At 58.7% G+C, this 57671-nt stretch carries 42 protein-coding genes and 1 tRNA gene (1 of these 43 running past the window's edge); 15 read left to right on the forward strand and 28 right to left on the reverse strand.

From position 1 onward, the window contains the following. Positions 1 to 20: 20 nt before the first annotated feature. The 3 genes from ACYCZ5_RS05655 to ACYCZ5_RS05665 all read left to right on the forward strand — a co-directional run bounded on the left by ACYCZ5_RS05655 (position 21) and on the right by ACYCZ5_RS05665 (position 8736). Positions 21 to 7919, forward strand: coding sequence for a hemagglutinin repeat-containing protein (locus tag ACYCZ5_RS05655; RefSeq protein WP_461544160.1), 7899 nt, complete (start codon positions 21 to 23; stop codon positions 7917 to 7919). After that, the gene (locus ACYCZ5_RS05660; RefSeq protein WP_461543821.1) at positions 7916 to 8356 is read left to right on the forward strand and encodes a hypothetical protein; all 441 of its coding nucleotides are present in this window, start codon (positions 7916 to 7918) and stop codon (positions 8354 to 8356) included. Before ACYCZ5_RS05655 ends, ACYCZ5_RS05660 begins: the two co-directional genes overlap by 4 nt. Positions 8357 to 8517: 161 nt before the next feature. Next, positions 8518 to 8736: a hypothetical protein gene (locus ACYCZ5_RS05665; RefSeq protein ID WP_461543822.1), complete on the forward strand. Its 219-nt coding sequence runs from the start codon at positions 8518 to 8520 to the stop codon at positions 8734 to 8736. An 84-nt stretch (positions 8737 to 8820) separates the two neighbouring features. Here the strand turns inward: ACYCZ5_RS05665 and ACYCZ5_RS05670 are convergent, their stop codons facing one another. The 11 genes from ACYCZ5_RS05670 to sdhC form a co-directional block, all read right to left on the reverse strand. Next, complete coding sequence (locus ACYCZ5_RS05670; protein ID WP_461543823.1) at positions 8821 to 10530, reverse strand: Kelch repeat-containing protein; 1710 nt, start codon at positions 10528 to 10530, stop codon at positions 8821 to 8823. Between the two features lie 562 nt (positions 10531 to 11092). After that, positions 11093 to 11177: transfer RNA gene (locus tag ACYCZ5_RS05675), tRNA-Leu, on the reverse strand. A gap of 49 nt (positions 11178 to 11226) precedes the next feature. Next, complete coding sequence (locus tag ACYCZ5_RS05680) at positions 11227 to 12222, reverse strand: oxidoreductase (protein WP_461543824.1); 996 nt, start codon at positions 12220 to 12222, stop codon at positions 11227 to 11229. Beyond that, positions 12222 to 13397: a 2-oxoglutarate dehydrogenase complex dihydrolipoyllysine-residue succinyltransferase gene (gene odhB, locus ACYCZ5_RS05685; RefSeq protein ID WP_461543825.1), complete on the reverse strand. Its 1176-nt coding sequence runs from the start codon at positions 13395 to 13397 to the stop codon at positions 12222 to 12224. The genes ACYCZ5_RS05680 and odhB overlap by 1 nt, the downstream gene beginning before the upstream one ends. Then, a complete protein-coding gene (locus tag ACYCZ5_RS05690) occupies positions 13384 to 16257 on the reverse strand; it encodes a 2-oxoglutarate dehydrogenase E1 component (protein ID WP_461543826.1) in 2874 nt (957 codons plus the stop codon). The genes odhB and ACYCZ5_RS05690 overlap by 14 nt, the downstream gene beginning before the upstream one ends. Positions 16258 to 16268: 11 nt before the next feature. Beyond that, positions 16269 to 17555, reverse strand: a complete 1287-nt coding sequence (gene gltA / locus ACYCZ5_RS05695) for a citrate synthase (protein ID WP_461544161.1) — start codon at positions 17553 to 17555, stop codon at positions 16269 to 16271. A 17-nt stretch (positions 17556 to 17572) separates the two neighbouring features. After that, positions 17573 to 17821: an FAD assembly factor SdhE gene (locus ACYCZ5_RS05700; RefSeq protein WP_461543827.1), complete on the reverse strand. Its 249-nt coding sequence runs from the start codon at positions 17819 to 17821 to the stop codon at positions 17573 to 17575. 13 nt (positions 17822 to 17834) lie between these two features. Further along, the gene (locus ACYCZ5_RS05705) at positions 17835 to 18530 is read right to left on the reverse strand and encodes a succinate dehydrogenase iron-sulfur subunit (RefSeq protein ID WP_461543828.1); all 696 of its coding nucleotides are present in this window, start codon (positions 18528 to 18530) and stop codon (positions 17835 to 17837) included. A gap of 9 nt (positions 18531 to 18539) precedes the next feature. Beyond that, positions 18540 to 20303, reverse strand: coding sequence for a succinate dehydrogenase flavoprotein subunit (sdhA, locus tag ACYCZ5_RS05710; protein ID WP_461543829.1), 1764 nt, complete (start codon positions 20301 to 20303; stop codon positions 18540 to 18542). Continuing rightward, complete coding sequence (gene sdhD, locus ACYCZ5_RS05715) at positions 20303 to 20650, reverse strand: succinate dehydrogenase, hydrophobic membrane anchor protein (RefSeq protein WP_461543830.1); 348 nt, start codon at positions 20648 to 20650, stop codon at positions 20303 to 20305. The genes sdhA and sdhD overlap by 1 nt, the downstream gene beginning before the upstream one ends. Beyond that, positions 20644 to 21018, reverse strand: coding sequence for a succinate dehydrogenase, cytochrome b556 subunit (sdhC, locus tag ACYCZ5_RS05720; RefSeq protein ID WP_461543831.1), 375 nt, complete (start codon positions 21016 to 21018; stop codon positions 20644 to 20646). The genes sdhD and sdhC overlap by 7 nt, the downstream gene beginning before the upstream one ends. A 238-nt stretch (positions 21019 to 21256) precedes the next feature. Between sdhC and ACYCZ5_RS05725 the strand changes: the two genes are divergently transcribed. From ACYCZ5_RS05725 to amrS, 7 genes are all read left to right on the forward strand, one after another. Further along, positions 21257 to 21541: a MarR family transcriptional regulator gene (locus ACYCZ5_RS05725; protein WP_461543832.1), complete on the forward strand. Its 285-nt coding sequence runs from the start codon at positions 21257 to 21259 to the stop codon at positions 21539 to 21541. Position 21542: 1 nt separating this feature from the next. Further along, positions 21543 to 21779, forward strand: a complete 237-nt coding sequence (locus tag ACYCZ5_RS05730) for an RNA recognition motif domain-containing protein (RefSeq protein WP_461543833.1) — start codon at positions 21543 to 21545, stop codon at positions 21777 to 21779. Between the two features lie 77 nt (positions 21780 to 21856). Further along, on the forward strand, positions 21857 to 22849 hold the full coding sequence (locus ACYCZ5_RS05735; protein WP_461543834.1) for a malate dehydrogenase: 993 nt from the start codon (positions 21857 to 21859) through the stop codon (positions 22847 to 22849). A 91-nt stretch (positions 22850 to 22940) separates the two neighbouring features. Beyond that, positions 22941 to 25031, forward strand: coding sequence for a methyl-accepting chemotaxis protein (locus ACYCZ5_RS05740; RefSeq protein WP_461543835.1), 2091 nt, complete (start codon positions 22941 to 22943; stop codon positions 25029 to 25031). A gap of 74 nt (positions 25032 to 25105) precedes the next feature. Continuing rightward, positions 25106 to 25906 carry an AmmeMemoRadiSam system protein B gene (gene amrB, locus ACYCZ5_RS05745; protein WP_461543836.1) on the forward strand — a complete coding sequence of 267 codons (801 nt, stop codon included), beginning with the start codon at positions 25106 to 25108 and terminating at the stop codon, positions 25904 to 25906. Next, positions 25899 to 26450, forward strand: a complete 552-nt coding sequence (gene amrA / locus ACYCZ5_RS05750; protein ID WP_461543837.1) for an AmmeMemoRadiSam system protein A — start codon at positions 25899 to 25901, stop codon at positions 26448 to 26450. Before amrB ends, amrA begins: the two co-directional genes overlap by 8 nt. A gap of 12 nt (positions 26451 to 26462) precedes the next feature. Further along, entirely contained in the window at positions 26463 to 27554 is a 1092-nt protein-coding gene (gene amrS / locus ACYCZ5_RS05755; RefSeq protein WP_461543838.1) for an AmmeMemoRadiSam system radical SAM enzyme, read from the forward strand. Between the two features lie 12 nt (positions 27555 to 27566). Here amrS and ACYCZ5_RS05760 read toward each other — a convergent pair whose 3' ends face one another. From ACYCZ5_RS05760 to ACYCZ5_RS05820, 13 genes are all read right to left on the reverse strand, one after another. Further along, positions 27567 to 29039, reverse strand: a complete 1473-nt coding sequence (locus tag ACYCZ5_RS05760) for an HD-GYP domain-containing protein (RefSeq protein ID WP_461543839.1) — start codon at positions 29037 to 29039, stop codon at positions 27567 to 27569. Positions 29040 to 29105: 66 nt separating this feature from the next. Beyond that, complete coding sequence (locus ACYCZ5_RS05765; RefSeq protein ID WP_461543840.1) at positions 29106 to 29519, reverse strand: hypothetical protein; 414 nt, start codon at positions 29517 to 29519, stop codon at positions 29106 to 29108. A gap of 137 nt (positions 29520 to 29656) precedes the next feature. Beyond that, on the reverse strand, positions 29657 to 30874 hold the full coding sequence (locus tag ACYCZ5_RS05770) for a hypothetical protein (RefSeq protein ID WP_461543841.1): 1218 nt from the start codon (positions 30872 to 30874) through the stop codon (positions 29657 to 29659). 16 nt (positions 30875 to 30890) lie between these two features. Then, complete coding sequence (locus tag ACYCZ5_RS05775) at positions 30891 to 31454, reverse strand: chalcone isomerase family protein (protein ID WP_461543842.1); 564 nt, start codon at positions 31452 to 31454, stop codon at positions 30891 to 30893. 29 nt (positions 31455 to 31483) lie between these two features. Further along, positions 31484 to 32680 (reverse strand): acetyl-CoA C-acyltransferase, encoded by a 1197-nt coding sequence (locus ACYCZ5_RS05780; RefSeq protein WP_461543843.1) that lies wholly within the window; start codon positions 32678 to 32680, stop codon positions 31484 to 31486. Between the two features lie 158 nt (positions 32681 to 32838). After that, a complete protein-coding gene (locus tag ACYCZ5_RS05785) occupies positions 32839 to 33663 on the reverse strand; it encodes a delta-class carbonic anhydrase (protein WP_461543844.1) in 825 nt (274 codons plus the stop codon). A 200-nt stretch (positions 33664 to 33863) separates the two neighbouring features. Continuing rightward, complete coding sequence (locus tag ACYCZ5_RS05790) at positions 33864 to 34634, reverse strand: Abi-alpha family protein (protein WP_461543845.1); 771 nt, start codon at positions 34632 to 34634, stop codon at positions 33864 to 33866. Between the two features lie 64 nt (positions 34635 to 34698). Continuing rightward, positions 34699 to 37194, reverse strand: coding sequence for a 3-hydroxyacyl-CoA dehydrogenase/enoyl-CoA hydratase family protein (locus ACYCZ5_RS05795; protein WP_461543846.1), 2496 nt, complete (start codon positions 37192 to 37194; stop codon positions 34699 to 34701). Positions 37195 to 37262: 68 nt separating this feature from the next. Beyond that, the gene (locus ACYCZ5_RS05800) at positions 37263 to 38585 is read right to left on the reverse strand and encodes an OmpP1/FadL family transporter (RefSeq protein ID WP_461543847.1); all 1323 of its coding nucleotides are present in this window, start codon (positions 38583 to 38585) and stop codon (positions 37263 to 37265) included. Positions 38586 to 38639: 54 nt separating this feature from the next. After that, a complete protein-coding gene (locus ACYCZ5_RS05805) occupies positions 38640 to 39035 on the reverse strand; it encodes an acyl-CoA thioesterase (protein ID WP_461543848.1) in 396 nt (131 codons plus the stop codon). Between the two features lie 2 nt (positions 39036 to 39037). Beyond that, a complete protein-coding gene (locus ACYCZ5_RS05810) occupies positions 39038 to 40843 on the reverse strand; it encodes an AMP-dependent synthetase/ligase (protein ID WP_461543849.1) in 1806 nt (601 codons plus the stop codon). 18 nt (positions 40844 to 40861) lie between these two features. Next, positions 40862 to 41686, reverse strand: coding sequence for an SDR family oxidoreductase (locus ACYCZ5_RS05815; RefSeq protein WP_461543850.1), 825 nt, complete (start codon positions 41684 to 41686; stop codon positions 40862 to 40864). Further along, on the reverse strand, positions 41683 to 44115 hold the full coding sequence (locus ACYCZ5_RS05820) for an acyl-CoA dehydrogenase (RefSeq protein ID WP_461543851.1): 2433 nt from the start codon (positions 44113 to 44115) through the stop codon (positions 41683 to 41685). Before ACYCZ5_RS05820 ends, ACYCZ5_RS05815 begins: the two co-directional genes overlap by 4 nt. A gap of 149 nt (positions 44116 to 44264) precedes the next feature. Here ACYCZ5_RS05820 and ACYCZ5_RS05825 point away from each other — a divergent pair, with 149 nt between their 5' ends. The 5 genes from ACYCZ5_RS05825 to ACYCZ5_RS05845 all read left to right on the forward strand — a co-directional run bounded on the left by ACYCZ5_RS05825 (position 44265) and on the right by ACYCZ5_RS05845 (position 50942). Continuing rightward, positions 44265 to 44648 (forward strand): DUF2946 family protein, encoded by a 384-nt coding sequence (locus ACYCZ5_RS05825; protein ID WP_461543852.1) that lies wholly within the window; start codon positions 44265 to 44267, stop codon positions 44646 to 44648. Between the two features lie 108 nt (positions 44649 to 44756). Further along, positions 44757 to 45983, forward strand: a complete 1227-nt coding sequence (locus tag ACYCZ5_RS05830; protein WP_461543853.1) for a TolC family protein — start codon at positions 44757 to 44759, stop codon at positions 45981 to 45983. After that, positions 45980 to 47464: an efflux RND transporter periplasmic adaptor subunit gene (locus tag ACYCZ5_RS05835; RefSeq protein ID WP_461543854.1), complete on the forward strand. Its 1485-nt coding sequence runs from the start codon at positions 45980 to 45982 to the stop codon at positions 47462 to 47464. The genes ACYCZ5_RS05830 and ACYCZ5_RS05835 overlap by 4 nt, the downstream gene beginning before the upstream one ends. Before the next feature lies 1 nt (position 47465). Then, positions 47466 to 50585 carry an efflux RND transporter permease subunit gene (locus ACYCZ5_RS05840; protein WP_461543855.1) on the forward strand — a complete coding sequence of 1040 codons (3120 nt, stop codon included), beginning with the start codon at positions 47466 to 47468 and terminating at the stop codon, positions 50583 to 50585. A 12-nt stretch (positions 50586 to 50597) separates the two neighbouring features. After that, positions 50598 to 50942 (forward strand): copper-binding protein, encoded by a 345-nt coding sequence (locus ACYCZ5_RS05845; protein ID WP_461543856.1) that lies wholly within the window; start codon positions 50598 to 50600, stop codon positions 50940 to 50942. Between the two features lie 54 nt (positions 50943 to 50996). On the opposite strand, the gene ACYCZ5_RS05850 is transcribed toward ACYCZ5_RS05845, so the two are convergent. From ACYCZ5_RS05850 to ACYCZ5_RS05865, 4 genes are all read right to left on the reverse strand, one after another. Continuing rightward, complete coding sequence (locus tag ACYCZ5_RS05850) at positions 50997 to 52526, reverse strand: diguanylate cyclase domain-containing protein (RefSeq protein WP_461543857.1); 1530 nt, start codon at positions 52524 to 52526, stop codon at positions 50997 to 50999. A gap of 251 nt (positions 52527 to 52777) precedes the next feature. Further along, a complete protein-coding gene (locus ACYCZ5_RS05855; protein WP_461543858.1) occupies positions 52778 to 54613 on the reverse strand; it encodes an adenylate/guanylate cyclase domain-containing protein in 1836 nt (611 codons plus the stop codon). Continuing rightward, a complete protein-coding gene (gene radA / locus ACYCZ5_RS05860; protein ID WP_461543859.1) occupies positions 54610 to 55971 on the reverse strand; it encodes a DNA repair protein RadA in 1362 nt (453 codons plus the stop codon). Before radA ends, ACYCZ5_RS05855 begins: the two co-directional genes overlap by 4 nt. 26 nt (positions 55972 to 55997) lie before the next feature. Then, positions 55998 to 57671: the 3' portion of an HD domain-containing phosphohydrolase gene (locus tag ACYCZ5_RS05865; RefSeq protein WP_461543860.1), read on the reverse strand. 243 nt of this gene lie beyond the right edge of the window; 1674 of the gene's 1917 nt are visible here — the last part of the coding sequence; its start codon lies off the right edge, out of view; it ends in the stop codon at positions 55998 to 56000.

A 57671-nucleotide genomic window follows, 5' to 3' on the forward strand; every position in this document is an offset into this window, starting at 1 on the left:
CGAACGGCTCGGCGCGCATCATCCTTAACGAAGTCACCAGCACCAACCGCAGCCAGCTCAACGGTTACACCGAAGTAGCGGGCCAGCGCGCCGAAGTCATCATCGCCAACCCCAACGGCATCACCTGTAATGGCTGCGGCTTTATCAACACCAGTCGCGGTGTGCTTACTACAGGTACGCCAGTGATGGGTGTCGGTGGTAGTCTCGATGCCTATCGCGTCACTGGTGGAGACATACAGATCGGTGCATCCGGCCTGAATGGCAGCAACCTCGATCAACTCGACCTCATCAGCCGCAGCCTCAAAGTCAATGGCGAGATATGGGCCAACAACCTCAACGCCATCACCGGTGCCAATCAGGTCAACCATACCGATCTAGGTGTCCAACTTATTGCAGGTGATGCCAACAAACCGACCGTCGGTATCGACGTGGCCCTGTTGGGCGGCATGTATGCCAACAAGATCACCCTCATCGGCACAGAAGCGGGCGTCGGGGTAAGCAGCGCAGGCACATTGGCAGCCCAGGCGGGCGATTTCTCACTGGATACACAGGGTCAAATCACCCTCACAGGTAAAACAACATCCAGTGGCAACCTCACGCTCAACAGCGCCGCAGGCATCAGCAACAGCGGTTCAATTGATAGCCGCACCAACGCACAGATCAAAGCTGCGGGAGAGATCGCCAACAGCGGCTCACTGATCGCGCAGAACAACCTCACTATGAATGGTGCATCACTAAATAGCAGCGGCACCCTCGCAGCGGGTATCGATGCCAACGGCAATGCTACTCAAGCGGGTAACGTCGTCATCAGCACCACAGGTGCCAGCACCGCCACCGGCACGAACATCGCAGGCGGTACGCTCACGATCAACGCCAGCGGCATCAATCTGAGTAACAGCCTCACCAGTGCACAAAACAACCTCGCATTGAATGCGACAGCGGGCAATATCGACCTCAATCACGCCCAGACACAATCGGTAGCAGGCAATGTCAGCCTGACATCCAGCGGGATGATCAACAACGATTACGGTCTTCTGAGCGGTGCACAAATTACAGCGACAGCTTCGAACCTGAGCAACCAAGGTGGCATCATCGGCGCAACTGGTGGCGTAACACTGACCAGCCAAAGCACCGTAGACAACAGTGCCGGTGGTTACATTGGCGGAGCCACAGTCAGCCTGACTGCCAACAATGGTGCAGTCAATAACCGCGGCGGCAAGATCGAAGCCGACACTGGTCTGACAGTCAAATCCCAAAGTCTGGACAACAGCGGCGGCACGATCAAGAACTTGAGTGCGACTGATGCACAAGGGAATGCAACGATACTCAGCATCACCGCCACGCAAGACATCATCAACAACGCATTGAATGGAATCAGTGGCTTCATCGGCAGTAACGGACAACTCACACTCAGCAGCGCTACGCTGAATAACAATGGCGGCAAACTATACTCAAAAAATAAACTGGGACTGACTACCAGCGGAACACTCAGCAACCAAAGTGGCTTCATCCAAACTGACGGCGACCTGAATCTGAGTGCATCAGGCGCGCTCAATAACCAAGGCGGCACGATTGAAGCGAATGGAACCAACAGCCTGTTCAGTCTCACGGCCGCCAGCATTGACAACACGCTTGGTGGTCGTATCGCGAACTCCGGCATGGGACTCACCACCATAGATGGCGGCAGTCAGATCGACAACGACGGCACATTGGGCGGCAATGGCAATCTCACCCTGAATACAGGCGTACTCAACAACACGGCAGGCGGGCTCGCCTTTGCAGGCAACGACTTGATACTGGGCATCACTGGTAGTGTCAATAACAGCAGCGGAAACCTGTACGCGACAAACAATCTTTCGCTCAACCAACCTACTGCAAGCCTGAACAACACCAGCGGCAACATCAGTAGTGGGGGCAATATCACGCTAAATCTGGCAAGTGCTAATAACCAGAACGGCCAAATACTTGCGGGTCTTGACAACAGTTTGGTTGCAAATAGCTACACTGGGTTGGGCACGGTTGCTGCGTATGGAAACAACACTATCAGTCTGCAAGGTGGCTACACGAATGCCGCAGGAAATACTTTTGCTGCCAATGGAAATCTGACGCTAACGACTACAGGAAATTTTATCAACCAAACTGCATTGGAAGCAGGAGGCGGCTTGACGGTAAATGCCGCCAATATCGACAACCGTGCCGGAGCGCTTATTACCTCGAACATAAGCACGCTTAATGCAGTGAATGGCAACATCACCAATGGCGGGCGTATTGACGGAAATACTGTGGAAACGCACAGCATCTCTTTCAGTAACAGCAACAGCGTGATGGGTAATACGCTCAATCTCTATGCAACGAATCTAGATAACAGCGGAAGTGTGGCATTCATTGGCGCAACCCAGAGCGTCAATCTCATCATTGCCAACGCACTCACCAATCAGAATGGCGCAAACATATACAGCCTTGGAGATGTCAATATCGGCTCCAATGTCGCCATTAATGCCGGCGGAAATTTGAGCGGCAACAGCGTCAGCATTCTGAATCAGACTGCCACGATAGAAGCAGCAGGAAATCTGCGTTTGGCTGCCAATACGGTCACCAATAAACGTACAGCCGTTGGCGTGGAATGGGGCCCAGTTCGGACAGGGCCGGCAGTCACTGTGGCACCTGGATATAACACTCAGAATTCCCCCAGTTACACTTCTACTCTGGAGGACCAGCGTTTTAGCGCAATCACTACAACTGCCGGAGAATTGCTGGCTGGCGGTAATATGATGATGAGTGGCTCTACGCTAAATAATGAATACAGCACCATCATCGCTGGAGCCACACTCACGACAAACCAAATGGCGGTCAATAACGTAGGTGCAGCATTCCAACAAAGAGAAGTTCGAAGCGGAAGTATCAGTTATCTTGTGGATACGTTCGTGCCCCAATCGGGAAATTGTGGAACTTTTAAATGGAACTGCGTTTTTGCGCACACGGTTACCACAACAGCCACCACCCCTTACAGTCAAACGATTCTTTCAACGCCAGTCGGAAATGGTAGCCAATTTACTGCACTACAAAATGCGCCAAGCTCCTATGGGGCAGCAAAGAAGTCGCATTCAGTCAGCCAATCAGCTGTTTCAACAGTTGCCGCGGGTGCTGGGGCGGCGTTAGGGGCGGGGTCCGCATCTCAACTCATAGAACCTTCAAGCCAAGCCGTAGGCATGCCGGTCGCTACATTACCCACCAGCAGTCTGTACTCTATACACAGCCAACCTTCACAGAACTATCTTGTTGTAACGGACGCACGTTTCACTAGCTATCAGAATTTTGTCTCCAGCGACTATATGCTTAGCCGGTTATCAATGGATCCGCAGCAGATCCAAAAGCGCCTTGGAGATGGTTTCTACGAACAGAAACTGGTCAACGAACAAATCATGCAGCAAACAGGCCAGCGCTACTTGGGCCAATACGCCACCGCTAACGAGCAATATACCGCCTTGCTTGATGCGGGCGTCTCGGCAGCCCAAGACCTTCAACTCGTCCCCGGTATCGCACTCACTGCGCAACAGATCGAAGCGTTGCAACAAGACATCGTCTGGATGGAAGAGCGGGACGTAGTGTTGACCGATGGCAGTACACAACGCGTATTGGCTCCGCAGCTCTACCTGTCCCAGTTGAGCAAGGCCGACCTCTCGCCGGGCGGTGCCATCATCGCTGCCAATGACATAAGCATGGTCACAAGCGGGGATATCAACAACACAGGCGTCATACAAGGACGGAACAGCAATATCCTGCAAGCTAAAAACATTTCCAATAGCGGCATCATTGGTAGTCAAGGTTTCACCCTACTTAAGGCCGAAACCGACATTCTCAACCGCTCTGGTCAGATCAATGGCGATACCGTCGAACTGATTGCCGGGCGAGACATACTCAACCAGCGTACCAGCCAGGAAATCTTGCAAACGACGCAACGTGAAGAAATGCAGGGCATCTTTGGTATGCGGCAGCCAAATCTCATGTCTGACACTGTCAGCCACACGCAACTGGGACTTGAATCCAGCATACGTGCAACCAATTCACTCACACTCAGCGCAGGTCGTGACATAACACTCACCGCTGCCGGCCTCACCAGTGGCGGTGATGCAACCATCAATGCTGGAAGGAATCTGACTGCGGGCGTCATTGCCGCTACAACGAGCGGTACAACTTCACGTTATGCAGCGACACGCACCGAGGTCGTTCAGCTCGGCAGCACGATACAAGCTGGCGGCAACCTCAGTATGAAATCCGGCGCTGACATGCAACTTACAGCGACAAGCGTGGATGCCGGACAAAATGCCAGCTTGGTTGCAGGCGGCAACCTCACCATTGCGGCGGCCAAGAGCAGTGTCAAATCAAGTTTCGATGCGGGTATCGTCCAACAGCGCATCTATGACGAAACTGTCGTTGGTAGCAGCATTAGTGCAGAAGGTAACATCACCCTCAAGGCTGGCAATGCAAGCCCAGCTACCAATTCAAGGAGCGGGATGGAAGGTATTGCCGACGGCGAACAAATTGAATCTGGCAAGGCAAAGGAAGAAAGAGATGTCGCAGCCAACGATAAAGAATATCTACCTGGCACCATGGGTAATGGCGGCAACATCAACTTGCTCAGTTCATCTATCAACAGTAAAGGTGGTCAGGTCAACCTGATCGCCTCTAACGATGTCACCATCGGCACTACTGATGAGCAACACGATTTCTTCCAGCAAACGCATGTCGAATCCAGTGACCTGTTCTCCAGCAGCAGCACCACCACCCGTAATGAAAACCATCAAACACTCGCAGTTGGCAGCGACATAAGTGGTGAAAGCGTCATCGTCAAAGCGGGCAATGCAGCAGACAAGACAGGCAACATCAATGTCATTGGCGGTAGCATCGTCGGCACCAACGACGTCACACTGGACGCGGGCAACGACCTGAGCATCAAAGCCGCCACCAGCACCAGCACCAGCAGCAGTTATAGCCACACCACAGAAAGCGGCTTCATGAGTAACGGTGGCCTGAGCTTTACTATTGGTAATCGCGAAACCACCGACAAAGCCGACAGCCAAAACACCCTGCAAAGCCAGAACCGCAGCATGATCGGCAGTCTCAACGGCAATCTCAACGTCAACGCGGGCAACAAAGCACTCATCTCTGGCAGCGACCTATTGGCAGCTAACGACATGAACATTGCCGCCATGGATATCACCGTGAACAGTGGGTTGGATGAAAGCACCAACACCCAAAGCCACGACACCAAACAAAGCGGACTCACCTTGGCGATCACCAGCAACGTCACCGACGCGGCACAAACCGCCCAGCAAATGAAAGATGCTGGCAGCAAGAGCAAAGACCCGCGCATCAAAGCGATGGCGGCGGCTGCGGCAGCCTTGGCGGTTGCCAATGCCTCAAGCCAAGGTGCATCGGCGAGTGTTAGCCTTACTTACGGCAGTAGCCAAAGCCATAGTGACAGTACCCAAACCAGCACCCAGACCAGCGGCAGCACTCTCAAGGCAGGTGGCAACCTCAACCTGGTCGCAACTGGGGGCGGTGAAAGCAGCAACATCACCATTCAAGGCAGCGACATCAACGCCGGGCAAGACATCAGCCTTGAAGCCGACAACAAGATCAACCTGCTTGCCGACAAAAACGTCAACGACCAAGTCAGCCACAACAGCAGTAGCAGCAGCGGAGCCGGTGTCGGGGTTACCGTCGGTAGCGGCGGCGGATCATTCGGCGTCACTGCCAATGGCAGCCTAGCCCGCGGCAATATTGACGGCACAGACACCACCTACACCAACACCCACGTCAACGCAGGTAAAGCCCTCAAGATCAAATCAGGTGGCGACACCAATATGATCGGAGCCACCGCTAACGGCCAGCAAGTCATCGCCGACATCGGCGGCGATCTCAATATTGAAAGCCTGCAAGACACCAGCACCTACGACACCAAACAACAAAGCGCCAGCGGCAGCGCCACTGTAGGCTTTGGAGGAGCCAGTGCTAGCCTCAGCCTCAACCAAAGCACGATCAACGGCAACTTCGCCAGCGTCCAGGAACAAAGCGGTATTAAAGCCGGCGACGGTGGCTTCCAGATCAAGGTCAAAGGCAACACCGACCTCAAAGGTGCCGTGATCGAAAGCAGCCAAGCCGCCGTAGATGCAGGCAACAACAGCCTCAGCACCGCCACGCTCACCAGCAGCGATATCGACAACGCCTCCGAATACAAAGCGCAAAGCATCAGCGTCAGTGGCGGCACCGGCGGCATGTCTGCCCCGATGGCCCTGCAAGCCTCCGACAAAGACACCAGCACCACCCGCAGCGGCATCAGCGGTGCCAGCGTCGTTATCACCGACGAAGCAAAACAAAAGCAACTTACCGGTAAAGACAGTAAACAGACCCTTGCCAGCCTCAATACCGACGTCACCACCGGTCAGGACACAAGCGGCGCGATCAACAACAACCTAGACGTAGACCAAGTGCAAGGAGCCATGGCAGTCACCCAGGCCTTCGTGCAGCAGGCGAACACCTACGTAGCCGATTTGGCCACCAAGAGTGATCGCCTCAAAGCAAAAGGCGATGCCAAGCAAGCCGCAGCCAAAGATGAAAAAGACCCCGCCAAGCAAGCGCAGCTCCAAGCCGAAGCGGACAGCTTCTACCAACAGTCTGCCGACACCAAAGCCGATAGCGATAAATGGGCACCGGGCAGCACCTACCGGACGATAGCCACCGCCATCACCGCAGCCGCAGGCGGCAACGTCACCGGCGGCACCTCACAACTCGTACAAAGCGCAACGGTGAACTACCTGCAAAGTCTGGGTGCGACCGAAGTGAAGAAGATCGCCGACAGCCTGGACAGCGAAAGCGCAAGAGCCGCCCTGCACGGCATCGTTGCCTGCGCGGGTGCCGCCGCCCAAGGCGCGGATTGCAGCAGCGGCGCACTGGGAGCCAGTGCCGGTTCCGCCCTCAACAGCATCCTGCAAGGCGACACGAGCAAGATGAGTGCGGAAGAAAAAGAGAACCGCAAGAACCTCGTCGCCACGCTGGTGACCGGCATCGCGGCATCAACCGAGGCAAGCAACATCGCTACGGCTACGAATGCGGCGGTGATGGAGACGGAGAATAACTACCTGAAGCCGGTTGAAATCGATGTCTTGAATGCAAAGTTGCAAGACTGCGGCACAGACCAAAGCTGCAAAGACAAAGCCGTCGCGGATGCGACTCTGCTTTCTAAAAATAACGATGCTGCGTTACAGTCCGAATGTGCAAACAATCCCACCAGTTCTGCTTGCCAAGGACACGTTCAAGAGGCACTTAATTATGCAGGCGATAAACAAGAAACCAACGGAATCTCAAAAGACATGACAACAGATATCAATCGCTCACGCGTCGTTGTGCTTGACCAAACATTGAATGGCGGAAGTTATAGCGCGGTGGACAATATTGAAACGCGTGCGGATTTCTTCGGGGCGATGGGGCAGCAAACGGGTGCACCTTGGTTCAAAACTGCCGAAGATGTTTCGAGAAATGATTTGCAGGGTTGGAAGATTACGTCAGGTGATTGGAAATATCCGTTGGGTAATGCGTACAACTTAGGTGATGTGACTACTTGGCGAGATGTCGCAGGGAACCAAATTATGAAAAATGGTTATGAAAATTTCCGGTCGATTTATAACGATCCGAATCAGAACTTGTATCGATGGAGCGTGAATCAGCTCGTACACGAGCAAACCGATCCGAAGTTGCAGGATATTCATCAGAAATACATTCCAAATTTCAATTGGCCAACTAAGTCGGTGATGGAACATTTCGGGAAAGTTAATGACATACTTAACACTCAGGATCGAATTAGTGCTGGGTGCCTGCGAATGGGATATGCGTCAAATTGTGGGAGTGCTCAAGAATGACAGTGGGAGGCTTTGGTAGCGGATGGGCAGTTAATTTTTTATTTGCGTATATCTTTGTCCCGCTAATTGTTAATTTTTTACTTACGCCTGTATTTCTAATTGGTATAGCTAAAAAGAGGATAAAGTTTTCTATTTGGAAAAGGTATTTGATTGCGAATGGATTTATTTACGTATTCGTCGTGTGGATTCCTTATTTTGTTGCCTTTGATGTGATAACGAAACTTGAAAATAATGCCTTCTCTTATAAATACATCCCTTCTTATGGGATTGGATTGGGCGCTACGCTTCAAGGTCTTTTCTTTCTTATTTGGCTTACCAATCGCTTTCGAAGAAAAGAGCTTCCTGATTCATATTACAAAGCATGGAGTATGGGATTTGTTTTCCTCTACTTTCTGCCGTTGCTAATTCATATAGCAATCTTCATGTTAATTGCCTAGATCGCTTTGTCGTGCTGGATCAAACGCTGAACAGAAGTCCGGGTCAGGTCTTGTGGTCACAATCCGGGGTCATGTCTTGCAATCCAGCACAAGCAGTATTTCAATAAATACGGAATCCCCCTCGACTTCCAAAGATGACGGCGAAGGTTCGGGGTCAGGTCTTGCAATCCAGCACAATAGGTTTCTCCAACAACCAGATGACGACAGCTTGGACTAAATCGCCGTTGCGTTACCTGCTCGCGTTCTGCCTCATCCTCGCGCAGACCGCGCAAGCCTACACCCTGCCGAGTTTCCCGCCATCCAGCACCATCCGTAGCACCATCAGTGCAGCCAACAACCTCAACCTGATCGCTACCGGCGGCGGTGAAAACAGCAACTGAATCGCCCTCAATCTAAGGGATACTTTCTAGCCTCATAAAATGCCGTCTCTCGGATTCAGTGGGTGCTAGGCGAAGTTCTTCGCCCTACCAATACAACTCGACATTACTTAATGCATCTCCATTCGAGGTGCCGCCAACTGTGATTGCTTTGCCATTATTGAGCAGCAAAGTGGTGTGCTGACTATGCGCATGGGTTGATGGCCCCGTAGTTGACCATGCCCCTGTGGCTGGATCGAAAAGCTCCGCACTTGCGAGGATGTGCTTTCCGCCTGCACTGCTACCACCTGTTACATAGACACGCCCTGTTGGGAGTAATACGGCGCTGTGCGAATAGCGCGCATCAGTCAATTTCCCTGCTGAAGTCCATTCCCCGCTGTCGGCATCGAATAGCTCAGACGAGGCAAGGATGCCTTTGTCGTCTAGCCCCCCTGAGATCAATACTTTGCCATTAGGCAGTAGCGTCGCCGTGTGCAGGTATCTCGGTGTGAGTGTCTTTCCGGTGCGGTGCCAAGTGTCCGTGTTGGCATCGTAAAGCTCAGCACTGCTAAGGCTGCCGTTCGGGCCTGTGCCGCCCACGACCAATACTTTGTTGTTGGGTAGCAAGGTGGCGGTGTGCTGGGTACGTGCTGTGGAAAGGCTGCTTACGACAGACCATTTCCCTGTGGCGGGGTCATATAACTCTGCACTTGAAAGAATGCCTTGTCCCGTCGCACCGATGCCGCCTACTACCAGCACTTTACCGTTGGGCAGCAGGGTGGCTGTGTGGTCTCGTCGGGCGATGTTCAAGCTGCCCGTGGAATTCCATCGGGATGCGGCAGGACTGAATATTTCGGCACTAGATAGGCGTGTAACGCCTTCTCCTATGCCGCCTGCGATCAGGACGCTGCCGTCGGGAAGCAGGGTAGCGCTGTGGCTATGCCGCGTCTGCTTGAGTGAACCCGCGGCAGTAAACTTGTTGCTAGCAGCATCGAATAACTCTGTACTGGCGATACTGCCTGTGTCATTCGCACCACCTGCGACCAGTAGTTTTCCATTCGATAGCAAAGTCGCAGTGTGGTTGCGGCGCGCATTCGAGATGTCTGTGCTGGCGACAGAAACACCCTTTGATGGAACGCCGCAGATGATATGGATGTTGCTGACATTGGAATTCGACACACGCCCTTTGCCATAGGTCTGCGTGCAGGGTTGCGCATTCGGAATCGCAGAGACTTGAATGTCGTAGTGAGTATCGGATATGAATTTGTTGCGAAGGGTGAAGTTGTCGCCATTGGTGATGACCTCTTCGAGGTGGCCGTTATTGATTATCGAAAGATTGTTGCCGTCAGCCAATCCATGAATACTTCCTCCGATGGTATAGCCAACGGTGATGGGTAATGGCTCGGAAGTCACGCCATCCAGCGTGACAGTGACCTGCACGATACCGGCGCTGGTGCCATGAATCTCGCCTTTTAAGATTCTGATGATGCCTTTCTTGCTGGTGTGCCAGATCACCTTGGACAAAAGGTTTTGGGTGGAATCATCCGAGTAGCGCCCGACAACTTGTAGCGCTGTTGTTTCGCCTATGCCGATAGAAGATTCGCTCGATGTCAGTTCGATGCTTTGAAGGGTGACGGCTTCGATGCTGGCGGGTGCAGGGGTAGAAGCTGATGCCTCGATCTTGGGGGCAGCCTCAGATGGCTGTGTCGAACGTGTGGTAGGTGATGCAGGCGTCTCGGTGGGATTCCCACAACCAGCTAAAATTACAGCACAGAGAAACATGGGAAGGCGGGGGGAGAGAGTGGTCGACAGAGACATGGAGGATGAACCTTCTTTACGCGGCTATGGAGATAGTGCCGTCAATGAAGAGAAAATATTAAAGCTGAATTTTACCTGTGCAAGGTAGAACTTTGCATACATATGATTACGACTAGATGCCCCTCCTCCGAACCACTAGCCATCGTTAGGCCTATTGGTTTTGGATAAACTGAAGCTGCGTATTGCGTATATGTCTACATTTAGGGCCGGTGATGTAGGCATAACGGTCATTCGCTCATCTGGAAGCCAACGACCGCTTTGGCCGATAAAGAGCCCATGGACGACCTATCGGTCAAGCAACCATGATCGGAATTGTTGGGCGTCCCTTATGGGAGAGGACCATCCACCTGCATGCTCCTAAATTGAATGCCTATTCAGCTGATGAGCATCCAAAGCATCGTCGGCATAGCACGGTTGACAGAAGTAAGTCGGATTCAAAGCAAGAAACCAAACTTTTTTTGCGAAATCCACAAAGAAATGTTCCGGCAAATTCCGGCAAATTTTACCAAAATTCATAGGTAAATCTAAGGATTTGCCGGTACACAGAAGTAACGTAAGTACTTGGTGCGAAAGGAGAGACTCGAACTCTCACGCCTTGCGGCGCTGGAACCTAAATCCAGTGCGTCTACCAATTCCGCCACTTTCGCATTCGAAGCCTGGCGGCTCCGAGGGGCGCGGATTATAACCGAGCGATCCTCAATTCGCAGCGCAATCGACCACTGCCCGCCCGCGTGCCTTGCCTGCTATCAATTGCTCGCATGCATGCGGCAACTCATTCAGCGTAATGGTATGGGCGATCTTTTCCAGTCCGCCCGGACGCAAGTCCGATGCCAACCTGCCCCACAACTGTTTGCGCAACGGCATCACGGTGGCAGCCGAATCCACACCGAGCAACTTCACCCCGCGCAGGATGAACGGGAACACCGTGGTGTTCAGCGCCGCGCCGCCGGCATTGCCGAAGCTGGCGATGGCGCCTTCCATTTGCATGGTGCGCGTCAGCCAGGCCAGCGTGTCGCCGCCCACCGCATCCAGCGCCGCCGCCCACAAACCTTTTTCCAGCGGGCGCGTGCTTTGCATATCCACGCTGCTGCGCAGCAACACTTCGCTTGCGCCCAGACTCTTCAGGAAATCCTGCTCGCTTTCCTTGCCGGTCAGCGCCACCACGTGATAACCCAGTTGCGCCAGCATCTGCACCGCCAGACTGCCCACGCCGCCAGTCGCCCCGGTGACGATGACCTTGCCCTTGCCCGGCGTCACTTCGTTCTGCTCCAGTCGGTGGATGGCCAGCGCCGCCGTGAATCCCGCCGTGCCCAGCGCCATCGCTTCGAACAGGGTCAACCCGACCGGCAACGGCACCACCCAGTCTGCGGGTACGCGCGCGTATTCGGCAAAGCCGCCGTCATGCGCCACCCCCATGTCGTAACCGGTGACCAGCACGGCATCGCCCGCCTTGAAACGGGTGTCCGCCGAACTCTCCACCACGCCGGACAGATCGACGCCGCCCACGCACGGGAAGCGGCGGATCACCTTGCCCGCGCCGGTCGCCGCCAGCGCATCCTTGTAGTTCACACCGGAGTGATGGACACGAATGACGAGTTCGCCCGCATCCAGATCATCCAGCGACAGATCGACCAGCCTGCCCTGAGACTTGCCGTCCTCTTCGAATATGCGGAAAGCGCGGAACGTAGTCATCACAGATCCAGCAGCACCAGTCCCGGCATCTCCAGATATTCCTTGATCGCGACCAGGAACTGCACCGCTTCGCGGCCGTCGATGATGCGGTGGTCGTAGGAGACTGCGAGATAGTTCATGGGACGGATGACGACCTGGCCGTTCTCCGCCACGGGCCTGTCCTTGGTGGCGTGGATGCCGAGGATGGCGCTCTGCGGCGGGTTGATGATGGGGGTGGACAACATGGAGCCGAACACTCCGCCATTTGTAATCGAGAAAGTGCCGCCGGCCAGCTCTTCCATACCGATCTTGCCGTCCTTGGCACGTGCGGCGAAATCGGCGATGCGGCGCTCGATATCCGCGAAGGACAACTTGTCCGCGTCACGGATGATGGGCACCACCAGACCGCGCTCGCTGCCGATGGCGACGCCGATATCGAAATAGTTGTGATACAGCACATCGGTGCCGTCCACCGACGCGTTGACGACCGGGAACTTCTTCAGCGCGTGCACCGCCGCCTTGACGAAGAAGGAAGAGAATCCCAACTTCACACCGTGCTTCTTCTCGAATGCATCCTTGTAGCGGCTGCGCAGTTCCATCACGGGCTGCATGTTCACTTCATTGAAAGTGGTGAGGATGGCGGCGTTGGCCTGCGATTGCAGCAGACGCTCGGCGATGCGCTGACGGATGCGCGTCATCGGTACGCGTTGTTCGGTGCGCCCTTCGCCTGTCGCTGCAGCGGACACCGGCACAGCGGCCGCTGCGGGCTTGGCCTGCACCGCGCTCAATACATCTTCCTTGGTGACCAGACCATGCTTGCCACTACCTTTCAGGCTGGCCGCATCGACATCATGTTCATGCGCCAGTTTGCGCGCCGAAGGCGATGCCGCAGCGGGCGCATCTGCCTTGGCGGGTTCGGCAGGTGCCGCAGCGGCAGCAGGTGCGGCGACAGTGGCCGCCGAATCGATCTGTGCGATGACCTCGCCGCTGACGACTTGCGAACCGCTCTCCTTGAGGATACGACTCAGCACACCGCTCTTGATCGCGGGCAGTTCCAGCACCACCTTGTCGGTCTCGATGTCAATGAGGTTCTCGCCTTCGCTGACCTGCTCGCCGACCTTCTTGTTCCAGGTCAGCAGCGTCGCTTCGGAGACGGATTCGGAAAGTTGCGGGACTTTGACTTCAATGATGCTCATGGCGATGTACTCCTGGTCGGTTCTTGACGTCCAGATCGGGGCGGAAGGCAGCCTCGACCACAGCTTTCTGTTGTTCGTTATGGATGGCGAGATAGCCCGCGGCCGGCGAAGCCGAGGAAGGCCTTAACGCATAGTCGAGGCGCATGCCCCTGCGCATCTGGCGCAGCAGGTAATGCTGGATGCGGTGCCATGCACCCTGATTGCCCGGCTCTTCCTGACACCACACGACCTCTGTCGCGTTCGGATAAGCGGCGACCTGCGCGGCGAATTCGTCATGCGGGAAGGGATACAGCTGTTCGATGCGTATGATCGCCATGTCGTTAATGCCGCGTTCGGCGCGCCCTTTGACCAGATCGTAATACACCTTGCCGCTACAGGCGATGATGCGACGCACCTTGCCCGCATCCAGCGCATCCACTTCCGGGATCACCGGCAGGAAGCCGCCGTGCGTCAGATCTTCCAGCGGCGAGGAAGCATCCTTGCTGCGCAGCAGACTCTTGGGCGTGAACACGATCAGCGGCTTGCGTGTGGGGCGCACCATCTGACGGCGCAGCAAGTGGAATATCTGCGCCGAATTGGACGGAATGCACACCTGGATGTTGTAGTCCGCGCACAATTGCAGATAGCGCTCGATGCGGGCGGAAGAGTGTTCCGGCCCCTGCCCCTCGTAACCGTGCGGCAACAGCATGGTGAGACCGTTCAACCTGCCCCACTTCGCTTCGCCGGAGGTGATGAACTGGTCGATGACGACCTGAGCGCCGTTGGCGAAATCGCCGAACTGCGCCTCCCAGATCGTCAATGTCTCGGGTTCTGCTGTGGCATAACCGTATTCGTAACCGAGCACTGCAGCCTCGGACAGGATGGAATTGATGACCACGAAGTCAGCCTGGTCGGCCGCCAGATTCTGCAAAGGCACGTGGTAACCCTTGTCCCACTGCGTACGGTTCTGGTCGTGCCACACCGCGTGACGATGGAAGAAGGTACCGCGCTCGCAATCTTCACCGGACAATCGCACCGCGTACCCTTCGGTGAGCAAGGTGGCATAAGCCAGATTCTCGGCCATGCCCCAGTCCAGTTCCAGTTCGCCCTTGCCCATGGCAATGCGGTCGGTCACGATCTTCTGCACGCGCGAGTGCAGCTTGAATCCCTCCGGCACTTCCGTCAGTCGCTCGGCCAGTTGTTGCAAGCGCTCGCGCGACACACCGGTGTCGAGCGGGATGTTCCACGGCACGTCGCCACGGTACTTGGCCCAGCTCACGCCGTATTCGAAGTGGTAGTCCGGTATGACTTTAGCGATCGGGTTGCGCCCTTCATCCAGCGCATTACGGTAGTCGGCAACCATGGCATCGGGTTCGCCTGCTTCAATCACCCCCGCCTCCACCAGCTTCTGCCCGTACAGCGCCCGCATGCCGGGGTGCTTGTTGATGTAGCTATACATGAAAGGCTGAGTGACCAGCGGCTCATCCTGTTCGTTGTGCCCCAGCTTACGGAAGCAGACCATGTCGATCACCACGTCCTTGCTGAACTGCTGGCGGAAGTCGAAGGCAAGCTCGGTCACCATCAGCACGGCCTCGGGATCATTGCCGTTGACGTGGAACACCGGCGCTTCGACCATCTTGGCAACATCGGTGCAATACTGCGACGAGCGCGCATCCTGCGCCATCGAGGTGGTGAAACCGATCTGGTTGTTGATGACCACGTGCACCGTACCGCCGGTCTTGTAGCCGCGCGTCTGCGACAAATTGAAGGTTTCCTGATTCACGCCTTGTCCGGCGAATGCGGCATCGCCGTGCAGCAAAATCGGCAGCACTTCCTTGCCCTTGATATCCTTGCGTCGATGCTGGCGGGCGCGTACCGAGCCTTCCACCACCGGGTTCACGATCTCAAGATGGGAAGGATTGAAGGCGAGCGTGACGTGCATGGGACCGCCCGGCGTGTCGATGTCGGACGAGAATCCCTGGTGGTATTTCACGTCGCCGGAGGTCAGGTGTTCGTGATGGATGCCTTCGAACTCAGCGAACAGGTTCTTGGGCTGTTTGCCCAGGGTGTTCACCAGCACATTCAGACGGCCACGATGCGCCATGCCGATGACGGATTCCTTCACGCCTTGCTTGCCCGCGCGCTGCAACAGGTGATGCAGCAGCGGTATCAATGTCTCGCCGCCTTCCAGCGAAAAGCGCTTCTGCCCGACATATTTGGTATGCAGATAACGCTCCAGCCCTTCGGCGGCGGTGAGATGGGAGAGGATGGCGCGGCGTGTCTCGACCGGATAATCAGGCAGCCCCTGTTCGCCCTCCAGTCGCGACTGTATCCAGCGCTTCTGCGTCACATTGTTGATATACATGTACTCTGCCCCGACGCTGCCGCAGTAGATACGGCGCAGCCGTTGCAGGATGTCGCGCAATGTCATGCGCGCGCCGCCCACCAGTGAACCGGTATTGAACAGGGTGTTCATGTCCGATTCGGAAAGATTGTAGTAGGACGGATTCAGCTCGGCGACCTCGGGCTTCACATGCCGCGCGAGTGGATCAAGATCGGCAGCGCGCACGCCGAGGAAGCGATGCGCGTTGATCAGTTGCAGCACCGAAGCCTGCTTGCGCATCTCGTCGGTTTGCGCGACAGAAGGCCGGGAGGCTGCTGCGGCGTCAAGTGCCAGGCCTTTCTGTATCGGCGTGTGGGCTACATCCGCCTGCCCCCCCGTCGCCTGCAGCTTGGTGAAATACTCGCGCCATTCCGGCGGCACACTACCGGGATCACGCAGGTAATCTTCATACAATCCCTCGATGAACACGTTGTTGCCGCCGAACAGCGGCGAACTGTCTTGCATCGCTTGCAGGTAACTGCTCTCGGGGGCGGTCATGGTTCTTCCGATCAGCGTTTGTCCACCGGCACGAAATCACGACGCACTGCACCGCGATACAACTGGCGCGGACGGCCGATCTTCTGCTCCACGTCTGCCACCATCTCGTTCCACTGCGACACCCAACCTATGGTGCGGGCCACGGCGAAAATCACGGTAAACATATTGGTCGGGATGCCGATGGCGCGCAGCACGATGCCGGAATAGAAGTCCACGTTCGGGTACAGCTTGCGCTCGATGAAGTACGGATCGTTCAACGCGGTCTTCTCCAGCTCCATCGCCAGCTCGAACAGTTTGTTGTTCTCCAGCTTGAGTTCCTTCAGCACTTCGTAACATGTCTCGCGCATCACCTTGGCGCGCGGATCCATATTCTTGTACACGCGATGACCGAAACCCATCAGGCGGTATTTCTTGTCTTTCACGCCCTGCACATATTCCGCCACGCGCGACACATCACCGATCTCTTCCAGCATCTTCAAAGCAGCCTCGTTGGCCCCGCCGTGCGCCGGACCCCACAGGGCGGCGATACCCGAAGCGATACAGGCAAACGGATTGGCACCGCTGGAACCGGCCAGTCGCACGGTGGAAGTGGACGCATTCTGCTCGTGGTCCGCATGCAGGATCAGGATGCGTTCCAGCGCGCGCACCAGGATGGGATTGGGCACGTAGTCTTCCGCCGGTGTGGAGAACATCATGTACAGGAAGTTCTCCACATAGGAGAACTTATTCTTCGGATAGGCGAAAGGTTCGCCCACGTTGTATTTGTACGCCATGGCCGCGATGGTCGGCACCTTGGCCAGCAGGCGGTGTGCGGAAACGGTGCGGTGTTGCGGATTGTTGATGTCGAGCGAGTCGTGATAGAACGCCGACAACGCACCGACCACGCCAACCATCACCGCCATCGGGTGCGCGTCACGGCGGAAGCCGTTGAGGAAACGTGCCAGCTGGTCGTGCACCATGGTGTGGCGCGTGATGTTGCGGGTGAATTCCGCCTTCTGTTCCGCGCTCGGCAGTTCGCCGTTCAGCAGCAGATGACAGACTTCAAGGAAGTCGGAGTTCTCCGCCAGCTGTTCGATCGGATAGCCGCGGTAATACAGCAAGCCCACATCGCCATCGATGAAAGTGATCTCGGAGATACAGCTGGAAGTGGAAAAGAACGCGGGGTCGTAGGTGAACAGCCCGGCTTTCCCCAGATTGCGGATGTCGATCACATCCGGCCCCAAAGTACCTTTCAGGATAGGTAGTTCCAGTGTGCGCCCGTCATCCAGCGTCAATGTTGCGATACGATCGGTTTCCATATTCATCTCTTCCCCTCTCAAACCTGTTTTAACCATTCCAGCACTTCGCGCTGTCGCGCCTGTTCCGGCTCTTTTTCACCGCGCACCAAATCCCACAGGTCGGTGTCCGGCAGGTCCAGCAATTCATCAAAGGCTCCGCGCTGCTGCTCGTCTAATTGTGCATAACGCTGCGCGACGAAACGTCCCAGCAGGATGTCCATCTCGAGCATGCCACGCCGGCAACGCCAGCGCACCCGCTCCAGAAAAACCGGATCGACAGGCAGCATCAGGATCGCATCCTTATACCATCCTCTTTACCATCATGTCCTTGATCTTGCCGATGGCTTCCGTAGGGTTCAATTCCTTGGGACAGACGTCGACGCAATTCATGATGGTATGGCAACGGAACAAGCGATACGGGTCTTCCAGATTGTCCAGCCGCGCTGCCGTATCCTGATCGCGCGTATCCGCAAGGAAACGATAGGCCTGCAAAAGACCCGACGGCCCGACGAACTTGTCCGGGTTCCACCAGAACGAAGGGCAGGCCGTCGTACAGCACGCGCACAGGATACATTCGTACAAGCCATCCAGTTCGGCCCTATCCTTGGGTGATTGCAAACGTTCCGTCTCGGGCGGCGGATCGTTGTTCACCAGATACGGCTTGATCGAATGGTACTGCTTGAAGAACTGCGTCATATCCACGATCAGATCGCGGATCACCGGCAGTCCCGGCAAGGGACGTATCTCGATCGGCTGCTTGAGCGACGATAAGGGCGTGATACATGCCAGCCCGTTGCGCCCGTTGATGTTCATCGCGTCCGAACCACATACCCCTTCGCGGCAGGATTTTCGGAAACCGAGGCTGTCGTCCTGCTGGCGCAACATCATCAATGCATCGAGCAGCATGGCATCGCCTGCCTGCAGATCGAGCTCGTAATCCTGCATGTACGGCGCTTTGTCCGCTTCGGGGTTGTAGCGATAGATCTTGAATCTCATCATCGCCTCCTAGTAGACCCGCGCCTTGAGCGGGAAGGTTTCGACCGTCAGCGGTTTCAGACGCACCGGTTTGTAATCGAGGCGCCGGTCCTCACTGAAATACAACGAGTGCTTGAGCCAGTTCTTGTCGTCGCGCTCGGGGAAGTCCTCGCGTGCATGCGCGCCGCGGCTTTCCTTGCGCGCCTCGGCAGCGGTCATGGTGGCCTGCGCCACTTCGATCAGGTTGTCCAGTTCCAGCGCCTCGACGCGGGCCGTGTTGAAAACCTTGCTCTTGTCCTTGATCTCGGTGGTCTTCACGCGCTCGGCGACTTCGCGGATCTTGGTCACGCCTTCCGCCAGAAGATCCGGGAAACGGAACACCCCGCAATGCGTCTGCATCACTTTGCGCATCGCGTCACCGACTTCCGCGACGCTTTCGCCGTTCTTCTGGCTCTCCAGACGTGCCAGGCGCGCCAGCGGGCGGTCAGCCGCATCCGCGGGCAAAGGCTTGGGATTCGGATTGGCTTTCAGGTCTTCGATGATCTGGCGTGCGGCGGCACGACCGAACACGATCAGGTCGAGCAGCGAATTGCAGCCGAGACGATTGGCGCCATGCACCGACACGCAGGCACATTCGCCCACCGCATAGAAGCCCTGCACCACCACATCCGGGCCGGTGCCGTGCGGCGCGACCACTTGGCCGTGATAGTTGGTAGGGATGCCGCCCATCATGTAGTGCGCGGTCGGCACGACCGGGATGGGCGCTTTGGAAGGATCGACATGCGCGAATTTGAGTGCGATGTCGCGAATGCCCGGCAGACGGTGACGGATCACCTCGTCGCCCAAATGATCGAGCTTGAGCAGCACATGGTCGCCGTGCGGGCCGCAGCCGCGCCCTTCCTTGATCTCGGTCGCCATCGCGCGTGACACCACATCGCGGCTGGCCAGATCCTTCGCGGTCGGCGCGTAACGCGGCATGAAGCGCTCGCCGTCCTTGTTCACCAGATAGCCACCCTCGCCGCGCACCCCCTCGGTGATCAGCACGCCCGCACCGTGCACGCCGGTCGGGTGGAACTGGAAGAACTCCATGTCTTCCAGCGGGATGCCGGCACGTGCCGCGATACCGAGGCCGTCACCGGTATTGATGTAGGCATTGGTGCTGGCCGAGAAGATTCGCCCCGCCCCGCCCGTTGCAAACAAGGTCGCACGCGCCTGCAGGATCATCACTTCGGAAGTCTCGATCTCCATCGCCACCACACCCAGCACGTCACCGTCCTGATCGCGGATCAGATCGAGCGCCATCCATTCCACGAAGAAGTTGGTGTTGGCTTTGACATTCTGCTGGTACAGCGTGTGCAACAAGGCATGGCCGGTGCGGTCGGCTGCTGCACAGGCACGCGGCACCGGGTTCTTGCCGTAGTCCTGCATATGGCCGCCGAACGGGCGCTGGTAGATCTTGCCGCTGTCGAGTCGGTCGAACGGCATGCCGAAGTGCTCCAGCTCGTACACCACTTCCGGCGCGGCACGGCACATGTATTCGATGGCGTCCTGGTCGCCCAGATAATCCGAACCTTTTACGGTGTCGTACATGTGCCAGTGCCAGTTGTCCTCGTTCACGTTGCCCAGCGAAGCGGCGATGCCGCCCTGTGCTGCGACGGTGTGCGAACGCGTGGGAAACACTTTGGACAGCACGGCGACTTTGAGCCCGGCCTGCGAAAGCGTGAGCGCCGCACGCATGCCCGCGCCGCCCGCGCCGACCACGACCACATCAAACGTTCTTTTCGATATTGCCATCAGAGACCCCAGAGGATTTGCACTGCCCAGATCACATACAGGATCAAAGCCAGAATGACCGACACATGGATCAGCAAGCGGACGCTGGCCGGCTTCACATAATCCATCACGATGTCACGCACGCCTATCCATGCATGATAGAAAAGACTGAGCAGGAACAGCAGCGATAAGGATCGCATCATGTTGCCGGAGAACAGCTCGGTCCAGACGTCATAGCCGAGCGCCGGCTGTAACAATGCCCAACCGGCCACAGCCGACACATAGACCGCCATCACCACCGCAGTGACGCGCTGGGCCAGCCAGTCGCGCAGTCCGTAATGCGCGCCGGTCACGATACGGTTCACCATAGCTTCACCCCCATGACAACGGTCAATGCCAGACTCACCGCCAACACCCAGCGGCTACTGGCGCGCGCACCGGACAGTCCGTGCAGCAGATGCAGGTCTATCGCCAGATAACGCAGCCCCGCGAAGAAATGATGCAGGAATGCCCACAACATTCCGATCAGCGCCAGCTTCACCAGCGCATGATCGAGATACTCCGCAAGGTTGGTAAAAGTCTCGATGGAGCGCAAACTCTGGTCCAGCATGGCAAGCAACAGGGGCAAAGCCAGAAACAGGATCGCACCGGAGACACGGTGCAGGATGGAGACGTAGCCGGCTAACGGCAACTTGATCTTATGCAGTGCAAGATGTTTGGGGCGTGTCTTGTTCATATCCTTTTCCACTACCAAGATCGAGTGCCTCAATGTTACACCCGATGCAACGGGTTTAGATATCAATACGGCACCCGGTAATGAGTATTGAATTTTCTAATGCTCACATTAGGCCGCTCACAATAGACGCCAAAATGATATGTAATCGACCTTGCTATAACTTTACATTCGAAGAAAATGCAAACCCATGACTGCGTTCAAAAAACTAAAAACAATCAGGGAATTCGAAAAGGGTCGTATGCCACATCTGCGCTCTCACGAGGATTTCGACATCGTGATCGAGGTCGGTTATCACGAAGACATGGAAAAACCGTTGACGCTGAAATGCCTGCTATTGATGGAGATATCGTCTGCCACCACCGTCCAGCGCCGCGTGCATGCGCTGGTCGAAGCGGGCATCCTCACGCGATCCCGCAGCGAAAGCGACCGGCGCAGCGTCGAGCTGGGCGTATCCGGCCAGACGCGCAAACTGATCGATCGCTACGTCAAGATGCTGCACACTCACATATCCAAGTCGGCCTGATATGAACATCAACCTGGCCGACTTCGGCAGCAACGAAGAGATCAAGCAGCACGTCACGCATGCGCTCAGCGCCTACGGCGAGGTGGAGAGTGTCCATATCTTCGAGCCGGCCCCCAGCAATCCGCAGCATATCGTCCTCGCCACCATGACCGATATGGAACAAGCCCGCATCGCCTCCAGCTCGCTCGACCTCCGTTCCTTCGGACACAAGTCACTCATCATCCCCGTCTCCAAGTAACACGCCCGAACGCTTTCTTCCTCTGCACGCGGAACACTGGCAGAATACCCGCCACACCCACCCCGCAGGAGGAAACCATGAAAGCGCCCGTCCGTGTCACCATCACTGGAGCCGCAGGCCAGATCGGTTACAACATGCTGTTCCGCATCGCGAACGGCGACATGCTGGGTCGGGAGCAACCCGTCATCCTGCAATTGCTGGACATCACACCCGCGCAGCAGGCGTTGCGCGGCGTGGCGATGGAGTTGGAAGACTGCGCCTTCCCCATGCTGCAACAAGTCATCACCACCGACGATCCGCGTGTCGCCTTCCGCGACACCGAGGTCGTACTGATGGTCGGTGCCCGACCGCGCAGCAAAGGCATGGAACGCAAGGACTTGCTGGAAGCCAACGGCGCCATCTTCTCCGAACAGGGACGCATCCTCAACGAGGTCGCCGCCCGGCATGTGAAGGTACTGGTGGTCGGCAACCCGGCCAACACCAACGCGCTGATCGCGATGAAGAACGCACCCGATCTCGACCCGCGCAACTTCACCGCGATGATGCGTCTGGATCACAACCGTGCCATCACCCAGATCTCCCTGAAGCTGTTCCAGCCGATACAGGACATCAAAAAAATGGTGGTGTGGGGCAACCACTCCGGCACGCAGTATCCCGACCTGTCCCACGCGGAGATTCGCGGCCGCAAAGTGATCGATGTGCTTAAACAGAACAACTGGGAAGACTGGATCGAGAGCGATTTCATCCCCACCGTGCAAAAGCGCGGCGCGGCCGTGATCGAGGCGCGCGGCCTGTCCAGCGCCGCCAGCGCCGCCAATGCGGCCATCAGCCATATGCATGACTGGCTGTTGCGTTCGCACCATAACGACTGGGTCACCATGAGCGTGCCCTCGGACGGCAGCTACGGCATACCCGAAGGCGTGATGTACGGCTTCCCGGTGACCTGCCGCAACGGTCACTATGAGATCGTGCAGGGACTAGCCATCAACGAACTGGGTCGCAAACACATGATGGACAGCCACAAAGAGCTGATGGAAGAACGTTCGCATGTGACGCATCTGCTGGGTTGAAACGCGTACACGGCCGGAATATCCCTAAACTTTATGGGATTCAGGCCGATAGCTGCTCTACAACGCCAGACTTCAGGGGGGAAGGCATAGCATGCAGAACAAGAGCGCGTACGTCTCACAAAAAGAAGCCCCGTTCCCGGCCGGAACGGTACTCATCTCCAAGACGGACACCAAAGGCATCATCACTTATGTGAACGATGCCTTCGTGCACATCTCCGGATATTCCAGAGAAGAGTTGATCGGCAAGAGCCACAACATCGTGCGCCATCCCGATATGCCGCCGCAGGCATTCAAGTGGCTGTGGGACACACTGAAGGAAGAGCGCCCCTGGCGCGGACTGGTCAAGAACCGCTGCAAGAACGGCGACCACTACTGGGTGCAGGCCAACGTGGCGCCCATCATCGAGAGCGGTAACATCACGGGCTATGTCTCGGTGCGCCGCCCCCCTTCCCGCGAGGACGTGGCCGCCACCGAGTCTTTGTATACCGCGCTGCGCAACAGCGGGCAGCAGATCGTCTCCCGCTACGAACGCTACAAATTCAAGAACTGGTCGCTCACCTCCAAGCTGCAATTCCTGATCCAGATGTCGCTGGTGGTCGTGCTGGCCGGCGCCCAGATCTTCGTCTCGGCCAACCTGCGCGAGGAATCCAGAATACTTGCCGAGGAAAAAGGCGCCCAGGTCGCCAATGAGATCATCGACGGCGCCAACCTGTTGATGGTCACCGGCCAGATCAGCGAGACCGAGAACCGCAAACTGCTGCTACACAAGATCAGCACCGGCGTGAACATCCAATCGGTGCAACTGGTGCGCACCCAACCTGTCGTCGACCTGTACGGCCCCGGACTGCCGGAGGAACAGATCAGCGACGATGTGCAACGCGAGGTGATCGCCAGCAAGAAACCTCGCATCACGTTCAGCAAAGATACCAAGGGCGCCCCCCACCTGCGCGTCATCACCCCTTATGCGGCCAGCAAGGATTTCCACGGTACCGACTGTACCGGCTGCCACCAGACCGAGGAAGGCACCATACTCGGTGCTTCGGATGTAACGATAGACCTCGCGCCAGACTACGCCCGCATCAACAAAATGGAGATGCAGACCGTCCTCGGACAGGTCGCGCTGCATGTGTTCCTGTATTTCTTCATCGGCTTCTGCGTCAAACGCTACGTGCGCGCACCGGCTTCCGCCGTGCGCAGCGAGTTCCGCAACATCATGGAAGGTAATCTGGACGGCCATCTGGACATCTCGACGCGCGATGAGATGGGACAACTGCTGTGCGAGATCCAGACCATGCAGACCTATCTGCGTACCACGGTGGACGAGATCGTCACACCGGTGAAGAAGATACAGGGGCGCATCACCGAGCTGGATCAGCGCGTGAGTACCGTGGCGGACAATGCCATGAACGAGCGCGACAACATCCAGCAGATCACCCGCACCATGGAGCAGTTCAGCCAGTCGGTCGAGGAGGTCTCCCACATGGCGAACGATTCCCTGCAGGATGCCAAAGCCATGCAGCGCATCGTGGAGGAGAACAACCGCAACATGGAACTGAGCATCGAAGCGACCGGCGAGGTCGCCAGCACAGTGCAATCTTCCAGCAAGACCATCTCCGATCTGGGACAAGCCATCCAGCGTATCGGTGTCATCGCCGACACCATCAAGGAGATCGCCGACCAGACCAACCTGCTGGCATTGAACGCCGCCATCGAAGCGGCGCGTGCCGGTGAACAGGGACGCGGCTTCGCGGTGGTTGCGGATGAAGTGCGCAAACTGGCCGAACGCACCGCCAACAGCACCACCGACATCTCGCGCAACATCGGCGAGATCACAGCCATATCCGACACGGCTGTGACTTCGATGGAACATTCCGTCAGCAAGGTGAGCCAGAGTATCGATCTGATACGCAAGAACGGGGACGGTCTGAAGGAGATCATGAGCGCCTCGGTCAATGTCGCCTCGCGCGTTGACCATATCGCCAAGGCATCCAGCGACCAGACTGCGGCAGGCAAGCAGGTCGCCGAAAGTCTGGAGCGCATCACTGCACTGGTGGAACATAACGCCAGTTCCTCGACGGAAGCGAAAGCCTCCGCTGAAGAGCTGGCCATATCGGCGGTCGAACTGCGCAAGGCCGGCTATCCGCTGACCAAGTGCGGCATGACTGACAACACCGGGGATTAGTGCACTAATTCCTGCTTGCACGACCCCTCGCTGCGTCCTATGCTGGGCGCATGCAATTCCTCCAAGGGGTCGTCATGCCGAACATACGTCCGCCTGCTGTCGCCGGTTCCTTTTATCCGGCCGATGCCAACATCCTGGCCGCTGATGTGCGCGCCTTGCTGGCCACCCCTGCAGCGAGCAGCCTGACTCCCAAGGCATTGATCGCCCCCCATGCCGGATACATGTATTCCGGCCCTGTTGCCGCCAGCGCCTATGCCAGCCTGCGCACTGTCGCTTCACGCATCCGTCGCGTGATCCTGCTGGGCCCGACCCACCGCGTCCCGGTACACGGCATGGCCCTGCCGGATGCGGACTCCTTCTCCACCCCGCTGGGCCAAGTCAGGCTGGACACGGATGCCATGCAAGCCATCGCAGCGCTGCCTCAAGTCACCGTCAGTGCGCCGGTGCATGCCTTCGAGCATGCGCTGGAAGTGCAACTACCCTTCCTGCAGATAGCGTTGGACGATTTCACCCTGTTGCCACTAGCCGTCGGGGATGCCAGCGCGCAGGAAGTCGCGGAAGTTTTGCAGTTGATCTGGGGCGGCGCAGAGACCCTGATCGTGATCAGTTCTGACCTTTCTCACTACTTGCCATATGAAGTATCCAAACTGATCGACCAGAAGACCGCTAAAGACATCCTCAAGCTGCGTCCCGACATCACGCATGACGAGGCATGCGGCGCGACGCCGATCAACGGCCTGCTGCTTGCCGCACGCCGGCATCACCTCACCCCGCATCTGCTCGACCTGCGCAACTCGGGCGACACTGCCGGGCCGCGCGATGGCGTGGTCGGCTACGCGGCTTTTGCCTTTTGTGAGGAGAGCAACCATGAATGAAGAAGATCACGGACTGACTTTGCTGCGACTGGCGCGCGCCGCCATCGCCCGCGAACTCGGTTTCGACTCGCACGACCTGCCGTCCAGCGACTGGCTGGTGCAAGAGGGGGCGACCTTCGTGACGTTGAATTTGCACGGCCGTTTGCGCGGTTGCATCGGCAGCCTGGAAGCACACCGTCCGTTGATCGACGATGTGCGTCACAACGCCGTGGCTGCTGCATTCCGCGACCCGCGCTTCCCGCCGTTGAGCAAAGAAGAGTTCGCAGAAGTGCAGATCGAAGTCTCATTACTCAGCCCACCCGAACCCATCAGCTTCAAGAGCGAGCAAGATGCCTTGGCGCAACTCCATCCCGGTCAGGACGGCGTGATCCTTGAGTATGGCCGCAGCCGCGCCACCTATCTGCCGCAGGTATGGGCGCAATTACCGGAGCCGGTCGGCTTCATCGGCAATCTGAAAGAGAAGGCGGGGTTGCCCGCCGACTTCTGGTCCGACGACATCCGCCTGTCCCGTTACAGCGTGCGCAAATACAGCGAAGGCGCATAAGGAGCACTTGAGATGGATGAGGCTATCAGCATCGACGAACGCTACCCTGCCCGCTACTGGCACCGGCTGGATGACGGCCGCATCCAGTGCGATCTGTGTCCGCGCGACTGCAAGCTGAAAGAAGGGCAACGCGGCGCGTGCTTCGTACGGGGCCGCATCGACGATGCGATGGTGCTCACCACCTACGGCCGCAGCTCCGGATTCTGTGTGGATCCTGTCGAAAAGAAACCGCTCAACCATTTCTACCCCGGCAGTCGCATCCTGTCGTTCGGCACGGCGGGCTGCAACCTCGCCTGCAAGTTCTGCCAGAACTGGGACATCTCCAAGGCGCGCAGTTTCGACAAGCTCGCCGATCAGGCCACACCGCAAGCCATCGCCAGCACGGCGCTCGATCTGGACTGCCTGAGTGTCGCCTTCACCTACAACGACCCGGTGATATTTGCCGAATACGCGATGGATGTGGCGGACGCCTGCCATGCGGTCGGCGTCAAGACGGTCGCCGTGACGGCCGGCTACATCCATGCACAGCCCAGGATCGATTTCTACGCGAAGATGGACGCTGCCAACGTCGACCTGAAAGCCTTTACCGACGAATTCTATTTCAAGCAGACCGGCGCACATCTCGGGCCGGTGCTGGAGACCTTGCAGTATCTCTGCAAGGAAACCGACGTATGGGTGGAGCTGACCACCCTGCTGATCCCGGGATACAACGACAGCGCCCACGAGATCGGCAAGATGTGCGAATGGATCGCTGAAGAACTCGGGCCGGACGTGCCGCTGCACTTCACCGCCTTCCATCCCGATTACAAGATGACGGACATTCCGGCCACGCCGGCCTTGAAGCTATCGGAAGCCAGACGCATCGGCCATGCAGCCGGCCTGCACCATGTGTATACGGGGAACGTGCATGATACCGCAGGAGGAACGACGCACTGCGCCAGCTGCAAACAGGCGCTCATCGTGCGGGATTGGTATGAGATCCGCGACTATCGGCTCACCGCGCAAGGCAGCTGCCCGCATTGCGGCGAACTGCTAGCCGGACGTTTCGGCATATATCAAAGCCAGCCCGGCACACGGCGCATCCCCGTCCGCATCAGGCGCTGAACTCTTACCTGCTCAGATCAAAGATGCCTGCGCACCGTCAGGCACAGCGTCACAGAATTTCTCGGCAATAGCCGCGAACTCATGCTTGATCATATTGAAGGCCGCTACGATATCCGGATCGAAGTGCGTGCCGCTACCCGCCTCGATGATCTTCACCACCTCATCGTGATGGATAGCATGCTTGTACACGCGCCTTGATGACACGGCATCATAGACATCCGCCAGCGCCATCAGTCTGGCCGGTATGGGGATGTCCTCGCCGCTCAGACCGAAGGGATAACCGCTGCCATCCCATTTCTCGTGATGGCCGACCGCGATCTGTCGGGCGATACGCAGGAAATGGCTCTGGATATTGACTTCACTCTCGGCCGCCGCAATAGCATTGCCGCCAAGCAGCGCATGCTGCTTCATGATCTCGAACTCCTCATCGGTAAGTTTCCCGGGCTTCAGCAGGATGTGATCCGGGATGCCAACCTTGCCCACATCATGCAGCGGTGCCAACTTGAACAGCAGCTCGATGTTCTCCTCGGTCAGGAAGTCTTTGAACCTGGAATGCCCCCGCAAGTGCTGTGCCAGCAGACGAATATAGTGCTGGGTGCGCCGTATGTGATTGCCGGTCTCGTTGTCACGCGTCTCAGCCAGTGATGACAGTGCGAGGATGGTCGCATCCTTGATCAGCCCGATCTCATCCGTGCGCTGACGAAGTTCGGAGGTACGCTCGCGCACCATGCTTTCCAATCTTTCCTCGTGCTGGCGCAATTCAGCGTTCGCCAATTCCAATCTGTAGCGTGCCTCCTCGTTGAGGTTCTTCTGAGCTTCCAATTCCCGAAGCAAGGTTTCATTCTCGAAGCGTTGCTGCAACACGCGTCTGTAGTTTCGCGTCAATACCCGGCCGGAGAACAACACAACCATACTGAACAGCAGCAACATGCCGGCGATCTTCCAGTGCAGGGCATCATTCTCGGCGGCCACGCGCGCCATCAGCGGCAGCATGATGCCGCCCAGATAGGTGACGGAAGCAGGCGGATGTACTGGGTTCAATGTCACCGACACAGCGACCAGCCCGACCATGATGCTGATCATAATGCCCTGATTGAAAAGGTCATGCGGAAAGAACACGACTGCCGCAGCTCCCCACAACAAGCCGGAGGCGAGTGCAAAGACAGTGAAATGCTGATGCCAGTCGCGGCACTGATCCAGCGCTGAAAGGCTATGCCTGTCTCTTCTCCACTTAGACAGTTCGACCAAATGCAGCGCGAAAGAGGCGGACAACCACAAGATCATAAAATCATGGTGACCCAACTCCCAGTACAGCCATACAAACAATAGCTGCACGCCCATCTGCCCGAGCACCATCGCCGGGTACATCTCCATGCGTGTGCGTAGTTGCTCCCGGCACATAGGCAGATCTGCATGGCTCAACTGGAACCCCCAGTTGAGCCAACCGGGGGAAACGTGCTTGGGATGTTTGGTGGCGATATCCATGATCTCCCCCTTATCCGTATCGCGACACCCCCGCATGGGTGTTCCTCAACGGCAAAAGGGATGGGGCTATGCCATCTCGAACGACAAGTGGAGTTTGGCCAGATTCGACTGGTAGCGATCCGAAGCGTCCTTGAAGAATCGGCTACCGCGCACGATGGTCATCGCAGCTTCACGCTTGCCTAGTTCGACCAGCAGCAATGCCTGCGACGCGGCTTCGTGGAACTCATAACAGCTTTCATGCAGGTCATTCAGCAAGGCCACGTCCGTACAGTGCTTGCCACCCTCGCCGTGCAGCCATTTGCCGACCATGCAGTCTCTACAACAATCATCCGGCAGAACAGGCTTGTCAGACGAGTAGCCCTGAACATACGCTTCCACCTGGAAGCGTTGATTGAGGTGCGACTGGATAGCACGGATGCCGTCGAAACGTTCTATGGTGGGGATGTTGCGCTGAAGCGTATTGCCGACCTGTTTCCACATGATGTGCCTCCTGCAAAAGACCAGATGGGATGGTCATTCTGCGCGGCGGAAACGGCCGATACAATATGCCGAAAGGCCTATATATCGGCCTATGCAACAGCCTATATCACCCGCCTATCCTATTGATTCTATGTGAATCATAAAATCACCCGCACCAGCGCGAAGCCCCCGCCCGCTGTGCGGAAATTCGTGGTCTGCCCCTGATAGAGTCTGGCAGCGATCATCTGGAGACGACCGGCATACACATAGCAACGCACGTCATATTTCAATGACACGGACTCGTCACCCGAACAAACCTTGCGCTCGCCGGGCACCGCCAACTGCTGCGCGATGTAATCAGCCTGCATCACCTCTTCGAACACCCGCTTGGTCATCTTGTCACCGCGATAGGTACCCTTGCTGCCGTAACCGCTCACCGGCTTGAAGAACCATTCCTTGCGGATAGACCACCAATGTTCCGCATCCTCAGCGCGCACGATCTCAGTGTGCGGGATGCCTTGCTGCAAAGTCAGGATGACTTCATCCGCCACGCCAGCGCCACGCAATGCTGCGGCATCGGTCAGCCAGGCCAGCTTGCGCTTGTCCGCATATTTCGCATGATGTGCAGGCCCGGGCGTCAACACCACCTGCTGCCGTTCCCACACCTCCCGCAAATGCACATGCCGCGTCAGATCAAAATCTGTGAGGCGGTTGTAGATCAGATCGATGCGACGACCTTCCCGATACAAGCCGTCCTCTCGCGCCTCCAGTTGCGCCGGGTCGGCGATGAAAGCGGAGATGCCTGCACGTTTGAACAGTTTTTGCGCCAACAGGAATTCCGCATAGAGATATTGCGACTCAGGTTGCTCATCGACGATGGCGACCGTCTGCAGCGGTATGTCGCCATGCACCCGACGCCATTCATTGCGGAACATGCCGATGAATGCCTGCTCCATATCAGTCTCGCCTACCGCCTCGCCGTACAGCTTGGCAGTTCGCTGACTATCGATCAGCAGAGCATTCAGGAAAGCTCCGCCCGCGTTGGTGTTGATCTCGATCAGATGAACACCCTGCGTATTGAGATGGAAGTCGTAGCCGTAGAACACACCGAGCGGCGCATCTTTATCCGAGGGCCCCAGCGCCTGCTCTGCCGCTGCGATGACTTGCTGCATCTGCTGCAACTGCTGATCGCTGATGAAGACCGGTGCCGCCGCGAACAGATGCGGACACCGTTCGCTCACCAAGCCGTACCAATCTTCGCCCTGCGCCTTCAGCTCACCCTGCAAAGCCTCGGCATCCATGCCCGCCCAGTCCAGACATTCGCCGTTCAGATGCACGATGAAATCCTGGTCGACATCGAAATGTTCCCTTGCCATATCTGCCGACACCGTATCAACCACCGAGCATCGCCTTTTTCAGATCATCCTGTGCAGGCTTGTTGCCCAACCATATCTTCAACAACGCGCGCTTGAACGCCGCGCCTGCGATATTGCCGTACACCTTGCCGTTCAAACTGATCCGCGTGCCAGCGGCCGGTTGGTAATCGAGCGTGATGACATCCCCCTGCTTGGCCTCGCCGATCTCGTTGAAGATGTCGGCCATCAACATGAGTTGCGCCTTCATCGCCTTCAATTCAGCGCCATCATGGTTCGCCTGTATGGCCTCGTTGAAGGCGCCGTACAGCTTCCTGCTGCCCAGATCGCGCAGCATATGCATTGCGATGCGCTGGGGGTGTTCATCGGCGATCACCATGTCCGCAGCCATCTGCTTTTGCGGCAGATACAAGGCACCGACATAGACCTTGAAGAACCATTTGGTGCGTATGCCCGCCCCGTTCAGCACCAGTGTTTGAGAACCGACCTGCGCTGTATCACTCAGCTTGACGCCCGCAACCTCAAGCGCCATGACAGGCATGCACAGCAAACAGACCGCCATGCCCAGCATCACTTTCTTCATCTTCTTACTCCCGAATCCATATAACCCATTCACAGCGCCTCGAACACACCAGCGGCCCCCATACCGGTGCCGATACACATCGTCACCATGCCGTACTTTTGTTTACGACGACGCAGACCGTGCAACAGCGTGGCCGTGCGGATCGCACCGGTCGCCCCGAGCGGGTGACCGAGGGCGATGGCACCACCCAGCGGATTGACGATGTCCGGGTTCAGACCCACATCGCCGATCACCGCCAGCGACTGCGCGGCGAAAGCCTCATTCAACTCGATCCAGTCCATATCGTTGAGCGACAACCCGACCTGTTTCAGCGCACGCGGAATCGCCTCCTTGGGGCCGATGCCCATAATCTCCGGCGGCACACCCGCCACTGAGAAACCGAGGAACTTGCCGATAGGCGTGAGGTTGAAACGCTTCAGCGCCGCTTCCGAACACAACAGCACCGCGCCCGCCCCGTCCGACATCTGCGAACTATTGCCCGCCGTCACCGAGCCCTTCAGCGCGAACACCGTCTTCAGCTTCGCCAGTGCTTCCAGCGAGGTGTCCGCGCGCGGGCCTTCGTCCTGCGCGACCATGCGTGCCATCACGTTCACGTCGCGGCTATGCATGTCCGGCACATGCTCCGTGATCTGATAGGGCGTGATCTCGTCCGCGAACTCGCCGTTATTGATCGCCGCAATGGCACGCAAATGGCTCTGCAAAGCAAAGGTATCCTGTGCCTCGCGCGACACCTTCCAGCGCTCCGCCACCTTCTCCGCAGTCATCCCCATGCCGTAGGCGATGCCCACATGCTCGTCCTCGAAGATGGCCGGATTGAACGCCACCTTGTTGCCCATCATCGGCACCATGCTCATGCTCTCCACACCGGCTGCCAGCATCACATCAGCCTCGCCGAGACGGATGCGGTCCGCCGCCATGGCGACTGCCTGCACACCGGAAGAACAGAAACGGTTCACCGTCATGCCCGGCACCGTGTTCGGAATGCCCGCCAGCAGCAGCGCGATGCGCGCCACGTTCATGCCTTGCTCAGCCTCCGGCATCGCGCAGCCCACGATCACATCGCCGATGCTGGCCGGATCGAGCGACGGCGCCTGCGCCAGCGCACTCTTCAGCACATGCGCTAGCAGATCGTCGGGGCGCGTGTTGCGGAACATACCGCGCGGCGCCTTGCCCACCGGCGTACGGGTGGCAGCGACGATATAGGCTTCCTGAACTTGTTTGCTCATGGCTCGCTCCTGCGGATGAAGTTGGTATGCGGGGTGTCGTCTGCATCATACGTCAGCGCCCCTCTGTGGTAAATCTAGAGACGGAAATGCGAACGCCCCCTCGTCTGAGGGGGCGTTCGTTTGCAAAACGGCGCGCTAGCGCACCGCTGATTCAGCCATTACTTGATCTCGGACAAAAGTGCCGGAGATTTGACCAACTGACGCACGCCGTGTGCGTGGTCTTCTTCATACTTGTTGCCCTTGCACCATTCGCCCACGGTCTTGATGTTCACCTTGGCACACTGCGGACGCACACTCCAGGTCACCTGATACTCGGAACAGGCGCTCTCGTTGTACTTCGGACCGGTGGTGGAACCCATGAACTCGACAGGCTTGCCGGTATCGGTCGGCAGTGCGGAAGCCGACTGGATCTGGTTGAAATCCAGACCGCCCTCGGCCACCAGTGTGTACACCTGAGTCTCTACGCGCAACTCGGGATTCGCGCACTTCGCAGACACGCAGGAACCGAGACCCTTGCCGCCGGGCACATCGCAAGTCGTGTGGACATAGTGCACCTCGATGGTGTCGCCGGGCTTCAGCTCGCCGTGTGCGCTCTTGCACACGCCCTCGCCGGACCATGCCTTCTCGGCCTTGCTCAGCTTCTTGCTGAGGTTGCACTGATAACCGCTGCCATAACCTTCGTGGCCTTCGCCGGTGTAGATTGAGAAGTCCTTGGACTTGTGTTCCGCACCTTCGTGGAAGTGGATGTTGCACAGATGCATCTCGGATGCCGCCGGAGCCGCCTTGAACGTCACCTTGTTGTCACCGCTCTTGCTGTCGATATCGCGCGGTGTCTGCGGACCGAAGCCGGTACATGCCGACGCAGCGGCAGCATGATGCGCATCATGCCCATGCTCGCTACCGTGATCACTCGCCAACGCACTGCCCGAAGCCAACCCCAATACCACCATCAAACCTGCACAACTCTCCCTGAATCTCGTCATTTGCATCTCACCCTAATGTTCGTTGGAAAAATACCGCGTCTTATTATGTGGACTACCTGACAGTGCGATGTCGGGGCGTGATTCTACAAGCAAAGAAAGGAGAAAGTTGGCGCTTTAGAAATGACTAATATAGTTGCGCGCAGCAGGGAGAACGTAGGTCGGGTTACGCAGCGCTATCCCGACCTACGAAACTACAAATATTATTGCGATGCCGCCCTCATATCGCTCATATCACTATTGTTTGGCACAAACTTGCACTTCAATTCCCAGTATTCAACGGGGGTTCCAGGAAATCCCTCTGCTCGAACGTAAAGGTTTAGTGCCAAAGGTGAAGGTGTTAAATCTGCATCAGAAGAGTCGGGGGCGAAGCCCCCGCTAATTAAGTCCAGAGATCGAAGATGATCCAATTCCCTGTCAATCCGAATCACATCACTCGTTCCACAAACCGCTTTAACATCATCTATCGGGCAAAGAATTTTTTCTGCATATGGCCAACCTGCTCTTGAAACATACTTATCAGCACTCTCTATTGCGAACCGAAGAACTCGAACCTGTAGTGACGTAAGCTGCTTAAGAATTCCAATGAAAATTACATTACTATCATCTCCCCCCTCCTTACTACACGCAGATGCCAATAGTCCCGACCACATATCATGAACAACCTCGTCTTGAATCCAAGAACCCTCCTCAAAAACGTCGTGAGCAATCCTAGGTTGAACTGCAACAGGTGCATCGCCATAGTGCAGCTTTACCTTTTCTTCCGCTTTCTTGGCAAGAAGTGTTGCTCTAGATGCACGCCAAGCCTTCACATGATCTTGAAGCAGCAGGCCAAACTCCTCAGACGCTGGAAGACAAATCCGACCTAAAAAAGCTCTCGCAGCATCCACAACTCCATCAGTAATTTTCTCAATTGAGTTAGATACCGGTTTTAGACCGAACACATCAACGCTCTGATCTTCTTTATTCGCCATAAATAGCCTCACTTTATCAACGCCACAACCCTGCTTGCATCGTAGTCTGACCTTCAAATTTCTATCAGTTCCTCAACGGCTTCCCACTCTTCAACATATGCTCGATGCGCGCCTGCGTCTTGTCGGTCGCCAGCAGTTCCATGAAATGCTTGATCTCTAGGTCGAGCAACCATTGTTCATCCACCAGCGAACCCGCTTCCACATCACCGCCGCATAGCGTGTCGGCGACGCGGCAGCCGATGTCGTAGTCGTGTTCGGAGATGAAGCCGCCAGCGAGCATGTTGACCATGGCGGCTTTGAGGGTGGCGGTGCCGGTGCGGCCGGCGACCATGATCTGGTGCTGGTGCAGCGGCGGACGATACGCCGTGGCGTTGAGTGCCTTGGCTTCTTCCTTGGCGATATGCAGCAGTTCGAATCGGTTCATCACGATGCGGTCGGACGGTCTGAGGTAACCCATCTCTCTTGCCAGCTCGGCACTCTTGGCGACTTCGCCCATGGCGATGTGCTGGAAGTAGCGGCGCACGAAGGGGAAGATGTCGATGCGGTTGTCGCTGGAGTAGCGCTGTGCTTCCTGCGAGGCGCGCTGTGCCATCTCCTTACAGCCACCGCCTGCGGGCAACAGACCCACGCCGACTTCAACCAGACCGATGTAGCTTTCCAGCGTGGCGACGATGCGCGAGCAATGGATGGAGAATTCGCAGCCGCCGCCGAGTGCCAAGCCGTCCACGGCAGCGATGGTAGGGATCTGCGCGTATTTCAATCGCATCGAGGTCTGCTGGAACTTGGCGACCACGGTTTCCACCTTGGGCACGTTGCCGGTGGCGGCGTTGAGGATGTCGCCCACACCCCCACCGCCCGCTGCGGTGTATTTGACGCGATTCACCGCGCCCTTGAGCTTGCCGAACAGGCCGGTGTCGGGTGTCTCCTGCACGCCCTGCATGAGTTGCAGCAGGTTCGCGCCCGCCGAGAACGGCGGCTCGCTCTGCCACAGTATGAGCGCAGAGAAATGCGCCTCGGCCTCGTCCACCGCGCGCAGGATGCCGTCCAGCACTTCGTTGCTGACGGTGTGCATCTTGGTTTTGAAACTGAGGATGGCGATACTGTCGCCGGTGTGCCACAGGCGCACCTCGTCGGTCTCGAACACGGTCTCACCGTACTGGCGCACTTCGCCCAGCAGGTGGTCCGGATAGGGCTGGCGCAGGTAGACGGATAGTGCGGAGCGCGGCACCATCGCGCGCGTGGCCGGGGCATAAGAGCCGTGCGCCGTATGCACGCCGCTGCGCGTGGGATCGGCGACCCACACCGGCAACGGTTTGTCCGCCATCGCCTTGCCGGCGGCGATGTCTTCGGCGATCCAGCCGGTGACTTGCGTCCAGCCCGCCGCCTGCCATATCTCGAACGGACCGTTGTCCCAGCCAAAACCCCAGCGCACAGCGAAGTCGAGGTCGCGCGCGTTGTCGGCGATGGCTTCCAGATGCAGCGCGCAGTAATGGAACACGTCGCGAAACACCGACCACAGGAACTGTGCCTGCGGATGCTGACTGTTGCGCAGGCCGGCCAATTTCTTCGCCCAGTCGCGTTCGCGCAGGATCTCCTTCACACCGTCGTCCACCTTGGCATCGGAGAGTTTGTATTCGCGCGTGTGCAGATCGAGCACGTGGATCTCCTTGCCGATCTTCTGGTAGATGCCGCGCTTGCTCTTCTGCCCGAGCGAGCCCTGGTCGACCAGATACTGGAACCAACCCGGCAGTTCGAAATGTTTGTGCCACGGGTCTTCGGTGAGGTTCTCTCGCATGGTGTTGACCACGTGCGCGAACACGTCCAGACCGACCACATCCAGCGTGCGGAAGGTGGCACTCTTGGGGCGGCCGAGATAGCGCCCGGTGAGCGCATCCACCATGTCGAAGCCGAGGTTGAACGCGGCCGCATGGTGCTTGGTGGCGAGCATGGAGAACACGCCGATGCGGTTGGCGATGAAGTTGGGGGTGTCCTTGGCGCGCACCACGCCCTTGCCCAGCGTGGAGACAAGGAAGGTCTCCAGCTGGTCGAGCAGGGCCGCTTCCGTGCCCTTGCACGGGATCAGCTCCACCAGATGCATATAGCGCGGCGGGTTGAAGAAATGGATGCCGCAGAAACGGTGGCGCAGCGCCTCGGGGAAGGCTTCAGCCAAAGTGTTGATGGAAAGGCCCGAGGTGTTGGTGGCAAAGATGGCACGCGCGTTCACGAACGGGGCCACCTTGCGGTACAGATCGGACTTCCAGTCGATGCGTTCGGCGATGGCCTCGATGATGAGGTCGCACTCGCGCAGCTTGTCCAGATGCTGCTCGTAATTCGCCGCTTCGATGTAGCTGATGCGCGATGGTGATGAGATGGGTGCGGGTTCGAGTTTCTTCAAACCGGCCAGCGCCTTGTTCACATTGCCGTTCGCGTCGCCCTCTTTTGCGGGCAGTTCGAACAACAGCGTCTCGACATTGGCATTGACCAGATGCGCGGCGATCTGCGCACCCATCACACCGGCACCGAGCACGGCGACTTTGCGGATATTCAGATGATTGCCCATCGCATTCCCCTCAATCATTAAGCAGTGAAAACGGCGAGGCTCACGCCCCGCCGTTCATGACCTACCAGTTAGAACTTGTAGCCGTACTGCACACTCACGATATCGACGCTGTTGCTGTAGCTTCCGACCAGATAGCCTTTGCCGCTCAACTCCGGATTGGCCGCCGCGCTCTGGTTCATCACGCCGCTCTTGACGAACAGGTGGGCGTAGCCGAAATCCAGCGTGCTGGCAGCATCAGGCTTGTACTGCCCGCCCAGCGCCAGCCAGGTGCGGTCGGCATCCGGGATACGCACGGTACGGTAAGCATCCGACACCGGCGTCTGGTCGAAGGCAAGCCCTGCACGCGCGGTCCACTGCTCGTTGTAGTGATAACTGGTACCGACGGAAACGCGCCAAGTGTCTTTCCAGTTCTCAGGAGTCGCGGCGCCCAGCGACGTACCGTCTGTCTTCTTCACATCCAGCGTCTTGAACACGCTCCAGCCGGTCCAGGTCGCATCGGCCATCACTTCCAGCTTGTCGCCGTACTGGTGCACCGCGCTCATGGAGAAGGAATCCGGCATGGTGATGTCAAGCGTGACAGCTTGGTCCGGCAGCGCGGCGGCCAGCAGTGCCGGACGATCGGCGAAAGTCACATTTCCGGTGAGCTTGTATTTGATCTGGGAACGGTAAGCCGCGCCTATGCGTGTTTGCAGATCCAGCTTGAACAATGCCCCGAAGTTATACCCCCAACCGCTGTCGCTCCCCGTCATGGTACTGAGTCCTTCCAGGTTCGGAATGATTGTGCCACCCGCAGTCGCCTGGAAGATGGCAGCGCTGTAATTCGTCACACCTGTCAGCTCGCCGGAAATGTGCTGGTAGCTCAAGCCCGCACCGACACTGAGCGCATCACTCACGTCATAGGAGATCGATGGATTCAGGTTGATGGTCTGAATCTTGGATTTGACCGCCTGGAAGCGCCCCATCCAGGTCGCGTCGTAGTCAGTCTGCAAACCGAACGGGGCATTGATCCCGATCCCGGCATGCATCTTGTCGTCGATCTGACGGGTGTAATACATGTTGGGCACGAATGCCATGCCGCCGGCATCGCCCCCCGTGCCCGTGCCTGCCGTCTGGAGTGGAGACAGACCGGATATCGTTCCGCTGTACTGTGCGGAAGGTTTGATGAACGCGCCGCCGACGGAGATCTGCGAGTCGTCCAGGCGCGACATACCGGCGGGATTGTAAAAGACTGTCGCGGCATCTTCCGCAGACGCCGCCCCGCCGGCGAATGCATTACCCAGTCCGCTGCCCTGCTCGATCAGCGCAAAACCGGATGCATACACCTGACCTGCCATCAACATCAATGCGCCGGACACCACCGCTCCAACCTTCGATTTCCTGAGGATCATCATTTTTTTCTCCCTGATCGTTGAAAAAGTACCCATCCCTGCCTTCCCACAACCCAACTAAACCGCCGGCAACGGCCGAGGTTTGCGATCCTCGCCCACCGCTACATAGGTAAGCTGCGCCTCCGTCACCTGATGACAGGTTGGATTCTCCGGGTCGCGCTGCACATAGACTTCCACATCCACGGTGATGGATGTGTTGCCGGTTCTGACGATCTTCGTATAGAAACTCACGATGTCGCCGACGAAGATCGGCTGCTTGAACACGAAGGAATTCACCGCCACGGTCGCCACCCGCCCTTTGGCGCGGTGCACGGCAGGGATGCTGCCGGCGACGTCCACCTGTCCCATCAGCCAGCCGCCGAAGATGTCGCCGGTGTAGTTGGCGTCGGACGGCATGGCCGCCACGCGCAGAGTCGGTTCACGGTCGGGCAATGAGGTGACGGGGGTGTTCATGCTCAGTGTCCTTCGTAGAGTGCATCGATCTCGCGCGCGAACTTCGCCACGATCTTGTCGCGTTTCATGCTCAGTTTTGGTGTGAGCAGGCCGTTGTCTATGGTCCACGGTTCGGTCAGTAACAACACGCGGTTGACCTTGGCATAGCCGGGGAAGGCACGGATGTTGCGCGCGATACGGCGCAGCAATTTTGCTTCCACGTTGCTGTCGGTGAGCGATTCCGGCATGTCGGGCCGCACGCCGACCTTGGCCGCGATGTCCGGCCACACCACGGGGTTAAGCACCACCAGCGCGACCAGATAGGGTTTGCCTTCACCGAGGATCATCGCCTGATCGATCAGCGGATCGTGCAGGATGGCCGCTTCCATATCGGCCGGCGGGATCTTTTCGCCGTTGGCCATCACGATGATCTCTTTCAGACGACCGGTGATGTAGACGTGGCCGGTCTCGCTGATGCGCGCGATGTCACCGGTGTTGAGCCAGCCGTCGGCATCTATCATCGCCTTGGTCGCTTCCGGATTGTTCCAGTAGCCCATCATCACGTTCGGGCCTTTCACCAGCAGCGCGTTCTGCGTGCCCAGCTTGATCTGCACATCGCGGATCGGCTGGCCCACGCTGTCCGGGAAATTATTGTCCAGATGATTGCCGGTGACGATGGGGCTGGTCTCGGTCAAACCGTAGCCCTGCACCACCGGCAGACCGAGGCCGACGAACATGCGGGAGATGTCGGCATCCAGCGCCGCACCGCCGGTGACCGCCGTGCGCAATCGACCGCCCAGGCGCGCCAGCAGCTTCTTCGCCACCAGCTTGTCCAGCAGCGGCCACAGCAGGAATGAGGCCTTCCACGGACCGCGTCCCTGTTCGTGCTCGAAGCGCGCCCAGCCCACCTCGACCGCCAGATGGAACAGTTTCTTGCGCAGCGGCGGCCCCTCTTCCAGCTTGGCGCTGATGGCGGAATAGATGCGCTCGTAGATGCGCGGCACTGAGATCAGGATGGTGGGATGTATGGTCTGCAGGTCTTCGGAAAGCAAGGGGATGGAACGCGCGTAGGCGACTGTCGCGCCGGTCATCACTTGCAGGTAATAACCGCAGGTGCGCTCGAAGGTATGCGACAGCGGCAGGAAGGACAGCAGCAGATCGTCGTTGTAGAGCGCAAAGGTGCCCAGCGCGGAGTGTGTGTTGCTCAGCATGTTGCGGTGACTCAGCATCACGCCCTTCGGTTTGCCGGTGGTGCCGGAGGTATAGATGATGCTGGCCAGTTCGCCCATCTCGCACGGCACGGGCGCTTGCAACTCGGCGGCAGACGGCAAGGCATGCGCTGCCGATATCAGACGCGAGTCATCGCTCTTTACCTCGTCCAGTGAGATGAAACGCTGCACACTGGGCATCAGCGATTTCACCGCGTTCAATTCCTGCCATTGCTCGGCAGTCTCGAACAGCAACACCTTGGCCTGCGCATCGTTCACGATGTAGGCGATATTCTCGGCGCGGTCCACGGTATACAGCGGCACGGTGACCAGCCCCAGCGACATCGCCGCTTGGTCGAACATCACCCATTGCGGACAGTTGCGCAGCATCAAGGCCACGCGGTCGCCTTTTTGCAGACCTTCCTTGGCCAGCGCCGCCTGCCAGCGCGCCACTTCTGCCAGCATCTGGCGCCAGCTCAGACTCACCCATCCGTTCAGGTTCGCATCGAAATATCGGTAGGCTTCTTTATCCGACGAGCGCCTTACCCGCTCAAGGAACAAACCGTGCAGCGTCCCCGCCTGATCAGGTGTGATCACGTCTACGTTGTCTGGTGTCGTCATGGCGCTCTCCCCTTATTGTTATTTCTGCAAGAACAGATCATCGAACAGCAGCTCTCCCGGACTGACTGCATAGTGCTCGAAGTCACTTACGCCTTCTTCGCGCAGAACCTCCTCGTCGATGAAGAAATTGCCGCTGCAGGTATCGCTGGAACGCATCAGGATGGCATGCGCGGCATCGGCCACGATGGCAGGTTTACGCGAGGCGTGCAGGATCTCTGCGGGGAAGTTGTATTCGATGGCGGCCGTGGCGATGGTGGTGCGCGGCCACAGGCAGTTGCAGGCGATGCACGCTGCCGCGAACTCGCGCGCCAGCCCCATGGTCACCATGCTCATGCCGTATTTGGAGATGGTATAGGCCACATGCGGCGCGAAATTTTCCGGCCCCATGTTCAGCGGCGGAGACAGGGTGAGAATGTGCGGATTCACCGCTTGCTTCAGATGCGGGATACAGGCCTGCGAAGCAAGGAAGGTGGCGCGCATGTTCACGTCCCACATCAAATCAAGGCGCTTGGCCGGTGTCTCCAGTGTAGGCGTGAGGCTGATGGCGCTGGCGTTGTTCACCAGCACATCGATGCCGCCGAAATGCGCGGCCGCCTGTTCGACCGCATCGTGGATGGCCTGCTCGTCGCGCACATCCAGCTGCAATGCCAGTGCCTGTCCTCCCGCCGCGACCACCTCTTCCGCCACACTATGGATGGTGCCCGGCAGCTTGGCATGCGGCTCGACCGTCTTGCCGGTGATGATCACCTTTGCGCCGTCGCGCGCGCAGCGCAAGGCGATCTCCCTGCCGATCCCGCGACTGGAACCGGTGATGAAGACCACCTTGTCGCGCAGGCTGCTCATCCGTTCGCCTGCAGTTGTCGCGCATCGAAATCGTCGACCATGATCACCTTGCGTCGCAGCATGTAATCACGTTCCAGCTGTATCGCCTGTTCAGCCGTGATGATGCCGATATCACGCGCCTCGACGATACGCGTCATCTCGTCCATCGCTTTGAGTTTTCCGGCCTTGGCTTCTTTTTCCAGCATGGCCTGCATCGGTTCGCACGCCAGCGTGCTGGCCAATGCCGCTTCCAGCGCACCGACTGCATCCTGCTCGTCGCGCTTGATGTACATGCCCGCGGTGAGCCGGTCGCGCGCATCACCCGGCTTCAACAGCAGCGCCGCCACCTGGTGGCCTCTGTTATCGGAAGGCGGTTGGCGGCATTGCCCCAGCGGGAAGACGACCAGACGCAGCAGCAGCGCGAAGAAACGGTTGGGGAAGTTCTGTATCACACCGTCGAATGCCATCTGGATGCGATACAGCCCGTCTTCCATCGCCCAGTGCAACAGCGGCTCGTCGGCCTGCGGACGACCGTCGTCCTCGAACTTCTTCAACACCGCCGAGCACAGATAGAGGTTGCTCAACACATCCCCCAGTCGAGCCGAGAGTTTCTCCTTGCGCTTCAGCCCGCCGCCCAGCACCAGCATGGCGATATCCGCCGCAAAAGCGAACGACGCCGCATAACGCGTCAGCAACTGGTAATAACGGTGCGTCGGCGCGCCGGTCGGAACGTAGATCAAACGTCCACCCGACAAGCCATACAGCACCGAACGCACCGCATTGCTCAGACTGAAACTGATGTGCGCGAAGAAAGCCCGGTCGAAATCCAGCGAGGCACGTTCTGCGTTCTGGTCGTGCGCCGCCTGCATCTCTTTCAGCACATAAGGATGGGAGCGCACCGCGCCCTGACCGAAGATCATCAGGCTGCGCGTGAGAATGTTCGCGCCTTCCACCGTGATGCCGATCGGCGTCTGCTCGTACATGCGCGCCAGATAGTTGTCCGGTCCCATGCAGATGCCCTTGCCGCCGTGCACGTCCATCGCATCGTTGATCACCATACGGCCGCGCTCGGTGCAGTGATACTTGGCGATGGCCGACACCACCGAAGGTTTCTCATGCAGATCGACCGCCAGCGCCGTCATGCGTCGCGCCGCGTCCATCACATAGGTGTTGCCGCCGATGCGCGCCAGCGCTTCTTCCACGCCCTCGAACTTGCCGACCGGCATGTGGAACTGCTTGCGCACGCGGCCATAGGCTCCGCTGCTGCGCGCCGCCAGCTTGGCACCGCCCACCGCACTGGCCGGCAGCGAGATGGAACGCCCCACCGACAGACAATCCATCAACATGCGCCAGCCCTGGCCGATGCGCGACATGCCACCGATGATGTACTCCATCGGAATGAACACATCATTGCCTACCGTCGGCCCGTTGAGGAATGCAGAGTTGAGCGGGAAGTGGCGGCGGCCGATCTGCACACCGGGCAGATCGGTGGGGATCAGGGCCAAGGTGATGCCCAGCGACTTCTCCGCGCCCAATATATGCTCCGGGTCATACAGCTTGAATGCCAGCCCCAGCAGTGTCGCCACCGGTGCCAGCGTGATGTAACGCTTCTCCCAGTTGAGGCGGATGCCCAATACCTGCTGACCGTTGAATTCGCCATGACACACGATGCCGCTATCCGGGATCGCCCCCGCATCGGAACCCGCGAACGGTCCAGTCAGCGCGAAACACGGCACTTCCAACCCCTGCGCCAGACGCTTCAGGTATTTGTCCTTCTGTTCCGGCGTGCCGTATTTCAACAGCAACTCGGCCGGCCCCAGCGAGTTCGGCACCATCACCGTCACACCCGCTGTACCGCTGCGCGAGGAGACCTTGGTCACCACCGCCGAATGCGCCTGCGCCGAGAACTCCAGTCCGCCGTATTCCTTCGGAATGATCATGCCGAAGAAACCCTTGTCCTTGATGAACTGCCACACCTCGGGCGACAGATCCTGCCGGATGTGGGTGATGTCCCAATCATCCAGCATGGCGCACAGCTGCTCCACCTCGTTGTCGAGGAAAGCCTGCTCGCGTTCGGAGAGGCCGGTCTTGGGCATCTCCAGCAGCTTGCTCCAGCGCGGACGACCACTGAACAACTCGCCATCCCACCACACCGTACCGGCGTCCAGCGCCTCCTGCTCGGTCTGCGAGACCTGCGGTAATATCTTTCGGAAGATCTTCAGGATGAAATTGCTGATCAGCAGGCGGCGCAGATAAGGCACACCGAACACCAGCACAAAGATGACCAGCGCGAGATAGATGTTCTTCAGGGCCCCGTCGGAGATGCGGCTCTCGACAGCGATCACCGGCACCAGCACCAGCAAAGCAAACAGCCAGCCCCAGATCGAGGATCGGAAGAATGCCAGTAAAAGGAAGACAGCAAGGACTACCACCGTGATCGTTATCGCCATTTTCTAACCTCGTTTATTGTTATGCGGGATTGGGTTGAACTTTAACCCTATCGCGCCCCCCGCGACAATGGTTATATATATGTGCACCGGACAGAAACCATGTCAGCAACTCATTGACTAAGCGCCCGGCTTTCCCCACACTGTCCCCCATGTCCATGCGATCCAGAAAATTCATCGCCTTAATTCTGCTGCTGTGGCTGCCGCTGTTCAGCGCCAGCGCCGTGGCGGAGTCGCTCGCCATGCAGATGCAGCTCGGCGACTGCCATGAATCGTCCGAGATGATGGCCATGTCGCACGACGACATGATGGATCACGGCATGATGCAGCACGAGACCATACAGGCAAGTAACGAGGAAGAGTCCTCTTGCACCTCCTGCGCGATCTGCCATGTGGCCGGTTCCGCATTCCTCGATGCGCCTGCTGTTGCGCTGCAATACATCGAGATCGCCTCGCAGGCGGTCAGTTTCATCCCCGAGACTTTCGTCTCCCATCATTCCGCACCGCTGGTTCCGCCCCCTCTCGTTGCCGCTTGATGCGGGACGAGTCCGTCTGTTGAATCCGTAGTACCCCACTCGTCCCGCTTCGTGCGGCGTCCGTTCGCGGTCGTCCGCCTGCATTCCAACTGCAACAGGAAGCGGAACATGAGACACGTATCAGTAATTTTCACTTTGCTCGGCGCGCTGTGGCTGACACCCGCGACAGCCGAACCGACGCTGGGCAGCGACCTCGACGGCCTGCTGGCCTATGCGCGCGAGCACAACCCGGAGCTGGCGGCGGTACGGCATGAAGCGACGGCAGCGATGCAAAACAGCGAATCGTCCGACACGCTGGCCGATCCGCTGCTGCGCATCGAGCCTATGGATGTGAGCAACGGCAATCCGGCCACCAAGTTCACCCTGATGCAGAAGCTGCCCTGGTACGGCACGCGCGACCTGCGCCACGAAGTGGCCGATGCACGCAGCGAGGAAGCGGAAGGCCGCGTCGCCGCCACCTGGGCGGATCTGTCCACACGCATCAAGCAGGCTTATGCGCGCTATGCCTACACCATCGGCAGCGAGCAACTGACGCAGCAGACGCTGGAACTGCTGAACGGGCTGGAGCAGATCGCGCAGACGCGCTACGCCAACGGCCTCGGCCAGCAACAGGATGTGATCCGCATCCAGCTCGAACAGACCCGCTTGCAGACCGAGCTGATCGCCGTGCAAAACGCACATCACCACAGCCATGTGCGACTGAATGCATTGCTGTCTCGCCCCGGCAATGCCGAGCTGGCGGAACCCGCCGCACCACGCCCCATGCCGACGCCCGCGCAACTGGACGAGGCCGCCCTGCTCGAACGGCTGGACGCACAGAACCCGCAACTGCGCATGGCCGACGCCAGCCTGCGCGCCGCCGACCGCCAGCGTGAACTGCAATATGCCGACCGCTATCCGGACGTGACGCTGGGCATCGCGCCGACGCACAGCAACGGCAGCATCTCGCGCTGGGACGTGATGCTGGAACTGAACATCCCGCTGCAACAATCCACCCGCCGCGCACGCGAAGGCGAGGCGGAAGCACGACTGTCTGCGGCCAGCAGCCGCAAGCAGTCGCTACTGGAACAGAAGCGCGCCGCACTTTCTGAAGCGCTGTCCGCACTGGAGACCGCACGCCGCACCGAGCAACTGATCGCCACCCGCCTGCTGCCGCAGGCGCAGCTCTCGCTGGATGCCACGCTGGCCGCGTATGAAACAGGCAAGTCCGGCTTCGCCATGCTGATCCAGGCACAACAACAACTGCTGACCATCCGTCAGCAACGGCTGCGCGCGCAGACCGACATGCAACTCGCGCTGGCCGATATCGAAAACCTGCTGGGAGAATCACTATGAACGACAAGATCAAACTCGCACTGGGCGGACTGCTACTCGCCCTCGTCGCATCCGGCAGTTACTGGTATGGGAAGTCCAGCACCGAGTCCAAAGTGCCGAGTGCCGAGAACAAGGCGGAGCGCAAGCTGCTCTACTACCGCAACCCGATGGGCTTGCCCGACACCTCGCCGGTGCCCAAGAAAGACTCGATGGGCATGGACTACATCCCGGTGTATGCGGGCGAGGAAACGGAGGACAAGGAAGGCTTCAGCGTCAGCGCGGCCAAGGTGCAGAAGCTGGGCGTGCAGAGCGAAGCGGCTGCGATGCGCGAACTGGGTGCCAGCCTGCGCCTGAACGCGCGCATCGAAACCGATGAGCAACGCCTGACCACCATCGCGCCCAAGTTCGAAGGCTGGGTGGAGAAATTGTTCGTCAACACCACCGGCCAATCCGTGCGCAAAGGCGAACCCCTGTTCGAGGTGTACAGCCCGGAACTGGTGTCCGCCCAGCGCGAACTGGCGCTGGCGAAACAAGGTCTGGCATCACTGAAGGAAGCTGATGCAGAAGCGCAGCAGAGCATGCAACGCCTGGCCGACGCCAGCGCCGCGCGCCTGAAGAACTGGGACATCGCCGGTGCGCAACTGAATGGCGGGCGCATCACCTACTACGCCCCTGCCAACGGCATCGTGCTGGAGAAGAAGGCCATCGAAGGCATGCGCTTCATGCCCGGCGAGACGCTGTACCGCATCGCCGACCTGTCCACGCTGTGGGCCATCGCCGATGTGCCGGAGCAGGACATCGGCAAGCTGCGCCGGGGCGACACGGCACAGGTCACGGTAGAGGCCTACCCCGGCCGCATGTTCGAAGGCAAAGTGGATTTCATCTATCCCACCCTGAACGAGATGACGCGCACCGGGCAAGTGCGCATCGTGCTGCGTAATGCGGACGGTGCGCTCAAGCCATCCATGTATGCGCAAGCACTGATCGCGGGCGGCAAGGCCGCCAAGGTGCTGACCGTACCGACTTCGGCCGTGATCGACAGCGGCGCACAGCAGACCGTGCTGGTGCGTCTGGATGAAGGGCGCTTTGCGCCGCGTGTCGTAACCCTGGGCCAGCGCAGCGATGACTACGTGGAAGTGCGCAACGGCCTGACGGAAGGCGAACAAGTGGTCACCCGCGCCAACTTTCTGCTCGATTCAGAGAGCAATCTGCAAGCGGCATTCAGCGGCATGGGCAACACCCAGCCCCCGCAGAAAACCAAGACGGTCGGCCATAGCGCAACCGGGGTGCTGGAGGAAGACTATGGCGACGGCAATGTCAGCATCACCCACGAACCCATCCCCACGCTCAGTTGGCCGGCCATGACCATGGACTTCGCGCTGGCGAATCCGTCATTGGTGGCGAATCTGAAACCGGGCAGCGCCATCGAGTTCGAGATCGTCGAACGCGGGCAGGGCGAATGGGTGATCACCAAGCTGCAAGCGCAGCATGGGAGACACTGACATGTTGAACACAGTCATCGAGTGGTCGGCGAAGAACCGCTTCCTGGTTCTGCTCGCCACCCTGTTCATCACACTGTCCGGCATCTACGCGCTGATGAAGACGCCGCTGGACGCGCTGCCCGACCTGTCCGACGTGCAGGTGATCGTCTATACCGAATATTCCGGACAGGCACCACAAGTAGTTGAGGATCAGGTCACCTACCCGCTCACCACCGCGATGCTGGCGGTGCCGAACTCGAAAGTGGTGCGCGGTTTCTCCTTCTTCGGCGCGTCGTTCGTGTACGTCATCTTCGAGGACGGCACCGACATCTACTGGGCGCGTTCGCGCGTGCTGGAATATCTGAATCAGGCAGCGGGGCGTCTGCCGCGCAACGTGTCGCCGCAACTGGGGCCGGATGCCAGCGGCGTGGGCTGGGTGTACCAGTACGCGGTGTTGAGCGACAAGCATGACCTCGCCGAGCTGCGCACCCTGCAGGACTGGTATCTGCGCTACCAACTGACCAAGGCGCAAGGCGTGGCCGAAGTGGCGAGCATCGGCGGACAGGTGCAGCAATACCAGGTCACGGTCGATCCGGTGAAGCTGCGCGCCTACGGCATCCCGCTGAGCCGTGTGTCGCAGGTGATACGCGACGGCAACCGCGATGTCGGCGGACGCGTGCTGGAGATGGCCGAGACCGAATACATGGTGCGCGGTCGCGGCTATCTGCGCGGCAAGGCAGACATCGAGATGCTGGTGGTGAAAGCTGAGCGCGGCACGCCGGTGCTGCTGCGCGACATCGCACGCATCGAGCTCGGGCCGGACAGTCGGCGCGGCATCGCCGAGCTGGATGGCGAAGGCGAAGTGGTGTCCGGCATCGCCATGGCGCGCTACGGCCAGAACGCGCTGGAGGTGATCGCCAACATCAAGCAGAAAATCGCCGAGGTGTCCGCCGGTCTGCCGGATGGCGTAACGATACGCGCGGTGTACGACCGCTCGGAGCTGATCCAGCGCGCCATCGCCACGCTCAAGCACACGCTGCTCGAAGAAGGGCTGATCGTGGCGCTGGTATGCATGGTGTTTCTGATGCATGCGCGCAGCGCACTGGTCGCCATCGTCATGCTGCCCATCGGCGTGCTGATGGCGTTCATCGCCATGCGCGCGCTGGGTCTCAATTCCAACATCATGAGTCTGGGCGGCATCGCCATCGCCATCGGCGCGATGGTGGATGCGGCGATTGTGATGATAGAGAACGCGCATAAGCATCTGGAGCGCATGAAGGATGAGTCATCGCGCTTCGATGCCATCCTTGCCGCGTGTAAGGAAGTCGGCCCCTCCCTCTTCTTCTCGCTGCTCATCATCACCGTCTCCTTTCTGCCGGTGTTCACACTGGAAGCACAAGAAGGACGCTTGTTCGCACCGCTGGCATTCACCAAGACCTTCGCCATGGCGGGCGCGGCGTTGCTTTCCGTCACGCTGGTACCAGTGCTGATGCTGCTGTTCATCAAAGGACGCATCCGGCCCGAGTCCGCGAACCCGCTCAACCGCTGGATGATCGCCGTCTACCGCCCGCTCATCCACTGGGTGCTGGCAAAGAAAAAAGCGACGCTGGCCATCGCGGTCGGTGTGCTCGTCTTGAGCATCTATCCCGCACTGAAACTGGGCAGTGAATTCATGCCCACGCTGAACGAAGGCACGCTGTTCTACATGCCCACCGCCCTGCCTGGTCTGTCGGTGACCAAGGCTGCCGAGCTGTTGCAGACGCAGAACAAGATCATCAAGAGCTTCCCCGAGGTGGCATCGGTATATGGCAAGGCAGGACGCGCCGGAACCGCTACCGATCCCGCACCGATGGAGATGTTCGAAACGGTGATCAACCTCAAGCCTCAGGAGGAATGGCGCGACGGCATGGATACCGACAAGCTCATCGCCGAGATGGACAAGGCGCTGCAGTTCCCCGGCGTGGCGAACTCGTGGACGATGCCGATCAAAGCGCGCATCGACATGCTCTCCACCGGCATCCGCACGCCCATCGGCATCAAGGTATTCGGCAAGGATCTGAACGAGATGGAACGGCTGGCGAAACAGATCGAGTCGGTGGTGAAGAACATCCCCGGCACCAGCTCCGCTTATGCCGAGCGCATCACCGGCGGCTATTACCTCGACATCGAACCGGACCGCGCCGCACTGGCCCGCTACGGGCTGAGCATCGGCACGATGCAGGATGTGATCGCCTCGGCATTGGGCGGCGTGAACGTCACCACCACGGTGGAAGGACTTGAACGCTTTGGCGTCAGCGTGCGCTATCCGCGCGAACTGCGCGACTCGCCCGAGAAGATCGCGCGCGAAGTGCTGGTCACCACACCGGACGGCGCGATGGTCCCGCTCGGCCAACTCGCCAGCGTGCGCATCAGCAAAGGCGCGCCCAGCATCCGCACCGAGAACGCCCTGCTCTCCGCCTACATCTATGTCGACATCCGCGACCGTGACATCGGCTCCTACGTGGCCGAGGCACGCAAAGCCGTGAACGAACAAGTGACCTTCCCGCCCGGCTACTACGCCACCTGGAGCGGCCAGTTCGAATACATGGAACGCGCCATCGCCAAGATGAAGATCGTCATCCCGGTCACGCTGCTGCTCATCTTCCTGCTGCTGTATCTCAACTTCCGCCGCGTCACCGAATCGCTGATCGTGATGCTGTCCGTGCCGTTCGCGCTGGTCGGCGGCGTGTGGCTGTTGTGGCTGCTGGATTACAACCTCTCTGTCGCGGTCGCGGTCGGCTTCATCGCACTGGCCGGCGTGGCGGCCGAGACCGGCGTGGTGATGCTGATCTATCTGGAGAAGGCATGGCAGGAAGTGCAAACCCGCTGTGCTGCGGCTGGCCGCCAGCCTTCAGCCCAAGACTTGTACGCCGCCATCATGGAAGGCGCAGTGGAACGCGTGCGCCCCAAGATGATGACCGTGGTCGCCATCATGGCCGGCCTGCTGCCCATCCTGTGGAGCAGCGGCACTGGCTCGGAAGTGATGCGCCGTATCGCCGCCCCCATGGTCGGCGGCATGGTGTCTTCGGCTGTGCTCACCCTGCTGGTGATCCCGGTCATCTACGCGCTCGTCAAGCAACACCAACTTTCCTCAACCCACTGAAAGGAGCTCGCCATGAAACAACTCACACTCGCTATCACCCTGCTGGCTTTCATCGGCATTGCCCAGGCGGCCTCTCATGAACACGAGATGAAGCACGACATGTCATCACACAATATGCAATCGCATGACATGCACGCGGCCATGCACCAAGGCATGGGTGTCGTGAAAGCGGTCAAATCCGGCAAGGTGCAGATCGCCCACGAACCAATCCCGTCACTGCAATGGCCGGCGATGACTATGTGGTTCGAACTGAAAGGTCATGCCGGTCACGACATCAAGGTCGGCGACCGGGTGCATTTCGAGATGATGCAGGGAGAAAAGAAGAAGTGGGTGATCGAGAAGATCAAGAAACAGTAGAACCTATCACCGTAAAGGACGGAAACGGCCACGTGTCCGTCCTTTAGAAAGGTTTCAAATCTCGAATGTCAGCGATGTTGTCTGATGAGGCGTTTGCGATGCCAGCAGCGCCGGGTTGAAGAAACGCACTGTGTTGCGCCCCTCCTTCTTCGCCTGATACATCGCCATATCGGCACGCTTGATCAGCTCGTCGACCGACTCCGCGTTTCCGCGGAACACCTTCACGCCGATGCTGGGTGAACTTTCGTGTATCTGATCCTTGAGCTGATAAGGGATCGCCAACGTTGCGCGGATCTTTTCTGCGACCAGCCTCAAATTCTGCTCGACCACTTCCTCGTTGGTGCCGACGTTCTCGATGAGGACCACGAACTCATCCCCGCCCAATCTGGCGACCGTATCCACCTCGCGAACTGTCGCCCTGATGCGCTGCGCCACCTCCATGAGTAATAGATCCCCATAGTCATGCCCTAGCGTATCGTTAAGCACTTTGAAGCGATCCAGATCGAGAAAGAACACAGCGCCTAGATTTCCGCTGCGAGCAGAAGCGGCTATGGCTGCCTTGAGGCGCTCCGTGAACAAGCGCCTGTTGGGAAGATGCGTCAGCGGGTCATGGAACGCCTGATTCCGCATCTCCTCCTCAAACCGCTTCAGATCAGTAATGTCCGTAAAGATGCCGACATACTCCGTCGTATGCCCCTCGGCATCCTTGACGGCGGTGATGGTCAGCCTTTTCGGGAACACTTCACCATTCTTGCGTTTATCCCAGATATCACCGGACCAGCTACCGTAAGTGGACAAGTGTTGCCACATGCCAATGAAAAAACTCTGGTCGTGCCGCCCTGAGCTCATGAAGCGCGGATTCTTGCCCAGGACCTCCTCTTCACCGTAACCCGTGATATCCGTGAACGCGTGATTGACCTTGATTATCCTGGAGTCGGCATCCGTGATCATGATCGCCTCGTGCGTTTCGAAGGCCACCGCCGCCACGCGCAAACTTTCCTCAGCCCGCTTCCGCGCAGTGATGTCCGTACGCATGGAGATATATTCGGCGGGCTTGCCTTCTTCGTTCACGTAGGGAACGATCGTGGTCGCCACCCAATAGAGCGCGCCGTCCTTTTTCCTGTTACAGATCTCACCATGCCAGACTGAGCCCGTGGCGATCGTGCGGTACATCTCGCGGAAGAACGCCTTGGAATGAAAACCCGAATTCAGGATCCTGTGATCCTGACCGATCAGCTCGTCCTGTGAATATCCGCTGATTTTGCAGAACTGGTCATTGGCATAGAGAATCTTGCCCTTGACATCAGAGACCCCGACGATCGCGTGCTGATCAAGCGCGTACTTATGATGCCGCAAGGTATCAAGTGCCCTTCTCGACTCTTCCTGGGTGTCTCTCAGCCTTTGTTCAATATTCCTACGTTCGACGATCTCGTCTTGCAGTTTATTGTTGAGCGCCCCCAGTTCCTGCATACGCTTTTCCAACTGCGCAGAGAGGGTCTTGTAATACCCGGATTGTTCACTCTCGCTCCTGAAACTCAGTTTGGAGCGCCACTTTATGAATCCTTCGAGTAGGTTGCGAAGCATAGACATCCTTTCCTTCTGATGCCCTATCCATGTAACAAGGGACCGCAAAGCAACACAAGCGTCTGCTTGCCTGCCGCCCCATTTTCGCCATGAAAACGTGCTCTTCATCGCAATTTTGGATGCTAACACCGACTAGCAGAGAGGCACATCGTCCTTTCGAACTACATCCACACCCCCACTCTAACTATGCCTTGGCCTATATAGAAGCCCGTCTCTTCGAAGTGGTTATTGAGTCGCACCTGTGCGGCCGGTCATGACTTCGCCGATCCATCCAGCGAACAGAATAGGTCTTCCCTGCGCGACAGCGGGTTGATGTGGAACATGCGGAAGGCGCCGTAGCCTTTTGCGCTGGGGATGGTGCCGGCGTAGCGGTAGCGTGCCCAGTGTTCGCCTTCGAGTTCGAGCATGGCGACCAGCGGTTCGGTGCCGAATATCTCGCCGGGTGGCGTGACCGGTTCGATACGCGCGGTCTTGGTGACGTCGGTGCTGGCGTAGGTGACGGTCTGCGCCAGATGGTCATAGAGTTTGTAGACGGGGCCGTAATGCAGACCGATACGCAGCATGAGCGGTTCGTCGAGCGCGAGGGAAGATTGGTCCAACGTGCTCATCGCGTCGTTCAGTTCGGCGGCGATGTGGGCGACCGTTGAGGCTTTGCGCGCGACCAGATAGATGGCATCGCCCCATGTGTCGACGAACTGGATGTCGTCCCGGTAGCGGTCGATGACGGCAGCGAGCACCGGGTGCAATTCATTGAAGAACCACACCACACCGCTGTCGCTCAGCTTGCTGAAGCCGCGCACGTCGGAGAACAGGATGGCGTGCGGTTCGCGTCGCAAGGTTGGATGATACTGACCGAATTCTCTCACCACAGCCCGCGGCAGGTGCACCGGGCTGTCGATGACTTCGGAGCGATGGCCGAGTGACTGCCACTTGCTGATGTTGGAATAGGTACTCGATTGCTGGTCGGATACCACGCTGTCCCAGATGGCGGCTTGCATCACTTTCGCCTGCAGCGATTCGGCACGCATAACGGACATGCCCATGGCGATCTCGGCACAGTATTTGAACAGCCCGTCCTCGCCGAGGAAGTCCGACTCGGTGGCGAAGGAGACAAGATTGGCCTGCTCCAGACAGCGATGGAATCGCTCCACCCATTGTTCGCCTGCGGGACGCACCGAGATATCGCAGAAGGCATCCACCGCGAACGGCAACCACACGTTGAGTTCGCCGCCCTGCTTCAGGACGGTTTCGGCGAACAGGATGTCGGAACCGGCCGCAAGTGAACCGTAGGCGATCACACAATGGTTGGCTTGCAGCACTTGATCGATGCGCTGCTGCAATGCGGTCTCCTCTGTTCCATCCAGCGGGCGATGACCGTCGAAGATGTGTCCGCAGTAATGCAGCACGGTCTCCGGCAGCATGGGGTCGACGATCTGCGGGTCTATGCCCATGTAGCTGCACACCAGCCGCAACTGGCGATTCATGCGCGCACGGGTGAGCAGATTGTTCTGGTTGAAACTCGCGGCCTCGCGTATCGCCGCACCGGCCGCTATGGGTTTACCCAGCAACAGATAGGCTTCGGATAAAGTCGCCAGCGGGAAGAAGCGCGGGCCGGTGTCTTGCTGCGCCAGTTCGATGGCGACTTCGGCCAAGGCACGCGCACTGGAATCCGACCCGGAGAGCATGTACAGCGTGGCCGCGTTGATGGCGGAATAGTGTCCGCCGAAATGGTTATAGGCCTTGTGATAGGTGACGGCGGCGGTGTGGAAACGTTCGCGCCCCAGTCCCTCGAACGGCTTGGGCTGGGAGATGTCGACTTCGAGGAAAGCCAGGTCTTTCAGCATGCGCGGCTCCAGTGCGCGCACGTATTCGTTCTGGCTCAGGTGCAGCTTATAGGCGTAGAAGGCATCCAGTGCGCGCTGCTTGGCATTGCAACGCGACAGCGACAACACCGCGCAATACTGGAAGAACTCGTCATGCGGACTCAGGCGCAGTCCGGCCTGCGCGAGGTCGTGCTCCTTCAGATGGTCGCCGGTCTTCTGCGCGGCCAGCATGGCGACTCGGATCTCTTCCAGCTTGGCGCTCATCGCATCTTTTCCACGGCTTCTTCCACCCGCTCCACCGCGATCACCTGCATGCCTTCGATCTTGTGCTTGGGCGCGTTGGCTTTGGGGATGATGGCTTGGGTGAAACCGAGTTTGGCGGCTTCTTTCAATCTTTCCTGACCGCGCTGTACCGGGCGCACTTCACCGGCCAACCCGACTTCGCCGAACACCACCATCTTCTCAGGCAGCGGTTTGTTCTTCAGCGAGGAGACGATGGCGAGCAGCACGGCGAGGTCGGCGCCCGGCTCGGTGATCTTCACGCCGCCCACGGCGTTGATGAACACGTCCTGATCGAAACAGGCGACACCCGCGTGGCGGTGCAGCACGGCCAGCAGCATGGCGAGGCGGTTCTGTTCCAAGCCCAGCGACAGACGGCGCGGCGTGGGGGAATGGGAATCATCGAGCAGCGCCTGGATCTCCACCAGCAAGGGGCGCGTCCCTTCCTGCGTCACCATCACGCAGGAACCGGCTACCTGCGCGCCGTGCTGCGACAGGAACAGCGCGGAAGGATTGCTCACTTCGCGCAGGCCTTTCTCGGTCATGGCGAACACGCCCAGCTCGTTCACCGCACCGAAGCGGTTCTTGAACGCGCGGATGAGGCGGAAGCTGGAATGCGTGTCACCCTCGAAATACAAAACAGTGTCGACGATGTGTTCCAACACGCGCGGCCCGGCCAGTGCGCCTTCCTTGGTGACATGGCCGACCAGGATGATGGTCACGCCCGCGCTCTTGGCGATGCGCGTGAGTTGCGCCGCGCATTCGCGCACCTGCGCCACCGAGCCGGGTGCACTGGTGAGTTGTTCGGAATACACGGTCTGGATGGAGTCGATCACCACCACTTGCGGTTTCTCGCTCGTGATAGCGTGCTGGATCTTCTCCAGTTGTATCTCCGGCAGCAGATGCACTTCGCTTGCATCGAGCGACAGGCGCTTGGCGCGCAAGGCGATCTGCTGCGCCGATTCCTCGCCGCTGACATAGAGCACTTTTTTGGTGGCGGACAGATGCGCCAAAGCCTGCAGCAACAGGGTGGATTTGCCGATACCCGGATCGCCGCCGATCAGCACCACGCCGCCCTCCACCAGCCCGCCGCCCAGCACGCGGTCGAACTCGGCGATGCCTGTCGGCGTGCGCGACACTTCGCTCGCTTCCACATCGGCCAGTTGCTGCAACTTGCCCGATGCCGCCAAGGCACTGAAACGGTTCTTGCCCGCCGCCGGTGCGGCTTCCGCCACCGATTCGACCAGCGTATTCCATTCACCGCAATGCGGGCACTGGCCCTGCCACTTGGGGGACTGTCCGCCGCACTCGGTACAACTGTAGATCGTCTTTGCTTTTGCCATGTCTTCCTGTCAACGCTTGCGCGCCGTCATACGTGTTTCAATCTTTCATATATCTCGAGGATTCGCGGCAACCCCTGATGCAAGGCATCCATCACCGCCGGATCGAAATGCCTGCCGGCATCCTCGTTCATCACTTCGATGGCGCGCTCTACGGTCCATGCTTCCTTGTAGGGGCGCTTGGAAGTGAGTGCGTCGAACACATCAGCCACTGCCACGATACGCGCAGACAATGGGATCGCCTCGCCCGACAGGCCGGCAGGATACCCGTTGCCGTCCCATTTTTCATGATGGCATTCGGCGATCTCGATTCCCAGTGTGAAGATGCTGTGCCCTAAGGCGTTCATCTGCGCTTCGCTGCGGCGCAAGGCCTGCCCGCCGATGACGGGATGGCGCTCCATCTCCTTGCGCTCCGCCTCGTCCAGCCGTCCGGGTTTGAGCAGGATGCTGTCGGCGATGCCGACCTTGCCGATGTCGTGCATGGGGGCGAAGCGATGGATGTTGCGCACATAGGCCGGCGTGATGAGCGCCGCGTAGCGCGGATCGCCTGCCAGGGTCTCGGCCAGTACCGCCGAATACAGCGCCATGCGCACCAGATGGTCGCCGGTCTCAGGATCGCGGCTCTCGGCCAGTTTGGCCAGTCCCTGCAAGGCCGCCACCACCAGCCCTTCCACCACGATGGTGCGCTCGATGATGTGGCCGACCTGTGCCGCGATGTTGCCGAGGAACTCGATGTGCCCGCCGGTATAGGCGCCATATTCGCGCGCGGCGAACACCATCACGCCGCCGGTGCGGGCGCTGCTCAGCGGCATATATAGCGCCGCCCCCAGACCTGCGCGGTGCAGGTCGCGTGCGAGTTGCGCGCTGGCATTGCGCGCCGCATATTCCCCAAGGTCGTTGATCGCCAGCGGCTGATGCTGGTCGACCACCTGTGCCAGCGCATTGTCATGGCGCACGTAGGCGGCACCTTCATGCAAGCCGCTGGCGACGGTGCCGGCCATGCGTTCCAGCTTCAGCGTCTCGCCATCTTCGGACGGATACAGGATGCAGACCCAGTCCACCGGCACGAAGGACGGGAATTCCTGCAACACGAAATCCAGCGTCTCATCCAGTTGCCGGCCGCGGTTGATGCGGTCAGTCAACTGGAACAGGCTGTGCAGCCTGACCGACAGGGCGTTGAACGCCTGCGTCATGCGGCCGATCTCGTTGTGCGTCTGCACCGGCACCTGATAGCCCAGCGCCCCCTGTGCGACGCGGCCGAAGCCTTCTTCCGCCTCGCGCAGCGGGCGCATCACCCGCGTATGGGCGGCATAGGCGATGAGGCCGAGCAGCAGCAGGGACAATATGCCTGCCACCACCTGGAAAACACGGATGGTGTTCAGTTTGCCTTCCATCATGGTCTGGAACGCGCGCGCCAACCGGTCGGCCGAGCCGACCATGCCCTCGCCATCCCGCACGATGTAGCGGGCCGCCGCATGCAGATTGCGATGCGCCTCGTCATCACCGGCGTACACCTTGAGCGAAGAGCGGAAATTGGCCCAGTCCAGTGCGGTGATATCCATCTGCGAGCGCGAATGCGCATCCCAGGTGCACTGGATGGCCTCATCCTTGCCGGTCAATGCCGGCGACAGGCGCCGGGCCTTGAGCGAGGCGATGATCTGCTCCATCAGCCCGATCTGTTCCTGCAGATTGCTGCCATAGAG

Source organism: Sideroxydans sp., from assembly GCF_054604835.1.

Excerpts from the sequence above, each read along its gene's own strand:
- ACYCZ5_RS05660 (WP_461543821.1), top strand. The coding sequence starts at position 7,916 with ATGACAGTGGGAGGCTTTGGTAGCGGATGGGCAGTTAATTTTTTATTT.
- ACYCZ5_RS05670 (WP_461543823.1), bottom strand. The coding sequence starts at position 10,530 with ATGTCTCTGTCGACCACTCTCTCCCCCCGCCTTCCCATGTTTCTCTGT.
- ACYCZ5_RS05680 (WP_461543824.1), bottom strand. The coding sequence starts at position 12,222 with ATGACTACGTTCCGCGCTTTCCGCATATTCGAAGAGGACGGCAAGTCT.
- odhB (WP_461543825.1), bottom strand. The coding sequence starts at position 13,397 with ATGAGCATCATTGAAGTCAAAGTCCCGCAACTTTCCGAATCCGTCTCC.
- ACYCZ5_RS05690 (WP_461543826.1), bottom strand. The coding sequence starts at position 16,257 with ATGACCGCCCCCGAGAGCAGTTACCTGCAAGCGATGCAAGACAGTTCG.
- gltA (WP_461544161.1), bottom strand. The coding sequence starts at position 17,555 with ATGGAAACCGATCGTATCGCAACATTGACGCTGGATGACGGGCGCACA.
- ACYCZ5_RS05700 (WP_461543827.1), bottom strand. The coding sequence starts at position 17,821 with ATGCTGCCTGTCGATCCGGTTTTTCTGGAGCGGGTGCGCTGGCGTTGC.
- ACYCZ5_RS05705 (WP_461543828.1), bottom strand. The coding sequence starts at position 18,530 with ATGAGATTCAAGATCTATCGCTACAACCCCGAAGCGGACAAAGCGCCG.
- sdhA (WP_461543829.1), bottom strand. The coding sequence starts at position 20,303 with ATGGCAATATCGAAAAGAACGTTTGATGTGGTCGTGGTCGGCGCGGGC.
- sdhD (WP_461543830.1), bottom strand. The coding sequence starts at position 20,650 with ATGGTGAACCGTATCGTGACCGGCGCGCATTACGGACTGCGCGACTGG.
- sdhC (WP_461543831.1), bottom strand. The coding sequence starts at position 21,018 with ATGAACAAGACACGCCCCAAACATCTTGCACTGCATAAGATCAAGTTG.
- ACYCZ5_RS05725 (WP_461543832.1), top strand. The coding sequence starts at position 21,257 with ATGCCACATCTGCGCTCTCACGAGGATTTCGACATCGTGATCGAGGTC.
- ACYCZ5_RS05730 (WP_461543833.1), top strand. The coding sequence starts at position 21,543 with ATGAACATCAACCTGGCCGACTTCGGCAGCAACGAAGAGATCAAGCAG.
- ACYCZ5_RS05735 (WP_461543834.1), top strand. The coding sequence starts at position 21,857 with ATGAAAGCGCCCGTCCGTGTCACCATCACTGGAGCCGCAGGCCAGATC.
- ACYCZ5_RS05740 (WP_461543835.1), top strand. The coding sequence starts at position 22,941 with ATGCAGAACAAGAGCGCGTACGTCTCACAAAAAGAAGCCCCGTTCCCG.
- amrB (WP_461543836.1), top strand. The coding sequence starts at position 25,106 with ATGCCGAACATACGTCCGCCTGCTGTCGCCGGTTCCTTTTATCCGGCC.
- amrA (WP_461543837.1), top strand. The coding sequence starts at position 25,899 with ATGAATGAAGAAGATCACGGACTGACTTTGCTGCGACTGGCGCGCGCC.
- amrS (WP_461543838.1), top strand. The coding sequence starts at position 26,463 with ATGGATGAGGCTATCAGCATCGACGAACGCTACCCTGCCCGCTACTGG.
- ACYCZ5_RS05760 (WP_461543839.1), bottom strand. The coding sequence starts at position 29,039 with ATGGATATCGCCACCAAACATCCCAAGCACGTTTCCCCCGGTTGGCTC.
- ACYCZ5_RS05765 (WP_461543840.1), bottom strand. The coding sequence starts at position 29,519 with ATGTGGAAACAGGTCGGCAATACGCTTCAGCGCAACATCCCCACCATA.
- ACYCZ5_RS05770 (WP_461543841.1), bottom strand. The coding sequence starts at position 30,874 with ATGGCAAGGGAACATTTCGATGTCGACCAGGATTTCATCGTGCATCTG.
- ACYCZ5_RS05775 (WP_461543842.1), bottom strand. The coding sequence starts at position 31,454 with ATGAAGAAAGTGATGCTGGGCATGGCGGTCTGTTTGCTGTGCATGCCT.
- ACYCZ5_RS05780 (WP_461543843.1), bottom strand. The coding sequence starts at position 32,680 with ATGAGCAAACAAGTTCAGGAAGCCTATATCGTCGCTGCCACCCGTACG.
- ACYCZ5_RS05785 (WP_461543844.1), bottom strand. The coding sequence starts at position 33,663 with ATGACGAGATTCAGGGAGAGTTGTGCAGGTTTGATGGTGGTATTGGGG.
- ACYCZ5_RS05790 (WP_461543845.1), bottom strand. The coding sequence starts at position 34,634 with ATGGCGAATAAAGAAGATCAGAGCGTTGATGTGTTCGGTCTAAAACCG.
- ACYCZ5_RS05795 (WP_461543846.1), bottom strand. The coding sequence starts at position 37,194 with ATGGGCAATCATCTGAATATCCGCAAAGTCGCCGTGCTCGGTGCCGGT.
- ACYCZ5_RS05800 (WP_461543847.1), bottom strand. The coding sequence starts at position 38,585 with ATGATGATCCTCAGGAAATCGAAGGTTGGAGCGGTGGTGTCCGGCGCA.
- ACYCZ5_RS05805 (WP_461543848.1), bottom strand. The coding sequence starts at position 39,035 with ATGAACACCCCCGTCACCTCATTGCCCGACCGTGAACCGACTCTGCGC.
- ACYCZ5_RS05810 (WP_461543849.1), bottom strand. The coding sequence starts at position 40,843 with ATGACGACACCAGACAACGTAGACGTGATCACACCTGATCAGGCGGGG.
- ACYCZ5_RS05815 (WP_461543850.1), bottom strand. The coding sequence starts at position 41,686 with ATGAGCAGCCTGCGCGACAAGGTGGTCTTCATCACCGGTTCCAGTCGC.
- ACYCZ5_RS05820 (WP_461543851.1), bottom strand. The coding sequence starts at position 44,115 with ATGGCGATAACGATCACGGTGGTAGTCCTTGCTGTCTTCCTTTTACTG.
- ACYCZ5_RS05825 (WP_461543852.1), top strand. The coding sequence starts at position 44,265 with ATGTCCATGCGATCCAGAAAATTCATCGCCTTAATTCTGCTGCTGTGG.
- ACYCZ5_RS05830 (WP_461543853.1), top strand. The coding sequence starts at position 44,757 with ATGAGACACGTATCAGTAATTTTCACTTTGCTCGGCGCGCTGTGGCTG.
- ACYCZ5_RS05835 (WP_461543854.1), top strand. The coding sequence starts at position 45,980 with ATGAACGACAAGATCAAACTCGCACTGGGCGGACTGCTACTCGCCCTC.
- ACYCZ5_RS05840 (WP_461543855.1), top strand. The coding sequence starts at position 47,466 with ATGTTGAACACAGTCATCGAGTGGTCGGCGAAGAACCGCTTCCTGGTT.
- ACYCZ5_RS05845 (WP_461543856.1), top strand. The coding sequence starts at position 50,598 with ATGAAACAACTCACACTCGCTATCACCCTGCTGGCTTTCATCGGCATT.
- ACYCZ5_RS05850 (WP_461543857.1), bottom strand. The coding sequence starts at position 52,526 with ATGCTTCGCAACCTACTCGAAGGATTCATAAAGTGGCGCTCCAAACTG.
- ACYCZ5_RS05855 (WP_461543858.1), bottom strand. The coding sequence starts at position 54,613 with ATGAGCGCCAAGCTGGAAGAGATCCGAGTCGCCATGCTGGCCGCGCAG.
- radA (WP_461543859.1), bottom strand. The coding sequence starts at position 55,971 with ATGGCAAAAGCAAAGACGATCTACAGTTGTACCGAGTGCGGCGGACAG.